We start from the raw sequence: 56,643 nt of genomic DNA on the forward strand, positions 1-56,643 counted from the left end.
ATTCATTACTCAGGTTTAATTCGTCGAGGGCTACGTCGTTGTCCACCGCATACTCCTCAGCGTGATTCCCGGTACGTTTCCGTATCATAATCAGGTGATAGAGATAAGAGATACGTAGGAGCCAAAGCGCTCCTCCGACGTCTTCGTCCTCCGAAGGGAAGGCGTCAAGCGTCCCATCGTCAGTTGCGTTCTCAACCGCGGCCATGTGTTTGCAGTAGGCGTTGGGGTGGACGTGATGTGGGCACGTACAGGCCATCAGTTCGTGGGTCACGTCATCGATGGAGACTGTCTACTGGTGCTCTGCGGGGGTCTTGTAGCTCTCGTTGATGACGTCGACCAGTCTGGGGACTCAACATCGAAGGTAAACTGTTCCCTGTTTGCGCGTTTCTGTGCCGTCACAGTAGGGATCACGGACTGCGGGGGTTTCGTATGTATAGGATATGTGAAATCTAGCTGGAACGATGCACCGAGAGGTAGATCATTTGAACGAAATATTCAAATATTCATATAGCGAATGTCTACATACGAGAACGTGAATGTACCTATGATTCAGCTCCGTAGTGAGTTGGTCAACGAAAAGACGCTAAATGCACACTCCATACGGATAGGCAAGTTAGGTACAGGCACGAATAACATCTCTTATGCCCACATTTACCGAAGAAAAGAAAAAACAAGTCCATGAGTCGCTTCGTGACACAGGACGTGAGTTGTTCGCTCGGTACGGCGTCAGAAAAACGACAATTTTGGAACTCACAGAAGGCGCAGGAATTGGCACTGGGACATTCTACCAATACTATGAATCCAAGGAGGAACTGTACGTAGATATCCTTGAGGAGTATAATAGAGAATTAATTCCTCGGTTACTGCAAAATTCCGTCGAGACCTATGATGATCCAGAGATGGCGATTACAGCGTTACTTGAAGAGGCTTTGGACGAGTTTGAATCGAACCCACTTCTCAGGCGAGTCCTCATCGAGGACGAAGTTAGTTACATACGTGATCGGGTCTCCAATGAGGAAATCTCGGAGAAGCGAAACAGTACAATGGAAGCCTTCCTTCCATACTTTGAACGTTGGTACGACGAAGGGAAAGTTGTGGGGACAAACCCTGAAAGTATTGTACATTCGATCCGAGCGGTTGCTCGCATTGTTCATCAAAAAGAGCAAATCGGAGAGGAACGATATCCCCAGGTTCGAGACACCCTTATCGCTGCCGTCGCTGCGGGACTAACACGCGACAATGACATGACGGAGGATTCCGATGAGTAACCTTGGAGAAATCCACTCCAATGCTCTGTATGTTATTTCGTTCACTGACCCAGAAGCGACTAGGCGTGACCTTGTCGGAGGCAAAGGAGCGAATCTCGCACAACTCGTTGCAGCAGGGGTTCCGGTCCCAGAGGGATTCATTGTGACGACTCACGTCTTTCAAGAGCTTACCGACGATGAGCAAACTAGAGAGCTGATCAATGAGGTTTCGAAACTCGATTCGGAAGATAGCGCGGCGATTTCTGATATAGGGGCTACCCTTCGTCATCGAATCGAAGAACTCGACATCTCCACAGAAATTCGAAAAGAAATAGAGAGTGCCCTCAGTAAAATCGGAGATGGATCTGAAATTCCATACGCTGTCCGTTCGAGTGCGACATCCGAAGATCTTCCAGACGCGTCATTCGCTGGTCAGCAAGAAACCTTTCTAAACGTTCAAGGAGCCGAGGATATCGTCAACAGTATCCGATCTTGTTTGGCGAGCCTATTTACTGATCGTGCGATTGCGTACCGAGCCAAAAATCAGATTCCACATGACGATGTTGCCCTCGCAGTCGTCGTTCAGCGGATGATCAATCCCGAAGTATCCGGCATTCTCTTCACCGCTGACCCAATGACCGGAAATCGTTATACTACTGCTATCGAGGCTGGACTCGGTCTTGGTGAAGCATTCGTCTCGGGTGAAGCAACCACCGATTCGATTCGTGTAGATACACGAACTAAAGAGATCCTTGATTACGAAACAGGTGGTCAGCAAATCGCGATACGTCCACGTCTAGGGGGTGGAACGGAGACAATAGAACTACCACTATCCAAACGAACTACCCGCGTACTCACTGACGAACAGATTCGAACGCTAGCAGCACTAGGAAACGAGATCAATGATCTGTTCGAGTCGCCACAAGACATCGAATGGTGCCTTGAAGACGGCGAGGTATACGTCGTCCAATCCCGTCCGATCACCTCGTTATTTCCCATTCCGTTGCCCAAACCGGAGGACAATCAGCTCCATATCTATGTTAGTTTAGGGCACGCACAGGCGTTCGCCGAAGCGATGCCTCCTCTCGTTCGGGATATCTGGATGGCATATACGCAAACGACGTTCGAGGAGTTTGGACTTGGAGGCGACACGCAGTGGGCAGCAGAGGCAGGTGGCCGGGTTTACATGGATGTCACGAAGTTACTACAGATTAGAGCGCTTCAGGATCTCTTCCCGAAGCAATTGGCTGCAACTAGTGAACCGATGGGGGCAGCGCTCGAAGATATTGTCCATCGACGTGGCGACGAGTTTCTCACCAGGCGGTCGACAACTGAGAAATTAGCTGCAATTCCCGAACTCGCTACTGCAGCGTGGACGGGAACGAAAGCGAGTCGACCGCTCCTCGTAGCGATGGCAAGTGGCTTCCTTGGGGCCTTCATTGGTGCGCCAGCTCCACCAGAGAGTGAGGAAGCCAAATGGAAGGCATGGGGAATGAATATCGCCACACAGGTGCGTGCTCCCAACAGCCTTGCAGAGCGCTCTCATGCTATCTTCAATCTTCTTGATGAGGCAATCAAATTCCCGTCGACTGGGCCGTTGTTAGCTGCAATAACAGCAGGAGTCTGGTTGGAAAAAGGATTTCCGAAGGACGCTGAGGATGTCAACGCTATCGGGAGAGGCTTTCCCCACGAAGTGGTGACACGGATCAATCTTGGACTCGGTGATCTCTCAGACGTAGCTCGCGAGAATCCAGCGGTTGCCGATGCATTGCGACAAGATGCATCTCTAGAAGAAATCAAATCTGTAGAAGGGGGAGAGGATTTCATAGCCGCATTTGATAAGTATCTTACCGAGTTCGGACATCGTGCGACCGGCGAAATCGATATTAGTCGCCCTCGGTGGCGTGAAGATCCGTCTGGATTGCTTGCGACGATTCGAGCAAATCTCGAACACGGGGAGAAAGGAGAACACAGTGAGCACATCCAAAAATTGGAATGTGAGGCTGAGGCGGCAGCAAAACGGCTTGAGGAACAAGTCAATCATGGGCATCTCGGTCCGGTTCGAAAACGACTGATTCGCCAACTAATTCGAACCTATCGCGGCTACATTCAGACTCGTGAGTATCCAAAACAGGGTTCCGCGTATATGTTTACTTCGTGGCGCGACACCTTGTGTGATGTTGGTGACCAATTCGCCTCAGAAGGCAAACTAGCCGATTCAGACGATATCTGGTTCCTTCGAAAAGAGGAACTGTTCGCTGCGCTTGAGGGTGGTTCAATAGACGTAGACATTGAAGAGCGACGTGATGAGTTTGAACGCTATGCATCGATGGATGCACCACCGGTGTTGACGAGCGAAGGTGAAGCTCCTAGCGGACATATCAAGCGCACGGACGTGCCCGATGGGGCACTCGTTGGAACAGGCGTTTCGGACGGTGTTGTTGAAGGAGTAGCTCGGGTAGTTCGGGATCCTACTGAAGAGACGATTGAGAAGGGAGAAATTCTCATCGCGCCATCCTCCGACCCTGGCTGGACACCCCTATTTTTGAACGCAACTGGGATGGTCGTAGAAGTAGGCGGTCAGATGAGCCACGGTGCATTAGTTGCGCGAGAGTATGGCCTGCCGGCAGTTGTTTCGGTTTCCGAAGCTACGCGTCGTATCGAAACTGGTCAACGAGTTCGGGTCGATGGGACAAATGGAATCGTTGAACTATTGGATGAGCAGCCGATGTGACTGGAGACCAGTCTATCGATGAGTTTTGCTATGCCTGGGGGATACTCAAATACGCGCACGACACTGACGGAACAGCCGTTGAATCGCTCGACCTCTCGGACGAGCGTGACCGACTGGACCGCGCACAACGTGACCTTTCACGAAAACAACACGGGTCGGTGAACTACCTTACACAACAGCGTGTTGTGGCGCGTCGTCACGCGGAGTTGAAACAGAAGCGCCGCGGCTTCTTGCACAAGTTGTCGAACTACTATGCCACCGAATACGATCTCGTCGCGGTTGAAGGCCTGAACGTCGCCGGAATGATGCAATTCGATTCAAATTCACGCACCCGAGCATCCGCCGCATGGAGTACTTTTCTCCGGATGCTCGAATACAAGTGTGAACGCGAAGGCACGTACTTCGTCGCGGTTGATCCACGAAACACGACGAAAAAATGCGTGTCGTGCGGCGTGAAGACGGATAAACCGCTATGGATGCGCGAACACTCGTGTCCGTCGTGTGGGTTCGAAGCGGATCGAGATGCAAATGCGGCATGGAACATCCTTGCTCGTGGTCTCGACCAGATAGGGATGGGCTGTCCCGAATCAATGCCTGCGGAGACTGCGCTCTCTACGGACACCGTGGTGTCTGCAAAGCGCGTCGCGGAAACAGGAAGCCCCGCCCTAACGGGCGGGGAGGAGTCACCGGTGCAGCTGTGGATGTTCCTGCATTGGTTTCAGTAATCACTGGCGAGCAAAGTATTCTAATACTGCTTCAGGCAATTGGTGGGTGTAACATTGCGATTGCAACACTCTATGGGATCGTTTTGAAAGATCCAGCTGAATTCACTGTTGGCAAGTATGAGGTCTAAGCAATCGTTTTTGTGGCACTCCTTGTCGTCTTTGGAGGCGCTATTCGGCTAGTAGATTAATTTCGTTTATTTGGTTGTCAATTTATCTATCTAATATCCTAATTTGAATGGAATCGTATATAGCTCTCCTAGTAATGAATAAACAATCGCCTGCCGTCGGACAATCTGTACCCCCTTCGGGTACTATTATGACACAGAAACATATCGTCAAGCAGCCGCAATCCACGAACGGATCGGAGCCACAAACTCGGTGCCCGTACTGTCTCCGACACTGCAATTGGAATGATTACCTTCGAGATCTTGTTGAGCAGGAGCATCGGGAAGTAGACCAGATCACCACGGCGCTGGATGAGTTTTATTGGTAACGTCTACAGCCGTTTTGCAACTTCTTAGGACATGAGTCAGAGTTCCCCCATAGTTTCTGCTCGCTAAGTAGCGGATACGCTCGAAATCAAGCGGCCGTCTGCTCACTGACGGCTTGAGGTACCACCTGAGGAGGGGAGATTGAGCGAGGAAAATTGAGTCCGCGGGTGGTGACCTGGTGGATTACAGAGGAATAGTAAGATGGATTACCCCGTTCACAAAAGATCCACAGACGAAAACCCACCGTGAAGTTAGTATATAATACTAACTTTGTACAATCTCAAAATCCAATAGAACGAGGTTCGAGAAAGAAGCGAACGCTCAACGACAGAAATTGCGGCGCAAGCCGACGATATTGGTATCGATACTAAAACAGCCGTTCGCCGAGGAATCCCTCAGGATGCTATCCTCGTGTATGCAGACGAACACAACATTGATATAATCGTCATGGGAACGCACGGCAGAACGGGCGTTAAACGTGCGCTGATGGGGAGCGTAACTGAAACAGTCGTTCGGCACGCCGATATACCCGTGTTAACCGTGAGCAGGGGCGCTGGAACAAAACTAGAAAATTGAATCCCTCATTCCGGACAGTAGGCTCAACTAACCAACCGAGGGGGAACGGAGTGAATAGGAGAATTCATCTCAGTTGTCGCTCATTACAGGCCGATCGAATAGTGGTGATTCGTGAGAAAGATCAGTTTGATTTCCCGTATGCTTACAACACTTGGCGGCATTTACTCGTAATAACTATCAATGGCTGTTACGCGACGACAATTCGTTCAACTGAGTAGTGCGACAGGACTTGGTCTTCTCACAGGTAGTAGTACTCCCGGAACCAATTCTAACGAGAGAGATGATGTACCAGTTGATGTTAGAGGTGCTCTCTATCTCCCTACGCGGGATTTTAATTTCTATCAAATGTGGGCAAACTACTCACCGGAGATCATTGAACGTGATCTTGGCTATGCAGCTCGCTTGAATTTAAACGCGATCAGAACTTGGGTAAGTTACGAATTTTGGCTCGAGAATAAAAAAGCCCATCAAAATGCAATCGATCACTTTCTCACAACAGCAGCGGACAAGAATATTAGCGTGTTATTCAGCTTGTTTGAAAACGTTGGTACAAAACCGACTCACAAGAACGTAACGGATACTAATCCACAAACTGCACCGCCAGTTCGCTCACCTTCATTGAAGGTTGTTCAAAACCCCAACCAATGGGCGAAACCACGGCAGTTTGTTCAGTGGTTTATGGATCGATACCGAAGTGACGAACGACTATTGGCAATCGAAGTGATGAACGAGCCCGGTTGGCGCAAGGACGTAAAGAAGTTCGCGAAGGATATGTTTCAAACGCTTGTGCAGAATCGTGGCACTGTCCCGTTGACAGTTGGAGCTACAAGTTTAATTACTAGCGTAGACTATCTCGATTGGGGAAGCGATATTTTACAATTTCACTATAATTATCCATCAAGTAAACAAATTTTTCGTGACTTATTGCAGGATCATCATGAGTTATCTTCAAAAATAGAGCAACCGATTTGGCTGACTGAATGGCAGAAAGTAGCGTCGTTTGGATGGAGTAATTCAAATCAAAAAGTGAAAGATTGGTATCCAGACTATTCCTCACTGACTCCGCTCATTCGAAAATACAGTATTGGTAATTTCTTTTGGTCACTCATGCTAAAACCGGCATACACGTTACCTATGCGTCGAAAAGGCGTTCTTAATGGCCTTTTTTATGAAGATGGTGCCGTATGGAGCCTAGAAGACGCACGAGAAATCAAAGCGATGTCCGGAAATCGTGCGTTTTCTGGAGTTGAACGTAAGGAATGGCCCACGTGGACTAGCTCGATAAAGCACCCACAAAGTTAGTCATTTAGTGGTAAGTTTACCACATCCAATTCTTCACATCGTCTTCACTTGGTTATCGGAGAACGTGTTTCCCCACAATTCGATATGGATACTATCATCACTGATTTTCATACCTACCAAGTTTCTTCTCAATTTATTGTCTTTAGTAATCACTTGGGAGGAATTCTCAACAGCGATCCCATAGACGTTCGATGCAGCAGTGACATTTTGGATTTTACCTTGCGAACCATTCTCAAAAGCAACCCCTTTGTGCCAGTCGGTAAGTGTCATATTTGTTATCAGTATGTCGTTTCCATCTTCTGTTGTTTTCACTTGGATAGCGGTGGTATGGCTATTTCCGCGGCCATCGATCGCGTGTCCGTTCCCGTCCAAGATGACATTTCCTGACCGAATTTCGATACAGCTTTGAGAAATTCCCGTTCCCCCACCATTTCTGATGTCCGCTGTGAGTTCGTATCGTCCGGGCTCGTCAATCACTGTACAGGACTTGATTTCTTTTCTATTCACATCGTTTGACGGTAGTAACATCGACTGAACGCCAACGCACGCAGATAAAGTAATTACAAGCACTAACAAGACAGATATTCGCTTTAGATCCATTTGCATAAAGACACCAACGTGCTCACCCACAATAGGGCTTTATCAAAAACCGTTCAATCATCCACTTTATTAGAGCTTTATAAAATAATTTCTCTTGTTTTACGTCTTTTACCTAGTCATAATTTTTTTACGTGTAGCTCGGTAGCCACTTGTATTCCAAAATGGAACGGTCAAGCGGCCATGTCGACGAGTAAACTCGCTGGTGGTAGTGGTACCCGAACGCGACTTATTGCCCAGACAAGTGGAATGTGCCTACTTATGCTCGGCGTCGCTTACGTTGGGGGAGTTCGTCTCGAGTTCGGTGTTGCTGCCGTCTATGCTTCGATCATTCTCTACTACGCGTGGGCGATGGCGTACATAACCGTTGGCTTCTATCGTGGCCGGTGGTCGAACAGACGAATGCGATGATGGCCACACGAGAGATTGACATGCCGTATCCAGTTCGAACACTCGAGGGTACCCTCGATGTCACCGAGACGAGAGGAATAAGCGAGTAGTCACTTTGAAGGGAATAAGAGAAAACGCAAAAATCAGAGTGGTGCGATCGACACTGGATAAATGATGTTCTATTTTTGTTGAAGTTTGATATCGCCGCGCATCGATTGCGGGTGATATTCACAATAATACTGAGTCATCTTTTTCGAGGCGCTGAAGGTCGTACTCACTGTCTTGCCTTTCTCTTCGGCATCCTCGCTTTTGACGACTGGTTTGTCCTGCTTGTTGACGATGTAGAGTTCGTGTTCTTTGCCGTCGAGGTTCTCCCACGTGAGCGTATACTTCTGTCCTGGTTGTAGTGTGAGTGTCGGGTTTTTCTTACCTTTGATGGACTTGGGAGCGCGTCCTTGCCAACCGCTTTGTTTCGCTCCTAAGCGGATCTCCTTCCCTTTCTTCTTGTTCTTTGAACCGCTCTCTTGCTTGCTCTCACCACTGCCTGGTAAGCTACCAGTACAGCCAGCTAAACTGGTAACGGTAAGAGCACTACCTATGAGTTTGAGTGCGGTGCGTCGGTTTGTGCGGGGTTGGTCAGTCATGGGCGAGAAAGGAGCTACCAGCGGTGGCGTTAGATAGATTTTGGCCACAATATGAAATTATGAAATAAAATTAACGAACTTGCTTTGTTGTGGCATGCGTTCGCGCTTGGTCGAGCAGGGCCGTCGGTACTATGGGATATCGTCGATCACTGGAAGGCGATACAGAATCAGTCATCAAGAGCGATCAAGTTGACAGCATGCACCAGTCTCGAGTCCATTTTCAATCCATTCAAGGTGAGCGATAGTTAGTTGCTACCACCGCTGCGGTCATCCAGAAATAACAATCCAATCCAATCACTGTCCGAAAAACGACTGAAGGTCTTTGGCGGGATCGTCACGATGGGGAGCTTAATACAATGGTTCAGCTAGATGCGTTCTTAACCAAAAACTCGGCGTTGGAGGCTATAGTACCCATTTCCATACACGATAAGAAGAATAAATACTGCGAGATAGAGGAGGCTGAGCTCGCCTCCGTTTTGGATTGGAATCAATCCCTCAGGGATATGAGCAATGAACTGGGCGGCAATCATCTCTCCGGTCGCGATGAGTGCGATGAGCCGGGTTAGTAATCCAACGGCGATAAGAAAACCACCAAAGAGCTCGATGATACCAGCAACCCCATACATACTGACGAGTGATGCGGTGGCACCACTTCCATCGACGCCGCCGAAGAGACCGAATAATTTCTGAGCACCGTGTTGCATGAACAAGAGTCCAACAAGAGCACGAACGATAGAATAGATGGGCTCTTCGTACGATGCTGTTGTTTGACTAATCGAGGTGGCCATACTATTTGTATATACGCTTCGGTATTCAATAGCAGGTCAGCGGCCGGTGTTGCCTACTGAATAGATTCTTTTTCGTGATTTGTGAGTGGCTCTACAACACGCAGTTGATTCGGTCAGGCTATGCGCGAGTGCCGGACATTCAGTCTACCAAACAGCAGCAGTTCCGCCAAAAGCAACAACCGTGTCATGGATAAAACGGAAACGTGAGTTAGTTCGGCAGTTCTTTCCAATCCGTGCGCACGCACTCCCAGCACGGGAAGCCACCGAGGCCATTGCAGTCGCACTCTACTGATTCGGAATCGTCTTCGTTGTCGTCCGAAGGGAAGGCGTCGAGCGTGCCGTCCTCAGTCGCGGTCTCGACGGCGGTCATGTGCTTGCAGAAAGCAGTCCGATGGACGTGGTGTGGGCACGTGCAGGCCATTAGCTCGTCGGTCACATCGTCAATTGCCCCCAATTAAACTAAATTTTCTACTGGCGTTCAAATTGTTCCTGCTGTCAAAAATCAGTCCAAAATGGTTACTCTGTGGGTTCGTTAGCTTCGTCTCGATCTTGATACGGTGGTACCCAGATATCTTGTTTAATCATGGAGTCGATACGCGCCTGCATGACTTCCTCGGCATACTCTTCATGGCGAGGTGGTTGTGCATCGAGATAACGGTTCTTTGGGTAGAGTTCCTGATCGTAAATGACTTGGCATAGCTCAGTGCGAAGATCTTTCAACCAATTCGTCAGCGGCGATCGAGTACGGTGTTCGCGCAACCCTTCGATGTCGATGGGGGCACCGACGTATGAGGATCCGGCACCATAGTCGTGTTCAGCAAGTATGTCACCTCGATGGTTAACCACCATCGACCCACCACCGAAGGTGTCAACGGGCGTCTCTTCATCCGGTGTAAGGTAGTAGGTACCCAAATTCGGTGCAACAAGGTAGGCGGTGTTGTCGAGTGCCCGGGCTCGATTCTGAATACGCCATCCGTCATTAGCAACGAGAGGTTCGGGACAGGAAATCCGACAAATAACCTCTGCCCCATTCATCGCGAGGCCGCGAACGTATTCCGGATAGGCACCTTCGATAGCCAATGAAATGCCAAGACGCCCGATATCCGTGTCTGCAACTGGGAAAAATGCGTCAAGATCCTTTCCGTATTCGTCAATCCATGCATCCCAGACGTCGTGGGGACTGACCGATCGTTCGACGGGGAGGAGTGGCGTCACCTTCCGGTGTTTTAGGATGATGTCACCGTCTGGGTCGATAATGAATGCGGTATTAAAGAACTTATTTGGAAACTTCGGTTCAGCTTTCTCCTTCGCTGAGGCCACGATGTAGGTCTCGAATTCTGTAGCATATTCACCGAGTGTATTGGTCTCGTCGCCAGGGATGTCTATCGCTATCTCATCTGCGTACTTCGCGTGATCCATGTCCATGACCTCATCGGTGAATCCCTGAAGCGCCCCTTCGGGAATGACGGCAAGCTTCACTGGCAATTCGAGACCACTCAGCCACGTCGCTGCTTTGAGATTGTCGTGGATGTGCTCAAGGTTCTTCTGTATATCGCTGCGTTCTGTCGCGCCCCAGACGGTCGGAGAGAGACCAACCGCCGTATATTGTTCGATCTTCGCCATCGGTGCTCAATTAGTACCAGTAATGGATAGGATATAATTATGTAGGGAGATACCATTGACCAGGGTTGACAAACAGAAACCACATTATTGGCGACCTACTGCGGTAATCCGTCTTACGGGCGGATCAATTTGTTGAAAATCGGCTTATATTGATAAACCAATAATATCTAATAGTATCCACCCACAGTTCGGAATACCCGTCCCAGACACCTACTCAACCAGAACGGCCAATGTTGAGGAGAATTATCCCCTACACTATACTTAGCCGCCTTCGTCATCAGTTGATGGACGACGCGTCAGGCGGTCAAATTACTGTTGGGAAGCCTCTGTTTGCTCCTCCGTTTCCGTTGGCTCGTACTCGATCTCAACTACTGTCTCCCCATCAATGGTGATAATTGACAGTCTCTCCAGTGGATTCGAGCAATAAGACTGCCTCCTCCTTTTCAAACCGATCAAGCACAGCAGTGAAGGTCCGCGGCGATTTCATTGACAGGGTCTATCCTGAGTTGCGTTAGGAGGACGATGCCGGGTGCGCCAACACCCGGCGCGTTTCAACACGCCCGAGGACATCGGTCTTCCTATCACATACACATAGTACGTGGTATTAAACCCACCAACGTACTATGTAGTGTGTGGATTTAAGATCGTGGATAGTGAACTAACGGCTATGATAACAGACGACAGAGAACGCGATGCTCGCGGCCAGTACGCAGAGGAAGCGACAGGTGAGGATATTCTCGCGGCGATACGCGAGTCGGCATTTCCTGCTGTGACCGCTCGGTGGGTGGTGGATATATTCGGCATTGAGCGGTCATCCGCTCATCGACGGCTCGAGGAGTTGCATGAGGAGGGAGAGGTTGAGCGGGGAAAATTGAGTCCGCGGGTTGTTATCTGGTGGATTCCATAGGAATAGGTACAATAGGTGCCTTAGGAGTCTATTGAATTCGTAACTGTACTTCTGAGGGTGTTTCACGACCTTGGAACGCTGGTAGCGCGTGAGTCGCCCACACAGTCCTCATAGATCACTCACCAATTCAGCGATTTGAACCGTTCACAGTACTGTGAAGTATCGAGGGCGTTGATCCAGCGGATGAACGTTCGCCCGTGATCCGCTTCACCGAACTCGCGGTACTGCCACGCGTGGATGAGTCGTGACAAATAGTGGAACTGATTTGTTCCCAGCCGTGGTGCTGGTAAGCCTTCCAGGTCAGCGCGATTGTGATCTCCTCTGTTGTAGGGACGTACTTCGTGACGCCTGCTTGTCGTTGTGCTTGATGTAAGATCCCGATCCAAACGGCATTGGAAGCGCTTTGATGAACTAAATTTGATTCCATCTCTTGCGGCATCTGGTTTGCTTACTCGCCAGTTACTCAATGAAATCTCCAGTCCGAAAAGCGCCGCTCAGTATCCGTCTACTCCATTTGCACGTTCAACTACTGTTACGGGTGGTGATTTTGTCAATTATTAATGTTTCTATTAATTTCACCCTGTGGGAAATCTATTTTATGTAGCGCAACCAATTAACGTGATGGAGAGAGAAAATGCCAGAGAAGATCATATTCTACGAAGACGAACCAAAAACAGTCGAAACGAACTGCGAAATCATTGAAACGTACGATTTCGGGGAAGGCATTACGTCAGCAGCTTATGTGAAATATGATGAAAAGCACCAATCAAAATTACAAGCGGATAAACAGATCGTCGGCATTGAAGACAACATTAGCGCAACACTTCGATACGAACCAGATTTCATCAGTGAAGAGCCGACGGACGTAGCGACCATCGAAGACGTACGCAAGCTCCACGATATCCCGGAATCAGCGGCACCCGGTGAGCAACAGACTGTCACAATCATGGATTCAGGGATCGATACGAGCCATCCAGTGTTCGAAGACACGGCGGTGACGCAAGTCGATGTGACAGAAACTGGGGGAAGTGATGATGCAGTTGGCCATGGGACAGCGGTTGCTGGGCAAGTAACACGCCTTGCACCTGCAGCGGATCTCATTGCACTCCGAATATTTGGGAGTGAAGGGAAAACGAAGATGAACATCATTCTTCGAGCATATGAGTGGCTCCATAAGAACCATGATCGATACAATGTCGTCAATATGTCGTGGGGCGCTCAAAAACAGTCGAAGCAACTCGATCAGATTCATTCGAAACTCATAGAAAAAGGAGTAAGAGATGTTGTTGCCGCAGGAAATTCGGGGGCAAAGAGTGGCAGCCCAGCAACAGCGAAAGGGGCATTTAGTATCGGTGCATGTACGAAGGACGGAAAAATGGCCGAATTCTCCTCGTACAATCCAAATGGTGATAATCCAGATGTCTCAGCGATAGGGAAAGACAATCGTCTCGCACAAGCCAGTGGAACAAACATGGGAAAACAGCTGGATGGACGGTGGGTGAAAGCTTCCGGAACGTCGTTTGCCGCACCAGAGGTCGCCGGAATGGTTGCGAAGTACATAGACACAAAAGACGACTGGTCCCCCAAGGGTGTCCTCGAATCATTCGAATCAGGGGCTCGAGATATTGAGGATCAACCGAAAGATGGTGCCGGAATTGTTGACTATCAAGCAACAGTCGGCAAAGAAACAGCAGATACATCTGAGCAAGAAGTCGATAAGGTACTATAAAATATCTAAATCGACTATTCACAGATAGGATTGAAGTCACAGGCTGAAGCGGTGGCTAGTTTGGTAGTTCCGTCGGTTCCGTGCGCACGCACTCCCAGCACGGGAAGCCACCGAGGCCGTCACAATCGCACTCTTCCGGTTCAGCATTGTCTTCGTCCGTTTCGTCGTCCTTCGATGGGAACGCCGTCAGCGTCCTGTCGTCGGCCGCAGTTTCGACGGCAGTCATGTGCTTGCAGATGGCGGTGCAATGGTAGTGGCTCCCGACTAATAATCCGATATTGAGCTGCGCCCAATCTCTCCCTGTATTGGGTCGGGAGCTGTGTCGACTTATGGGTCTATTTGAAGACGTAGCGGCAGTCAGAACATCGGATTAAGAAAGAACCAGTACATTTATCGAATTACCTTTGCTACCATTCAGCATGGTAACGACTGGCATAAGAACGATTCACGAAGAGACTGAGGTGCTCGCTTTCGATCTCTGGGATACGCTACTTGACCGGGAATCAACACTCGTTCCGGCGCTCAAAGACCTCCTCGATGTTCATGGAAGTGACTACGACGCCGAAATCCTGCTTTGACGCTATTTGGCCATGCATTTTCGTGATTCGATGATCGATTCATTGATCCCAGAACCCCACACACCATTCAAAGAGATCAGTCGACGTGCCCTCACATATCGTGTCAAGCGACTCGGTCTCGACGTTTCCGATGAGGAGGTTCGCGACCTCATTCGTCAGTGGAAGGAGTTACAACCGTATCCCGATGTCGATGCCGCACTGAGCGACCTCGGTGAAGAGTATACCTTGGTCGGCCTCTCGAACGGGGATCCAGACATGCTCGCTGCGGTTCGGCCGAACTTTAAGACGGATCTCGACGGCGTCATTTCAGTTGCGGAAGCAGGTGCATATAAGCCCCACCGTGCGTCCTATGATCTCTGCTGTGAGCGATTCGATGTCGCGCCACACGAGGTCATGTTCGTGACCGCACATACGTTCGATCTGGTCGGTGCCAAAGCAGTTGGTATGCGAGGAGCATTTCTCAACCGCCACGCAAACCCTTTTGGTGGGTGGCCATACCAACCGGACGTAGTCGTCGATGACACTGGACAGCTGACTGAGGAACTGCTCTGAAAGGCGTTCCGTATTTCTGAAACCACTCGGCTCAGACTATGAGCCCACCGCAGTAGCCGTCTCGAACGGTCTTCTTGCGGAACCTATTGCTGACCGAACCGGCCGTATATGGAATCGAATGGAACCGATTACGATCTGTTGAGGTGAGAATGGATGTTACTATCGAACTGAACTCACGAAGCGGAGAACAAGAGCAGAACACACTATATTCGACGAACGGAGATGGAATCGAACCACCGAGGCCACAACGTGGCCGCCATCGACGAATTGTCGATGGTGCTTCTACCAACAAGCAACCCGTTCTCGTGAAACGGTGCGTGGTTGTGCCAGCAAAACCACGCATCGGGCGTTGGGCATCAGACGCGGCGTTTATTCGTTGACGATGCTCGAGCGTCGTAGGACATGACGACCTGACTGGTGAAGTACGACGTTCGTAGTTTTTCTAATGAGTGCGTTAGGTATTGTTATGTGGTTCTTGACGATGGAGAAAGGGCTAATAGAACACAGCAAGATTCACAGTTGTCTCAACTATTGAAACGGAACACGACCATCGTGTAGGCAAGTACTACATGCTGGAAACCTTCATTAGTTCTGAAGTCACATCTTAATCCATGGGAAAGTTAGTAGCTATAACGACTGATAACAAGGAGATAGAATGTCACAATATAAAAGAAGGAGACAACGGATTACAACTTCGTAATGAAGAAAATGATATTGTTGGATATATTCCCTACGACCGTCTTTGCTACGTAGAAACAACGTAAGCGAATCACCGAGGATCACCCCGACAAGTTAGAAGGACTTCGCGTGCTCGTCTGTGAGGAAGTCGACGAACAGCAAGTCGATCTTTTACATGGAGACACGACTGAAACCACTGTTGCTGGCGGGTGAGTGAATAGTCACTCGTCTTGCAGAGCAGCTGCAATCGCTTCTAACTCTGCTTTTCGAAATGGTTGTGAAGTCTGGTCTGGATTATCGTCGTCCAGTTCGCCGATTTTCCACAGGATACCAGCCCGCATCTGGGGTTTGAAGGGCAAATTGTTCGTGTCGATATCTTAGTTCAGAGTCGTACAGAGTGCTGCAAGGGCTTCTTTGGTGAAAGCCGTCGATTCTATACGTTCGTATCTCCCGACGGCCTGTCGAATTTCGTTTCGGAGTTCGTTGACGGTTTGTGTCATAGAAATTGTAGCGAGGGGAGGCGTCGTGTCTATTACGGTTCTCTCACACGATGCAAGCTGCTGTATGCTTTCGGAACTTGTTTGAGCAGGACCGCATTTGGCTCAGGTGACGCACCCCGATCGTTCTTCGTTGTGTTCGTCTTTGCGATGCTCTTGGTAGGCGTTCACCAGTCAGCCACTGCGGCGGATAATTAACCAATCAATCCTCGCATTCCGACCATCATCACAAGAATTACAAGAAATAGACTAGTCATCCCCATTAGCCACCTGAGCGCTGTCTGATTTAGTTTCTCAACCCGCACCAGATCTGGATTTGTCGAGTCGAGCTCGAGAAGTAACTCTGTTTGAGACGAGTGCAGAGGCACAAACGCGATAAATAGCATTACAGTAGCGATTCCAAGCGCCGCCCACACCCACACAGTCGGTGTTGTAAGATAGCCGAGACGATGAGCGAGTCCGACTCCTGAGCCGAGTGTCCCAAGTGTGAGGGCTTCACCGACCACCATTATTTTTGGCGAAAGATGGGGCAGAAGTGAAACAACGATCTGAGGCTCAGCTTCAGCGACAGCTGGCGCCAACACATAGCGGAAGAAAAAGTCCATCCCAAACCAAAACGCAGCTAACCCGATATGGACATAAAACAATACCATCAGATTCCCAGAGATGTATGCACCAATAGGAAGTCCGAGAATTAGCGCGACTGTGATCGATGCATATCGAGGCCCGGCTGCAGTTATAACGAATCGATACTGCTCTCGTCGACTCAGTCCTGCCTCGCCTGTTGCCATATACACCACCTATCACCAGGCAATAACATAATTCCCAAGGTGGCCAAACTTGACCAGGTGAACTATCCCGCTCTGTCCGCATGCACGATGAGTTAGTAGGGCATAAACAGGAAGAATGATTTACTCCCAAGAGCAAACCATTATATTCCTTGATAGCTCAGGCTGGCAGAGCAACTCCTTTGTAAGGAGTCGGTCGAGAGTTCAAATCTCTCAAGGCTTCTGCTATAGGGTTTTGGACACCTATGTAAGAGCGCGGCTTCACGAGAATTCACTTCCACTTATAGATTCAGGCAGAAGAAGAGTAGCTTCATGCTTAGTCTATCAGGCCATCTCGATTACGTATGATTTGATAGACGTGATATTTGCGTCCTTCGTGTGTCCCTCGAATTTGAATACTTCACAAAATTCGTAGGAGTCTCCATTGTCAGTGGTTATGACACCGTTCACAGCTGCTATATCACCATGGGTGATGATGTTTTCGACCGTTATCTTGGCGACCCCATCGAGGAAGAGATCCATCGAGTCCACGACGCTCTGGTTCCCGTCGAGTGTTTGCTCACCGACGATCACTAACTGAACGTCGTCGGTGAGCATCGAACGGATCGCCTCCTCGTCGCGCTCCGTAAAGGCGACATAAAAGTCCGAAAGGAACTGCTTTCTGGGTGAGTTGCTACAGTTCTCTTCGATCGAGAGTTCGGGCATGGTGTATGTGACTGTTCGATTCGGTTGCTCTTATAGCTGAAGTCAAATGAGCCAATTTCGCACACGCGAATAGTGTTGAAATCTATCATAACACCCTAGCCTTCGCGAGTGTCTATGCACGGCGAATCTACTCCGGTGACTTCAGTTCACTCGAACTTCGGAGTGCTGTCTCACTGTCGCCCTGATTTCTAAACGGAAGTGGATTCGGTCGGGTCGACACCCTTGGGGAAGCGTAAAACTTGGCTGCCACGATGAGAGTGCTTCAAAAGTCGGGTTGGGCCACCTGAAGTATAGGGGTCGTAACTTCAGGCCCGTCAGAACCTTCTTCGAAGGTGACCATGAACGTATACCTGACACCTTCACCCACTCTGTAAATAGCTCAGAATGAGCTCCCAATACACAGCACGATGGGCTGAGTTGTAGAAAGACATAAACAACATCTGTGCGCACCTATTCGGTATGAATAGCTGTTCGCCGAAGGACGACTCCCCGCCGCAGCTGCTTGCTGGGGCGATCCCAGGTGTCCTCTTGGCAATCAGTCTAGATTCGCTATTCGCACTTCTCGAACGGCATCTCGGTAGCGACACGCTACATGACCAGTCAGTCGTAACTGGGTAACCAAGAGTTGTGTCGGATGGGGCGTGAAAGGAGAACCACGGCTACCATAGCAGGTACGAGATAAAGCGATGAACACCATTCGATTCATGAAGGAAACCACTGACGGTGGTATTCTCGGGGGGTATCCGTGAGTCAGAGTTTCCTGCTATTACTGCTCGCTGGGTCGCAGATACGCTTGAGATCGATTCACCCAATTCGAGAATGTCCGTAATTTTGAGCATCTAAGGTCTTTTTCTGCTGGTTAGAGAAACCCTGTACGTCCGACTGTGACATGTAGGGAGCGTATAACTCCAGGATTGACGATTGAGCTGCCAATTCGTCGCGACCCACAGCGGTACGGGGCTGACTTTCGGCCCGATGAAAAAGCACTACGTAAGCAAGTACTGCAAGTATGTCTTACCGTGTCAGTTTGCTGTGTCTGCTAATGGTGATGCCGACTATATAGTGATACTACTCACAAACAGTACCGAGATAACAAAGTCGAAGAATAGGCATTACTCTATTAGAATGGTGATCTGTGTACTGATGACCTCGTCCGACTCTGAAAATCGGTGGTGAACTAATGTCATCGAAGCATCGCAGGCGCTATTCAATGAACCGGACTGGTCCCTCACAGGACCAAGTATTCGATTTGTTGCAGAACGTGCGCCGGCGCTACGCACTTCACTATCTTCGACGAGTGAATCACACTGTCAACCTGTCTGATCTCACCGATCACGTCGCTTCTTGGGAGTACGATACGACACCGGCAAAGTTGGCGCGTGAGCAACGAAAACGGGTCTATATCTCTCTTTACCAAACACATCTTCCCGCACTCGCTGATGCTGGTATCATAGAGTATGATCGTGATACCGGAAAAATCAAGCCTACTAATCGTATTCGAATATTCGATTCCTACCTTGGTGCATTCACCAACCCGACTCGGCGATGGGACCAATACTATCTTGGGTTAGCACTTTGCAGTGTACTGTTTTTTGGGGGTATTTGGGCCGAGATTTCTCTCTTAGTGGAGTTTTCGTGGGATATGGCCCTACTAGGAATCGTAACTCTATTTGGAGCCGTCGCGGTGAGCCACTACTACTACACTCAACAGACTGTGCCAGAAACACCACCAGAACTCCACTCTGCTGAAATACACTCAGTGGACGACTAACGAAAACTACTTGCAATGGTTCACCTTATGCATTGTTCATCCGTTGACTCGTCGTTTCACCGCACGTCTGGCACGTCGCAACCCGGTACGGTTCTCGCGAGAACGCAGCGTTCTCTGCGTTCCTGTTCTCTGTCTGGATCTCGACTGTAACCATATGTGAGGTTTCACGGCCGCAGTTCTCACATGATTCAACTGTTGTCTGAAATTTGTTTTGTTCTGCTGTCATGATAATCGTCTCTCTCAGTTTGAGGAGCGACGAACACAGGCATAAACAACGACCTTTGTTAGTCTGAGTTCGCTCTCTTTTGACCCATTACTGGAACGGAGTCTCTCGGAAATGGCCAAATAGAGCAAATGAGCGACAGAAAACCGCCAATTTTTGAGCACGACTAGGATTTCGAGAGTGTTATGCTCACCCATTTCTGGTAATCAACCCATCAAAAACCCTTTCACGGTGTGTCGTCCATCATGGTTTTCGAATGAGGTGGATTTGGCGTGACGGTTGGAAATAAGAGGCTCGACTCAGTCAGTGAAGAGGGTATGTGAGATGAGCAAGGACGGTTTGCGGAGAAAGTGAGTGATGACGATATCCTTGGCAAATTACAACTGGTTCGGATCCGGATCATCTGATCCAGTATATAATTGCCAAGCGCTGAGTATAAGCACTACACAAAAACAGAAAAGAGAGATAATAGCCAGCGATCCACCCTTGCCTTGAAGGACACGGAGTATCTGAATGCCTCCGCCGATACAGGCTGTCCCAGCGATGAGAAGCTGTTTACGTCGGGAAATACCGCCAGAATGGGACATAAAAACACAACCAATTGCAGCACTAAATCGCTTCTGTAATCGCGAGTATCTCAAGGAGAGGAAACCGAGAATTGCAACATAACTGCTGGGCAGGGAATTTACTCAGATGTCTTCGTCATCTGTTGGTGGCCGACACGCCATGCGGTCGAACCGCTTTTGGGCAGCCTCTGCTCGTTCCTCCGTTTCAGTCGGCTCGTACTCGATCTCCTCTACTGTTTCCCCATCAACAGTGACGGTGAAAATCGCGTCTTGGTGGCGTCCAGATTCAGGAAGGTCATCGCGACGAATGACGAGTTCGTCGACGGTCTCGCCGCCAGATTCGAGCAATAAGACTACCTGCTCTTCTTCAAACCGATCGAGAACACCAGTGAATGTCTGTGGCGATTTAGTCATTGGTATGTTTCCCGGAGTACAGTTATCCCCTCGGTATCCACAACAATGACAGTATCGCCACCGTTGTTCCAAATTGGCTGATTTACGTTCCAGTAAAGGTCGGTGTTCGTATTCTCACCACTGCCGGAGTGAACCGTGATTTGCGCACCGGATTCGAGAGTAACTCCATCGGGAATTGTATAGCTGTGGTTCGCTGCATCACGGAGCTGCCATCCAGAGAGGTCAAGCAGCGCGTTCCCTGTATTCGTGAAGACGATGTACTCATCGTTAAGGTTCTCAGCGTCATTGCCAGCAGCATCAGCGTGTACCTCGGTCAGTTGTAGTGCACCAGCTGGTTGCGACGATGTCGTTGTCTGCGCTGCTGTTGTAGTCGGAGGGCCTCCACCAGAACCATCATTACCTTCGACGTCGATCGTTGTTCGCGGCGTCACAGGCGCAGTTGCGCCTGGGTCAAGAGGTGATGCCGACCGGAGTGACTGTGGATTGGTTGGCGCCTCTGCTTGTGTTTTCACGGTGATTTGCTCACCAGTGCTGTCGAGCACGATAATGCCGTGGACGGCAGTCCAGTAGGTTGGAATATTACGTGCAGCGAGCCGATTTAACATCTCTTCGTGTGGATGACCGTACTGTGAGTCGTAAGCGCTTGAGATCACCACTGCTTGCGGTGTGACGGCATCAAGGAACACATCACTAGTGCTAAATCGACTACCATGATGGCCCGCAAAGAGCACCGTTGAGTTGAGTGATGAGTCATATTGCCGGAGAAGATACTGCTCTTCTTGCTGGGCTGCGTCTCCTGGCAGAAGAAAACTGGTTTTTCCGTATGTGACTTTGAGGACGATACTGTTCTCGTTTCGCTCTTTGTTAGCAATATAGGGGTTTGGTGGGCCAAGAACCGTCACCGTGGCACCTTCGAATTGAATGTGATCTCCTTCCTGGGTTTTGAAGAGTGTTACGTTGTGTTGTTCGACAGCATCCAGATAGCGTTGATACGTACTAGAACTTGATGCAATCCCTGGGTCATACACAGCTCCAATACCGTTCGCTCGTGTTTCGTAGTAGTTGATGATGGCTGCATGGCCGCCAATATGATCGGCATCAGCATGCGAGGTGACGAGATGGTCGATACGAGTGATATTGTGCCTCTGGAGATACTGCAGGACATACTCACCGTCATTCCGCCAATCACCAGTATCGATGAGCATTGTTTCCCCCGTCGGTGAGACAATGAGTGTACTAGCGGACTGGCCAACGTTAATGAAGTGAACTTCGAGTGATCCAGTTGGTACAGTAGTGGTTGTCGGTGTTTCGGATGGTGAAGCAGTTAGCGTCCCTGTTGTGTTCACGGATGTTGTTGTCTCACTTCCAACTCCAGGTGGCCCACCGCCAGCGCATCCTGCAAGAATAACGAGACTGGCAACGAGAAGAGCTACTAATACACGCTGGTTGCGCATATATTCCTCTTGCTAGGAGGGCGTAAAAAGGTTAGCACTGATGCTAGAATCTAGTTCCTTACTGTTACTCCTCTTAGGTTCGGTGATGAATTGTATCGGACAAATTCGCTCGATGTTTAGGCTGCGCTGCGCCGTTCATCCCGATCATGAATGGTTAGAATCTACTGGCACGCTCGTGCCTTCAAGTTTATCAACTGCATAGTATCAGCCGAGTTGTCCTCGGATCACTTTTGTGCCTTCTGAACCGGCGTGAGCCTGTACATATGCGGTACCAGCATGAATCTCATTAACCATCTGGCTAAAGGAGACCTCAGGAGTGAGACAGTTATTGCCACCGGAATCAGTAGGACATTCGTCGCCTTGCCGAAGTGTGTTTCTGAGCACAACAGATGGTCCGGGTGATGCTGAAAAATTGGCTAATTCTGCAAGATGGGGGCCATCTTCGTCTGGCCCTCCCTGGTGGATATGGATTCCGGACATATTGCGCATATTCTTGACGAAAACGGTGTAATCGAGTTCCGTCTCATCAGAATTGAGCTCGACGAAAGCACCTCCGAACGCATCCGTTTCTGTATACGGAGAATATTCGTCACTGCGAGGCACGTTTGCGGCAGATAAGTAGGTAAAGAATTGCTGGCCTATTTGCTCGGTGGTTTTTGCTACGGCTGGTTGGCTAACAGTGAGGCTTGCACCAATCGTTGTGAGCAACGCTCGACGTGACGTGGGGATTTGGTCGAATGACATCAGTTACCCTGCCACCGAGTACGCTAATAGTGACCATGGACTGTTTAGAGTAGTTTGAGTTGAACGTGTTTGAGGAGAAAGATAGGGTAGGCAGTGCTTTATCGTAAGCGATAGCCCATGATAAGACTGAACTCGATTAAGTATCGTCAGAATCCCTACATAGATTTAAAAGACTGAAGCGGTGGCTAGTTCGGCAGTTCCTTCCGTCCTACCCTTACGCACTCCCAGCACGGGAAGCCACCAAGGCCGTCACAGTCGCACTCGTCCGGCTCGGCATTGTCTTCATCCTCCGAAAGGAACGCTTCAAGCGTCCTGTCGTCGGTCGCATTGTCGACGGCACCCATGTGTTTGCAGAAGGCGTTGTGGTGGATGTGATGCGGGCACGTGCAGGCCATCAACTCACTAGTCACGTCGTCGATGGAGACTGTGTACTGGTGGTCAGCGGGGTTGTCGTGGCGCTCATTGATGGCATTTGGATCATACTTAAGGATGAATCTGTAACAGTAAACTAATCCAGCACACACGGGTAGTTGGAGATAATACCGTCGACACCGGCGTCGACGAGTTGCTCCGCTTAATACCACGTGTCTATCGTGTATGGGATGATCTGACGACCTTCCCTGTGAGCGATTTCGACCAGATCGATGTCGGCCCAATCACTACCATCGAGATAGTATTCATCCCGGAAAAACGGTGTTCCCTTGATCTGTTGTAGGGGGGCTGGACGTATTCACAGTCGAGGTCTCTAGAGACTTGTAGTCCATCTTCGATCGAATCCCAAAGCAGGTAGGCGATAGGGATGCTCGAATCTTCCTCGCGGACTGTTGCCAGCGCTGCTTTCGAAAATGGTTGAACGATAAAGTCGTGTGGATACTCGGAGAGAATGTCCAGAGCCTGTTTGGTGAATGATCTCCAGGTCTCTTTTTGTTCCTCGAAATCGTCGGGCATCTGGAGTCGCCCAGCAGCTTTCCATTCGATGTTGAGTGGAATGTCATCGGGGGTCGCTTCCACCACTTCTTCGAGTCGCGGAATCGTCTCGCCACTTTCGAGAACCTCAGCGTTAAATACGACATTAGAATCCGTTTCCCAAACATACTGGTTGGGAGCATCCGTGGTGCCACGCTCGCCACCGTCCCGACTGGCGAGTTTGTCGTCATGGAAGACAGCTAGATCGAATTCCTCCCCTTTCCACGGTTGGCCGCCAGCCGGCACGATGTCGCACTCAATCATATCACATCTTCGATTGGCAGCGTTATCGCCCTTACCACCACTTACTGCCTTCTTTACGGCAGCCACAGTGTTCTCGGGGGAGACATCTTGAAACCCTCTGTGGGCAGCCAATATAGGTGAATTGCTGTTAGACAAATTATAATTGCTGGCATCCGTTTCCGCCGTATCGTCATTTTCCTCCGCGATTGCGGTTCCTCCGATGAGCGACCCGAGTGCTGCAACTGTAGTTCCCTTAAGAAAAGTTCGACGCATACTCCGTGGAATCTAGTACATCACGCTATAAACAATTGGTTCATATTATAAGTAATTTAGTAATGATACTATTGACGATTACGTCTCTCTATTGATAGTTCCCGACTGTTGCTGGGCCGCTTCGAGACTTCCCAATCGAGAGATTCATTCGGGAAGTTAGGAAAGTGCTCTACCCCGAAGTCAGCCGCGTATCGTTGTCTTGGCTAAGTAAGACAGTCAGTGGCTCGGGGGTATCATCAGTCGCTGTATTGGTACACACCGTTAGCGTTCGCCGGTCGGTGAGATCCACGATCGTCAGTTGGCGTGCTATGGATAAAAACGGAAGCAGAGGGTTAGTCCGGCAGTTCCTCTCAACTGTTCTGATTCAGATAACTCTGTTCAAGACTCCGAACAAGTTCAGTGACGGTGCGATTTATCGGGACGTCAACATCAGCTTCGGTGGCAAGATCAACAATGGCACCATTGAGCTCGTCGATTTCGGTTTTTCGTTCGTATTCGATGTCTTGGAGCATACTGATTTTGTGTGACGGATACGTGCCAACCATCTCTTGGAAAGACGTTAACACATCATCTGTCCGTAAATCGATATTGTGAGCTTCGGCAACAGCTCGCGCTTCAGCGATGAGTTGGTGCATAATCCATTCAAGACCATCATCGTTCATTAGGTTGTCCACCATTAGTCGCGTGAGTGCGGCCAGCGGAAGCGTAGCGAGCCCAAGTAACTGTTTATCCCAGATGGGATGTCTTGGATCCTCCGCAACGGTTGTCTCAAACCCAGCTTGTTCAAACACCATTCGAACTCGTTCGGCGAACGCATGGTCTTGCCCTCCGAAGATCGTCTCACCCTGTGATGTGTGCTGAATTTCGCCGGGGGAATCAGTAATTGCTGCCTGGTACGTAACGCCCCCCAAGGCCCGTTCAGCGCCAACAAGATCAATCAGATACTCGTAGTTTCGTAAGCCGTTTTGAAGAGATAACACGTAAGTTTCTGGTCCAATACACGCAGCATGGTCACGTACCGCAGTTTTCGTGTGATGAGCCTTCACTAGGACCAGCACGAGATCGACGGGGCCAATGTCGCCGGCAGTCGTTGTTGCAGGGACATCGACCTCGAGTGTGTTAGAGTGGTAGTCGCTCTGGATTCGAACCCCGTGTTCCAATAACTGTTTGACGTATTCCGGACGGTGGTGAAGCAACCAGACATCGTGTTCGTTGGCAGCAAGTCTTGCCCCGAACAGACAACCGAGCGATCCAGCACCAATGACTGCGATACGCATATCTCTTGAGTTGATTCGAGCAGTCTTAAACGCCTGTAATGCGGCAGGAGCGATAATACAGATCAAAATTCGTCTCTCGATCTATCGACCGGCGGGAACAGGCCATCTATAGAGAAACTCCATGAGAACTGTACTGCTCGGAGTTGCGCACCGTTTTCGAGCAGCGATACCAGGGAATCCGACCCAGTCTTCACAGACGAGCCACCACTTAGCTTCGGTGAAGCGGTGGTTAGTTCGGCAATTCCTTCCGTCCCGTTTGCACGCACGGCTAGCACGGGAAGCCGTTGAGGCCATCGCAGTCGCACCCTGCTGGTTCGGCATCGTCTTCGTCCTCTGAGGGGAAGGCATCGAGCGTGCCGTCGTCAGTCGCGTTCTCGACGGCGGCCATGTGTTTGCAGTAGCCGGTGCGGTGGACGTGGTGCGGGCAGGTGCAGGCCATTAACTCGTCGGTCACGTCGTCGATGGAGACCACGTATTGGTGGGCTGCAGGATTTTCGTGGCTCTCATAGAGTCCAAAGTCAGTGACCGAAAAAGATACGTTCAAGATAATTGCTCACCTTTCGATGGCAGGCTACTATGAGTACCTGCTATGAATACAAGGTAATTAAAATGTCTACCAAATGGCTTGGATTGGCAACGGATCGACGAGCGACAGAACACCATCTCAATCGCCTCGCACAGGATGGCTGGGAACTCGATCAAGCATCGATCAATTGGGGTGGGAGCACCGATTTGATTCTGCGCCGATCCCGGTAAGAAGCTAGCTGAGGCCGGTCAGTACGCAGACTATTTGCGGCTAGGGTAGTTCACTGATCTGTTAGTGTTTTGTTCTCCTCGTCGGAGAGGGCCCCCAGAGATATTCAATCGATCACAAACCGAATCGAGAATAAGATATTCTTTCCATTATCCAAATTTTCACTGACATTCGACAAATTTTTGTCGGTGCGACACAGCAATTAGCCAAATGCCCTCATCCGGAACGACTGGGGGAAAAATGAAGTGTATAGTGGTGCTATGCACTCTTCTCACCGGCTCACTGGCTACCGCTCAAATACCGCAATCAGCACAGTCGAGTGATACCCAGATTGAATACCAATCGTGCAAATCAGTTGCAGTGAACGGCGAGCGGTATTTTAGAGTCGTCTTACAATTTCGTTCGGGTTCCCAGTCGTTTTATGGCCCGTATAGCGGTCACAACGTCTTTCACGGGGAGGGACAATACGCAGGGGAAGATATCGTCAGTGTGAGTGTCAACACATTTGGCTCGACCATTACCAAAGATAATCCTCTGCCGTGTAACTCTGGTTCAACGACTAGTACCACGATACCACCAACTAGCACAACAACAACATTAACGACTAGCACGACCACACCACCGACCATCACAACGACCACGACATTCACGACGACTTCTCCATCAACTACTTCGCAGAGTTCAACGACGCAGAACACTGAATCGCGTGAATCGTCCACGTCATCTATTACATCGATTTCAACGAGTGAGGGAGGAGAAACCACCACACAGCCGGTTCAATCTCCAGTAGATTCTTCGACGTCCCGACCGACGACAGAGGAAAATAATAGTACAGGAAACGTCCTGCAGTCTCAGGGCGACGCAGGAACATCCCAAAACAGGTCGAGGAGTTTTCCATCGATTCTACTCACTTTGTTTGCTGTTGTGGGTCTCCTTGGTCTGGTTGGTGCCATTGTAGGCTGGAAGTATCGCGATAGAATTTTCTTGGGTAGCCCGACTGCAATCGAAATAGACGAGCAATTTGATAGTTTAACAGAGAGGGATATCTTTGATTTCGTCACACGAAACCCAGGAACGAACATAGCATCCATCGCAGAGAATTTGGAGGTTAGTCAATCGACGGTGCAGAATCATCTTCGTAATCTCACCGCAGATGGGTATCTCGATACGCAATCATTACAGGGATCGAATCGATACTTCGTGGCGGGGGAAGATGGTCAATACGATCGCTCAGTCGCCGCTGCGTTCGCAAACGAGGAGTTGCGTGAACTCATCAGTACACTTCATCAACACGGCCCACTGTCTGGATCGAAATTGAGTGGGATCACCGAGAAAGACCAATTGACAATTTTGCGTCAATTAGACGAGCTTGAAGAGAGGGGTATCATTAACCGAGTTCGTGATGGGGATCAGACTAAAAATGAACTCACCATCAACTTGCCAGCAAAAAATTAATTATTAACCTCCATCAGTCAGATCATCAACTCGCCGATCACATGGTCGATGGAGACTATGTACTGGTGGTCAGCAGGCTTCTCGTGGCTCTCAGTGGTGACGTCGATGCGTCCGGGCTTGGATGTCGAAGGAGAACTGTTCGGCCTGTGCGCGTTTGTGTGCCGTCTCGTCAGCTTCAAGTTGCGTAGGCGATTTCGTTGACATGGTCTTCTGGACCTCATTCAGGAAGACCGATGTCGGGTGTACCAGCACCCGGCGCATTTTCACACGCCCGAGGGCACCGTTCTTCCTACCAAGTACTTGGCTGAAGCGGCTTTTGCACTGACACCCGTGCAGGAGGAGAACGAAATTTAGAGTGCTCCTCAACGTTAGTATTGTATACCAATACTACCACAAGCGTCGTATCAAGAAGTGCGACTGAGGGATGGTGAGGAGAAATTTGCTTGATGAGGAGAAATGAGAGGTAGTACTCTCAAACAAAGAAGTCGGTTAGAGTGAGACCTGTTTGGGCTCCGATTTGGGGACGTCATTCAGCCTCCTCCTAGCTAGCGCGCATAGAGCAATTCGCTCTCACCGTCATCATAATCACTCTCGGCCCGCCGATGATGAGATCTATCTCTCGGGTGCTGCCACCACCCACAATCGACTCCGGATAGCGCCCGTCATATTCGAATTCATAGCTCTGTTGAACCCTCAACAGATGATACGAATCGCGTACTGACTACAGTCTCTATCATTGAATACCTGTAGAAAGAGCCAGAAAGTTCCACAAAGATTAGATACGTGTTGTGAATGTGTTATCACATGTCCTCCAATAGCGAACTGATCAGCTGGACGAATCCAGAGTATGTCGCAGCGGTTGTGAGCATTCTTTCTCTGGGCGCATTAGTGTTCTACAGTTCGCTCACTCAGTCAGGCCCAACTGTTGATGAGATCATTTTAGTTGGTCTCGTCACCACGCTTCCTGCTACTATCGCCTACGAACTTGCTCGTAGCTTTCAGTGACCGATACGCGCTCTGTATCTCGCAGAGCCTCACCGAACCCCCGAGCAGCTGTCAGTAGGAGTTGCGAAATTCAGAGGGTGTATTCAACGGAGAATATTTGATATAGAGAGTTTATGGAAAATTATGGGATTACCCTCCTCAACATTTGGTCGAGTTATTCTACTACTGATTGTAATACTGGTTATTCTTCCTATTGCAGGGGTCACGACGTATATCACCTTACCTCTAGCAATTGTGCTGGCAATTGCGCTTGCCGTCAGGAGTGAAAGCCGATCGTCCGACTACGAGTCGGTAGATGGAGGAAAGCAGGACAACCGATGAAACAATCGCTCAACACCACAGGAGAATGCCGATGAAAATTGCGACGAGAATTACGAATAAGACTGCAAAAATCGCTAACAGTCGATAGTGTGGCTCTGGGTGGTGATCCACGCTCTTCATCGTTCGTGATGCTGAAATACAAGAACTGGAACGCTAAATACTTTCAGAGCTTTCGAACACTCTTAAACTGGCGAAAACGCGGTAGAGAGGAAAAGAACGAACGAGAGTAGAAAGAGCTTGGATGGCTACGTCGGACAGTATACAGGTTTTGAACGGACTTGGCGAAGCGAGAGATTCACAAGAAGCCCGAGGTGCGTTGCGGGATCTGGATTTGGCCCAAACTTGTGAAACGAAAGGTCAGATGGCTTTGTAGAAAACCAAGCGAGAAAATCTCGTGCCTTCTCACTGTTTCACTGGAATCGATTTCTAGCTACTTGCGAAAAACACATTGTTCTTCTCCGTAAGGGAGGTTCTCAGATAGTAGCTGTTTCAAACCATGGGTATTATTTATAGGTGGCTCCGAGGTCGGGTGTGACTCCCTTTGAATCGTCTTTCGACGAGGATCAAGAATTAGCAAGCAGTGGGTACCGAATTACCGTCGATGAGGGCCGCGAATCGTTTTTTGCAATTTGTATCGAAGAACCCGATAGTGAGACTGCGTGGATTATGTCGGACACCGTCCGATCACTGGAAGAGATGCAGTAGGTCATCAGTCCAAATATGATGAGCTCAGCGAACAAGTATCGACAGTCTCATCTAACTGTCTCCCCCGATCCATTCGACGACATCGATATTCCGACCGCCGAGATCAATCTCGTCCACTTTCTTGTGTTCGCCATCCCCGACAGGGTTCTCAAACTCGCCGAAATAATAGCCACCGCTGTACTGGCCATCATCGGTGACAGTGATTTCGAAGACGGTGCCACAAACCACACATGGTCGTTCAATCGTCTTCATGGGTATTGTGCTCGTCTAGTGCCTACTGTGAGTGATACGGTTGTGTGGTGTCATCGCCATTTTCTGGGGTGGTAGCGGGTTCAGGTTCAGTCGTCGGTTCAGGGGCCTTAGTAGACGTTTCCTCACTGTCCTCAGTGGGCTTATCCTCTTCAGCCGCTGTCGTGGTGGTCGACTATGGCCCATGAGTCGTCGTTGTTTGCTGGGATTCGTCTGCCGTGGTAGTTGATTCTTCTTCCTCTTTTGTCCGCCATGAACCGTCATCAGCTGTAGTAGACGTTGATTCAGTACTCGTCCTCACAGTGGAATCAGCAGTAGTTGTGGTTAGTGTTGAGTCTTGTGTTGTAGTGGTTCGTGTCTCTGTTTGTGACCAGCTCCAATCCGTACCAATGAGCCGCATGTACCGTTTCGTTTGCTGAATTCCTGCCTGCAATGAGCGACCGGCTCGTTTCGCCTCAACGTTCAATTGCGAACGACAGAAAACATGCACGAGTTCAATTCGCAGCATTATATCCTGAATCGAACGCTGCTTTTGTCGTGTTCTATCGACTAGGGGTAGTCGAGACCGATAATATGGATCCCCAACAATGAACCGCGCACCGGCGAGGTGAAGGTTTAACGTGCCAATTTTAGTCCGTCAATCCTCTACTATGAGGCCTCTTGCAAACGTTGATATCATTTCCTCCCGGATATGAGAATATATCCCGTCTTGGATCACCTCTAGATCAGCCGTGTATTCCTCGTACTCATCCTTATGGAGGACTAAGAAACCGAGAGATGATCCCATGAGCGCCAGTACCGTTATCGGCTCCATCTCCGAGATCGGCCCCTCACTCTGCGCTTGGATCTCTTCGATTGGTGGAACAAATGCTTCCATCTCCTTCCGCTCTATCTCGGCAAGTCGATCAGATGAGATATCGCCGAGAACGTCTCGATAGTCTTGTCTGAGAAATACCTCTTGGACGAATTCATTTTCCTCTCCAAACTCAGTGTAACAGCGAAAGAACTGCTCAAGGCATTCTTGAGGCTCCTCGATTCCCTTCAGTTCTGACTGCAATTGCTCCATAAACTCGTCTAATTCGCGCTTGAAGATCTCCACGTAGATGTCTGATTTCGCGTCGAAAAATTGGTAGAACGTGGGTTTAGCAATGCCAACCGGATCAGTGATATCCTTCACGGTCGTTTTCGCCGGCCCATACGTCACCAACAGCTCTCGACCAGTTTGGATGAGTTCCTCGTGTATCCGGTCTCGCTCATCATCGCTGAATTTTCGCATATCCTCACTGGGTTTTGAGAACCTATAACCGAATCGGTTTTCAGTTATTACTCTAAAACCAAAACGAATATTTGGTCATGGCGGCCATGTGGGGTATGGCCACAATTGAAGTGTCCGACTTGACAAAAGACTACGGGAGTGTCCTCGGCGTAGACTCGCTCTCATTCACCGTCGAGGACGGAGAGATTTTCGGCTTCCTCGGCCCAAACGGTGCCGGCAAGACAACCACAATTCGAACGCTTCTCGGGTTACTCGAACCGACGTCTGGAACAGCAACCGTCCTCGGAGCAGACGTCCACGACGAAGATGCGCTCATCGACGCCAAGCAGCGAATCGGGTATTTGCCGGCGCATCTCGGATTCAACGAGGAAGTGATGGGTACTGAAGTCCTCGACTACCACGCGTCGATCAAAGGTGACTCCCGCCGGGACGAACTCCTTGATATATTCACACCCCCGGTCAAGCGTCCTATCCGGGAGTATTCGACCGGAAACAAGCGCATGCTCGGAATCGTCCAAGCGTTCATGCACGATCCCGAACTCGTGATCATGGACGAACCGACGTCCGGTCTGGATCCGCTCATGCAGGAGGAATTCAACGAGTTCGTCAGAAACGAGCGCAAGCGCGGGAAGACGCTGTTCTTCTCGTCACACGTGTTGAGCGAGGTTCGACGCGTCTGTGACCGAGTTGGAATCCTTCGTGACGGGAAACTCGTCGGACTAGAGGACATCGAGACGTTACTGGGACGGGGTGGCAAGCGGGTGCAACTCCAGACGACGGACGAGGCCAGAGCAGATCTCACATCGCTTGACGGCGTTATTGATGTGGAAACGTTCGCTGAGGGAATCCAGTTCATCTATACTGGTGAGTACAACACGCTCCTCCGCGAGCTCGCAACCCACGACGTTCGTGAAATCGAAATTAGCGAGCCACCGCTCGAAGACGTCTTCATGCACTACTACGGGGCAGATGGGGCGGCCGAACCCAGTCAGGAGGTGCATTCGGATGCTTGAAACTACCCAGTACGAGATGAGCCGTCGGCTCCGCGGAACAGCGATTCTGACGGTTGGTGTCAGTCTCTACGTGGCTTTTATCGTCTGGTATTTCTCTCTCTTGGACCCTTCAGCATTCGAGCAGGTGGCCCAGTCGTTGCCGCCTGCGATGCTGGATGCATTCGGTATCCAGGAACTCGGATCGATTGAGGGATTCCTCGGTGGGCAGATCTACACGTTCGTATGGTTGCTCGGGCTCGGGATCTACTTCGCATACGCTGCCGCGGGACTGGTTGCGAGTGATATCGAAAGTGATCGGATGGATCTGTTGCTCTCGTTCCCCGTTTCTCGAAGCCAGCTACTCATCGAGAAGTTTGCATCGTTGCTCCTCCCTCTGATCACACTGAACGTGGTTGTGGGCGGCGCCGCCTACGGCCTTGTGTTGGCGATTGGCGAGACGATTGATCCGATGTATCTTGCGTTGGCTCACCTCCTCTCGATCCCGTATCTCCTCGTCTGTGCAGCGATTGGCATGGTTCTCTCGGTGCTCGTGGATCGAACGTCAGTTGCAGAACGAGCCGCTATCGGAGTGGTGTTCGTGCTCTGGCTCGTCGAGTCAGCCGTCGGCGCGGCAGAGGACTTCGCGTGGATTCAAAATATTAGCCCAACTCACTACTACTCTCCTACCCCGGTTCTTATCGACGGCACGTATGAATTGATGGATACTGGAATTCTGCTTGCTGGATTTCTGGTCTTGCTCGTTGCGAGTCAAGTGCTGTTCCAGCGTCGAGATATCTAATATATCGATTGCTTCCGCCCAGTAGTAAATCGGTGACGCACGCTGGTTTCGGCGTACAGATGATTCTCAGTGCCGTCGCGTTGCTCGTGTTCGAAAACGGGACCGTGCTGTTCCCAGCCGCATTTTTCGCCATCGGAGGCTGGTTCATCCTCAACGCCGCGCAGACGATTCGTCACGAAGGGGCGACCATCTCCGAGGCGAACCTGGACGGCCACGACGTGTACCGTGACTACGTGGTCAGACGTGTCTTCGATACTCTCGACGGTCGTCCGCAAACCCGCCGCAAACTCGGCGAGTCGCTTGAGGCGGAGGATGCAGTTGTCGATGCGGCCATCGACCAACTGCAGGATAACGACGCGATCGAACAAGTCGGCAGCGAGTTCCGAATCTACGGGATAGACCGTCGATGTTCCCCACCCGCGTCGGTGAACTCCCTCAATCGTCATGTTTGATTATCAGCGGTCAGGACCATCCGTTTGCTGGGCACCAGTATATTGCACTTGGAATTACGACGAAGGAGTATCCCGAAGGTCACTCACTGGCGAACGCATTCGAGGCGGGCACACTGAATCGAGAGTCATTTGTCTCTTCGTGGGCCGTCGTTTCGCTCATGGACATCGATATTGACCGTGCAGTTGCTCGACTTACGATGGAGTTTGTGGACACCGCGGTCGAAACGATGACAGAGTACGTTTTCGAGTAATATTCTCGTCTGTCCTCTAGTGAGTGTCACTCGTCGTCAGAATGAGCACAGTCTGTTAGTATGTGCTACTAACGAAAGCACGCTCTCAATCCGAAGCAAAAGTGATAGCAAGAACTTAAGCAGAAATCTGCAGTCCGCGAAAATCTTCCTCGTATCTAATCCTTGTCGTGAGAACTACTTAAACGAGAGTCGTTCAGTGACCACCGACCTCCTCGACTCGAATCGGCCCACCACACTTGCTACAGCTGTACTGTTCGGGGTTGCGCACTGTCTTTGAGCGTCGATAGCGGGCAATCCGGCCGCCACAGTCCTCGCAGACGAGCCACCACTTCGGCGCAGTGAATCGCTCACAGTGTTGCGAGGTGTCCAGACTGTCAGTCCATCGAGCGAACGTTGCTCCGTGATCTGCTTCACCGAACTCGCGGTACTGCCACGCGTGGATGAGTTCGTGTCGGACGGTCGTACTGAATTGCTCCTTACCGTGATGTTCGTAGGCCTTCCATGTCAGCGCAATCGTGATTTCCTCTGTTGTAGGGTCGTATTTGGTGACACCCGTCGCTGGACACGCTTCGAGACCGCCTAATCAATTGGGGCGCTGAAAAGTGGTCAGCGCCAGCTGTGACAAGTAAAGAGGAGATTTTTCTCGGCACTGTCCAACTACACGGGGTAAAGTGAGAATAACCCAGGCTATAGTGGCTGACACTCTGGGATCGATAGATTTTGCCCATGCGCTTATCCCTTCCCAATCCATGCATTCACTATGAGTGTCATTGCTGAATTCACAGTCCCGGCCAGTGCTCTTGCACTTTCAGGGACGCTCGAACAAACACCAGAGATGATCGTCGAGATCGAGCGTGTTGTTGCTCACGACACGGATCGAGTGATGCCGTATTTCTGGGTTCGAAATGGTGACTACACCAAGTTCGAGGCCGCTGTGAGAGATGATCCCTCCGCCCAGAGTATTACGAAGCTTGATGAATACGAGGATGGCATCCTTTACCGGGCCGAGTGGACGCAGAATATCGAAAGTATTGTCTATGCGTATCTTGAAGTCGGGGCGACAATCCTTGAAGCGACTGGCCGCTCGGATAAATGGGAGCTTCGAATGCGGTTTGATACTGAACAACTCGTTACTGATTTCCAAGACTACTGCCAGCAGAATAATATTCCGTTTGAATTACACCGGCTGTACCATCCCTCTGAACCGAGAGGTGGGGGTCAGTATGGACTATCCCCAAAACAGCGGAACGCACTCGTCACAGCATTAGATCGCGGCTATTTCGATATCCCACGAACAGTGTCGATGGTTGTAGTCGCAGATGAGATGGGAATCTCCCAACAGTCGTGTTCGAAGCTGTTACGCCGTGCTCATCGCAACCTGATTGCGCACGTTTTGACTGTGAGCCATCCGGATGATGACATCATAACGGACAATTAATATCCCACTCAGCCGGGGAAAACATTTAACAGTGGTTGTACCGTATCGGATAATATAAAGGCGGCGTATATACGCACCTCAAATTCTTCGCCTTGTATGAACTTTTTACCACCATGTCCGATGACTCAGAGAACTCAACCGGGAGACAGGTAGGTGGTGAGCAACGAAAAAGACAAACATCGAAAAAAGCATCGGAGACGGCGGAATTATCGGCTGATGAATCGTGTACTGTTTTTGTTGAACCCCGCCGTCGATACGTGCTCTATTGCCTCAAAACATCCAAACGACCGATTCCACTGGCTGATTTAGCAGATGAGCTTGTCAGATGGGAAATTGACATGGCACCAACAGCGGTACAAGATGAGCGTGAGCGAATCTACGTCTCGCTGTATCACTGTCATCTGCCGAAGTTGGCCGATGCAAACCTCATTTCTTTTGATATGAACCGGAAACTTGTTACACTCCATAAGGATACTAAGACTACAAATCAAGGGACGCTCTTCGACAAATGACTGGCACAATCGTTGATGTAACCGTCCCGACCAAGCAGTTTGCACTCCAACACACCCTCAGTGAATTCGAGACAGTGACATTTGAGGTGAAGCAGATGGTCGCCACTACTCAGGACAGCTTGATGCCGTTCATGCGGATCGAAACAACCGATTGCGCCAGGCTTGAATCGGCATTTGCCACTGACGACAGTGTTGCTGACTTCGAGCGAATCGCCGATTTCGATACCGACTGTCTGTATCAACTTGAATGGGTTGAACGCATTGACAAGCGGATTCGGGTTCTCATTGATCAAAAAGCAACTATCCTGACTGCAACGGGAAAAGGAGATACATGGCACCTTCGGCTGTTATTTGCCGATCACAACGCAATCAGCCGAACAAATACGTCTTGCAAGGAGCATGGCATCGACTTCGACGTCAAGAATATTCATGAACTCAGCGGACAACAATGCAAACGATTCGGCCTCACGGATTCCCAACAAACGGCGCTTCGACTTGCCGCCGCCCGTGGCTATTACTCGATTCCTCGCGATGTCACGGCAGAAGACCTAGCCGCAGAACTTGGTATTACTCATCAAGCCCTCTCTGAGCGACTGCGGCGCGGCCATGGAAGTCTAGTAAATCATGTGCTCAGTAATGGGGGTGGGACACTAGAACTCACGGAACTAGGACAGACTGAGCGCGAAAGGGAAACGAGTTAGAAGATGAAAGTGAAGAGAAATACATTGCTGTACGTATTAGCGATATTACAGACTAATTCCCACGGATTCAGGATTGAAGCAATTCATGTTTGGTATTGCACTGTTACCCACTTTCTCAAACGATTAAAGCTCGTGAAAAAGATCCTGGTTTATTTACTTTCAGCGGGTACTCGTCAGTATGGAGAACGCGAAAGTTCTCAGATGCGTTGACTGCTCATGGAGCGCCAGCGCAACGACTTATTCTCGTCACAAGGTCGATAAGCTTGCAATCGAGCATTACTGTACGACCCTCCATTCGATTACGAGTAATCAGAACGCCGAGTACCAGTTGTGAACCGTGAGTAGATAGAACTAATCACCGAACCAGCGGGATACGTGCTTCAACATCCCAGTCAATCGCTTCGCTCGACAGAGCCAGTGTCTCGGGGGTGATCATCGATTGCTACATGGATGCTTTCCGTGAGCGTTCGCTGTGGCCAACTCCGTTGCCGGTTCGGTTCCGCACTTCTTTATGAACGCTACGACCGAAGTGAGGCCATGGACATCGGCACGACGCTACCGACAGGGTGTACCGATGGGTATCAGGTTTCGCCGGATGCGCTTCGCAGGTGGGCGAGGGACGCCGAAGATGCGGGCTTCGCGGGGCTCTGGGTACTCGATCACATCGTCAAACCAGATACGTATGTCACGAGCGTGCTTAACCCGTTGGTCACACTGTCACACGCAGCCGGTATCACGGATACGATTCCGCTCGGGACATCGATACTCCTCCTCCCACTTCGGGGAGCGGCTAATACCGCCGACGCCGCACTTTCACTCCGCTATCTTGCCGATAGAGAAATCACGCTCGGTCTTGGTGTGGGGTACGTTCCGGAGGAGTTCGAAGTGACTGGGATTCCATTTAAACAACGAGGACCACGTCTTTCGGAAGGTATCGACGTCCTGCAGACGTTATTCTCGGAAGAAGGCTCCTATCACAGTCGATTCCACGATTTCGAAAACATCACGATCGATCCCACGGTGGAGGAGCCACCACGCCTACTCGCAGGCGGCTCCTCTCTCTTCACGGACGGGACCATGCCCGAACCGATGCTGAATCGTATCGTCACTGTGCGTGGCTGGATTGCGCCACCGATACCGCCGGAGCAAGCAGCAAATGACGGGGCAGCTATCGACTCATACGCTGAGCAGGTCGGCGTCGATTCAACGGACATCGACCGGGTCGCGCTCACCTATTGCTACGTGGTCGATACAGACGACCGGCAGGAAGCCTACCACCATCAGAGGAACGCCTTTGCGGAGTTCTTCAGCGCACAGCGTGGGTTCGAGCACGCTCGTGAGTGCTGTTTGACGGGGTCGGTGTCTGATATCCACCGACAACTACACGACTACGAAGATGCCGGGTTCGACCAACTCATCGTGGGTTCACCGGCTCACACGCGCGAAAACTTAGCCGAGCAGATGGATCTCCTGACAGATACCGTCCTCAATCAGTGGGATTAATCGATGGGGACGAGCGGAGCCACGATTGCACTTCGCACATCATTAACCAGGTACCCACGAGAGAAGCCAGAAGATAAGCGGTTAGTGTGACTACCTGCGACATCGTCGTGAGATTACCGAATCGCTCGGCACGCGATCCGACGACCACGGGCCGGTCAAAACGCAGGTGTACGCGCTAGCGGTAGCGACTGCGAATAATGACCGCTGTACTCCGGCACCGCGTCGATCCAGCACGTGGAGATGGCGCCTACAATGGAGCTTCCACGTCACCGGCGACCAAGCGATAGTAGATGGACGTCCTTCCAGTATGTCGCTTCGCCATCAATACCGTGGACTCCGAATTGCGATGGATCGTCTCGGAATTCGAGCCGAATACGTACCGTTCCAGCAGACCTTTCGTTGGCGCACCGAGAACTGTTACGTCATAGGCGTTTGATCGTTCGATAATCGTCTCTGGAACGTTCTCGGCTTCGAGGAGATTCAGTTGTACAGATTCAGTATCATCGAGAATCCGTGAAGCGGCATCAAGCACCTTAGACGCAACTGTTTGGTCTTCGTCCGACGAGTTCGGCGGGAGAACGTGAATAACGTCTATCGATGCGCCAGACTCCCGAGCGAGGACGCGGGCGGTCTCGACAGCGAGTCCCGAATGCGGGCCAGTACTTACTGCGAGCAGGATTCGCTGGGCTCGGATTGGTGACTGCGTTCCGCGATGCACGAACACGTCACAGGGTGCGCGTACGACGATCCTCTCGTGTAGGCTTCGCTGAAGAATCCGCAGTCGCGGTGACAACTGACTTTCCACCCCCAACAGCAAAGCGTCACACCCATGCTTTGTAAGTTGATCGCGAACTGCTTTTGTTTCCCGGTGGGAGAGACAAAAGATCGAGCGAACTGGGACAGTCGCCCGTTCGGACGTTAGCTGTCGCCAAGAATCGAGTATTTCTTCTTTCCTCTGGATTGACTGGGCCTCTCGTGCCAGCGAGAGCGGTGTCTGATCGGGTATCGTAACAACCGATAGGAGGAGGATCTCACCGTCGTTTTCCTTCGCGGTTGCCTCTGCAATTTCGATGCGTTGTTCGATTTCCGAACTTCCATCGTCGGCTGGCTCGCCCTCATTGGGAAGAAAGACAGCGAGTCGGTAGCGGGTAGACGAAATCGTAGGTTTCGAAGCTGAGTCCCTATGACGGGATACGTTTCCTCTACTGCCATCCGCTGACATATTGAATACTGAATCTACCTAAATTTGGAAAGCGTTTCTGACCACTTTCTCGAAAGAGGAATGGTGAAGGCGTCTCGCAGCGATGAGTCACCGAAACGATCGAGTATCACTTCAGAGCCCTTTGGCACATGGCTCCGAAGCAGTTTACTGGACAAGCTTTCGATCATGGTTTGTTGAACGAGAGATTCAATTGGCTCACCGCGCTATCACTCGGTATTCCTCGAAGTTCTTGAAACGAAGCTATACGCTCTTTCAAAATATCGTCCCGCTTTGTTTGGAAGTCATGAGGAACACGACGTACCGCACGCTCCTCGACGAATGTTTCGCCAGAGGGAGGGTCCGAGTAATAGGATTTCAACAGCATCGAATTTTCCTCTGATCTCACGGGCTTCCGCCTATTCAAATCATCAATCGACTGTAGCAGGCTTCAGAACGTTGTCGAGGAGTCGATCAAAGGCGTCGATCATTGCCGTGACACTGGCACGAGTGATATCAGCATCGCTTGCGTCTACCGTCACTGCATGATCGTTATGGGATACTTCGACTTCGACGGTGACGAGCGCGTCCGTTCCACCAGTGATCGCGTCGACGTGGTACGAGTCGAGCGTCGCATCGATGGCAAGTGCTTTCCGGGTGGCGGTGACGGCAGCGTCAACGGGGCCACTTCCGACGCCGCTGGCGACGTGCTCCTCGCCATCAACCGTCAGTCGAACGCTCGCGGTTGGTGTCGCACCGCCACTCGTCGCGGTCAGATCCAGCAGTTCGACATGCCGGTCGCGTTCACGGCCCTGTACTCCGTCGGCGATTGCGAGCAGATCGGTATCGGTGATGCGTCTCCCTCGTTCGCCGATCGACTTCACTTGCTCGACGATCGCGCTCAGCTCATCTTCGGTCACGTTCACACCGTGTTCGTCGAGTGCCGCACGGACACCGGCCCGCCCGACGTGTTTTCCGAGCACGAGTCGGCGCTCACGGCCGACAGCATTCGGAGGATACGGCTCGTACATCGCCTCATCTTTGAGCGTCCCGTCGGTGTGGATGCCCGACTCGTGTGCGAAGGCGTTCTCGCCGACGACGGCTTTGTTCGGCGCGAGCGGAACATCGGTCGCTGTCGCGACCGTCTGTGCGAGGTCGTGTAGTCGTTTGGTCTCGACCGTCTCGACGTCGTACCCATGGTCGAGTGCGACGGCGACTTCCTCCAGTGCGACGTTACCAGCGCGCTCGCCGATTCCGTTGACGGTCGCGTGGACGAGATCCGCTCCGGCTCCGATACTCACGAGCGCATTCGCCAGAGCCAGCCCGAGATCGTCATGAGTATGGGTGCTCGTCGGACCGAGCGGAGCAAGTTGGGAAACGGCGGCCGCTGTGTGTTCCGGGGTCGCGTGTCCGACCGTATCGCAGTAGCAGATGCGGTCAGCACCGGCGTCGATGGCTCCGCTCATTAGTCGTTCGAGGAAATCGAGGTCGGCGCGTGAACCATCTTCACCGAGAACTTCCAGCCAAAGACCGTGATCCTTGGCGTATTCGGTGAGATTGACTGTCGTTTCGATCACTTCGTCGCGTGTCGTTCCGACTTTCCCCTCGATGTGGCGATCGCTTGCCGGAACCACGAGATTCACTCCGTCGACCCCGCAGTCGAGTGCGAGTTCGATATCGTTCTTGACCCCGCGGGCGAAACTCGTTACCATCGCGTCGAGATCGAGGTCAGTTACCCTCGAAATCGTCTCTCTTTCGCCGACCCCCGTACAAGCACTGCCGGCCTCGATGATAGCGACGCCGGTGGCATCGAGCTTCCGCGCGATCTCAGCTTTGTCGGTGGGCGTCAGCGAGATTCCTGGCGCTTGTTCGCCATCACGGAGTGTGGTGTCGAGGAACTGTACGTCAGAATCAGAAAGTGTGTTTGGTTCGGGGAGCTCCCCGAATAAATCGACCACTGGTCATGATATCCACTCTGGTAGAGTAACCAGACGTATATAATACGTACGAGACTGGCATATATTGCACTTCGAGGAGTGGGAACGCTGTCTTCGGTGTCGGTACAGCCGGTGCCCAACGCGAAGATGGTAGCAAGGACTAATATCGATAGTTACGCAGTGAGGTGTAAGAGTCATGCGTCGAGGAGGGATAATTTGCGGGAAAATCCGGGTAATGACGACGTTCTTCGGGAGATTCGTGAGTCAGAGTTTCCAGCGGTGACCGCTCGGTGGGTGGCAGATACCGTCGGGATAGAGCAACGGCCAGTTAATCAGCGGCTCAAAAAATAACTCCGAGAGCGAAGATGTAGAGGTATAACGACTACCATCGATAGGTGTTGTATGCCTCGAGCTCGGGTGAAAGTCAAACCCCCTGACGATGTAATCGCAGAGTATTCGCTGCAGCATCCAGATGAAGAGTTCTGGACACTAACTGGCCATCCAACAGAAAATGGTCTGACTTTCTTAGTAGCAACAGAAACAGCGGATATCACAGCTTTTGTCCAATTTTTCGCTGATAGTCCGGAAGTGACCTCGTATGAAGTCCTCGATATTGAGCACCAGGGTGGACTGATCGAATATACCGTGCCAGAGCCAGCACTTCACCGAGCAATAGTATCCTCCGGCAATCTCCCAACGTATCCACTCGTTGTTCGCAACGGATGGGTGATCAGCGAAATGATCACCTCGCACGACCGCCTTTCTGAACTCAAACAGGCTTTCGAGCAGAATAATCTCCCGTATGAAATCACCTCACTGACCCAATCACTTGAGCCGACCGCGCTACTAACAGACAAACAACGGGAATTCGTTGTTGCAGCGATCACACAGGGCTATTACGAACAACCTCGCCGATGCTCACTCACCGATCTCGCAGAATCGATGGATGTCAGCAAATCCACAGCGAGTAGGATACTACACCGTGCCGAAGGGAAGATCATCACCCAGTTTATCGGCGATCCTGCGATGTAGTGACACTAAGACGGTACCAACGAGGTCTCTCTTGCAGTCCGCAGGTCTGTGGGCATCCATCGATGCCCACAAAATCCGAAGATCCATGTTTTGGAGCCGAACATGTTCCACCTGGCTCCACATGTTCGCCGTTGTTCCCATCTCAGTGTGCTGTGAACTGAGTACTGCTCATGACGAAGTATTTCGCGACGATGGAAAGCTGTGTGATCGAAATCTCTGAACGGGATGGTCAATGGCAAATCGAGCGCCATCTTGAGGACACCTCACCACTGTGTATCGTCTCTAAATCCAATGACCAACTCACGGTTCATATCGGTACTCTCGATGATGGTATCTTTCGAAGCACGGATGGCGGAACGTCGTGGGAAGCAGTGGCCAGAGAAATAGATTCGAACCGAATTACTGCATTTGCAACCGACCGGAACGGTCGTATCTGGGCAGGAACGGAGCCTAGCAGTATCTATCGGTCTGACGACGATGGTGAAACATGGATAGAGAAGTCTGGTATCTCTGAGTTGCCATCGGCATCAGGATGGAGCTACCCACCACGACCAGAAACGCACAATGTTCGATGGATCGAGCCAGATCCAACTTGCTCCGATCGAGTGTATGTTTGTATCGAACAAGGGGCACTGGTATATACCACCGATGGTGGAGAGACGTGGATTGACCGAGTGCCAGAAGCACCACGAGATATCCATCAACTTCGGATGCATTTAGCGGCACCTGGTCGGCTCTATGCGGCGACCGGAGATGGGGCTGAACAGCCTGGAAAAGGCTATGCTGAGAGCCACGACCACGGTGAGACGTGGAACTATCCGAATGACGGGATGGGAAAGCAGTATTTGACGAGTGTTGCAGTAGATGCTACGAATCCAGATAGAGCGCTTGTGTCCGCGTCGACAACTCCGAAGCTGACTGATGACTTTGATGCAATCTCCTCTGCAGTGTACCGTCGTTTCGCAGATGAGTCGTGGGAAAAATGCATGTCAGGAATGCCCGATGACGCGGGTCTTACACCGCCTATGATCGCTTCAAGTGAGCAGATGTCCGGTCGATTTGTCGCGATCGCTAATCAAGGTCTTTTCAGAACAAATGACTACGGTGACTCGTGGGAGGAAATCGCGGTAAAGTGGCCAGACAAATTTACAAAGCAGCATCCTCGGGCCATTGCCCTCATCGGGAGATGACAGTTGTGGTGGTTCTATCCTCCCACTAATCTCGTGGTCAACGCGGGGACACTGGTAGTAGAAGGAGTGTTTCAGATCGTCAAAGCGGCAGTCAACGACGTCCACCATGGAAAAGAGGGCACGGACGTTTAAGATAATTCGCTTGATACACACTCACAATGAGTGACATCCTCCAGAAATTATCGGGAACACGCTCGCAACCCACACAACAGGGAACGCTGTGCGATCTCGCCGACGACTCGGGCGCACGCGTGTTCAATGTGCTCGGATCAGAAACAGCACGTCGAATCTACCTACACCTACAGGATGAAACCGCGACGGCCTCGGAAATCGCTGACCACGCAGATACATCGATTCAGAATGCACAGTACCACCTCACGAAACTACGGGAGGCAGAGTTGGTGGAGGTTACGGATACAGAGTTCTCATCGAAAGGGAGTGAGATGAATGTCTATGCAGCAACTGATGATCCACTCATTATTGTGAGTGGATCGGAGAGCCGTCTGGAGAAAGTGCGCTCTCGACTGTCGGATCTCCTCGGTGGAATCGCGCTCCTGCTTGGCGGGAGTCTGCTGGTCGAGTGGCTCACACGCCATGATATACTTGGAATCGGGTCAACACCGGCTGGACTTCTCAGCCTTGCAAGTAAGACAAGCGCACCAGCGGAACCTGAACCATGGCTCTGGTTGCCCCCAGGGCTCATCTTTTTCGCTGGTGGGCTCACCGTCCTGCTTGGCGTGTTGGTTTGGAGCGCACTGCAGTCAGAATAACCTGTATAGATTTCTTCGCTGTTTTTCGAGTTTTGTTCTATGGGGGGTTGTCGGGTAGCGTGATCGGTAAAATCACGATTTGAGTGTACGGGACAGTTATTGATGAATAGAGTAACTAATGACTATGGGCCACTATTCACGGCGGAAATTCGTCGCAGCAGGCGGCGCCTTCGTGAGTGCAGGCGTTGTTGGCTTCCAGACTGATGCGTATACGAAGGCGCGAATTGCCTCGGTTCTGTCGCCACTCCCTGGGATTCGAGCGACTGGTAAACCCCTGACCGCCCACCAACGGGTCGAGAGTAAGAATGTAGAGTACCTTCCTGAAATAGACGAAGTTCGGCTTGTGACAGCACGGAATGCTGATGGCCCAGTCGAGTTTGCAACGCGATCGTTCAAATGGTGGGCTGAATTCGAAGCTGGGTCGATTGCAACACGTACAGTTCACCAGAACATTCCAGTCAGATTCGGCACGGACGACGACATTTCATCGGCACTGGGATCCGAAGATGATCAGCCATACGTGACTGTGTCTCCGGCTGGCCCGACGAGAACACGTAAAGAATTGGTGACAAAATTACCGAATCACGTGACTGTGACGGTCGTGTTTGCTGGAAAAGAGTACACGACCGATATTCCAGTGATGGTAGGAAAACGCGAAGAAGTCGCCCTACTATAGGTGGCCCTCATATTGACGGAGCTCAGGAGAGCAGTCAAAAATAGCGGAACTCGGTGTTAGTACTATATACTAACTTGGCATCAACGCAGAATCCAGTAGAATGAGTGACGACAATGAGAACTGTACCAAATGGTGATGAGAGAGCGCAAGGAGAGGGAGGCGAATTCGTTCGGGAACGGAAGCTAGCGGATGTACTTGAGATCATGGAACCACTGGAACCCTACATGACGAGTGAGATTGCGGAGGAGCTTGAGTGGCCACGTTAGACGACGTATGAGGTGTTGAATGGGCTTGCCGAAGCGGGAGATTCGCAAGAACAAGTCGGAAGCGCGTCGGGCGATCTGGATTCGGCTTGATTAGCGGTTCGTCGGTAGAGAAGTGAGTGTAGGGCAGCGACAAACACGAACGGTTCGTCGCCAAAGTCAGGCGATGAACAGCTACAAATCGCGCGCCTGGACGGTCTCGCGATCGTTTTCCTCTGCTCGGCGAGAGGCGTTTTCGAAGACGGTTGCGACTTCCTCGTCAAGTGCATCGTAGAAGTCACTTGCAAAATTTTGTCCTTCGAGCTGTTCTTTGACTGCGGATTTGACAATCAAATCAGCCATACACGTTTCTAGGCGGTATAATACTGCAAAGATACAGTGGTAAAATAGTTGAAAATGAACTACTACTTTGTTGAAGAGTCGTATACGGCTTCGCCACTATTTAGCAGATGAAAGTTGGTGGAATGCCTCGCGAGACGCGTCAATTTCTCATGAATACGACTAGAATAATTCACCCTGAGGAAATCATGCTATGGCACCGGTTTCCCCGGGAGTCGATTCGTCACGTAGAGTCCAGCGAGGACAACTATCGCAGAGCCAACGAGCAGGGCGAGTCCGAGGAAAACGACGTCAAATCGATAGCCAGCCTCCGTGAGCAGGCCGACGACGGCAGTACCGGTTGCTTCGATTAACAGGGAGAGGCCCGTGAATGCTGCGTAAACGACGCCGCGACTTTCGTCAGGAAGCGAATTGAGGAAGTACGTATCCAAGGCAGGAAAGAGGCTGTGAATCGAGTATCCAATGCAAACGGAAATTACGATCAAGCCAGCCAGGCCACCGACAGAAATGAGTGCAACGACCGAACCTACGAATCCAGTTAATATCGCCAAAATATACGGGACAATCGGCAGTCGATCAGCGAGCCGCCCCCCAAACCAGAACGCAGGTAATCCGGCAGCGAACACGACGGTGAGTAGGAGGTTTGCCGTTGTCATCGGGAGCCCCTTTACGACATTCAAATAAACAACATAAAAATTAAATAAACCTTGCCACATGAACCCGGCAACGCCGACCATCAGGAGGCCGGTCGCAATAAGTCGCCAATGAGATCGCACAGCTGCGAGAAAGGCGTGGTCAGGAGTAGCGTCATCCGCAATGGAAGACCCGCGAATGACCGTTGCCAGTAGGATGCTGGATATGATCGCAAACACTGCCAGAGCAACGAATACCATCCGCCAAGAGGCAACGAGTAGAATACCAACTACGAGGGTGGGTGCAAGAACTGCGGACAGTTGGGCAGCTGCACCGTGAATGCCGACGGTACGTCCAACCGCATCCGGATATAATTCCGCGATCAGCGGAACCGCAGCGACGTAATAAGCCCCGCTAGCCATCCCGAGCAAAAACGTCCCAACTTGAAGTGTCGGTATTGAATATGCGAGCGCGATGAGTGCTGATGCTCCAGCAAGTATGATTCCCGTCCCGAGAACTGCTTGATGCCGTGGAATGTGGGTAAGAACATACCCCATCGGAATCCGTGGAACCGCAGTTCCGAGCCACACCAACGAAATTAGAATGCCGATGGTTGCTCGATCAGTCCCAAACGCAACAGTTAATGGGTCAAATAATGGTGCGAAGATAGTTCGCCCGAAATTCATCAAGAAAGCCAACCCACATAGCGTTCCGAATAGGCGTTTCCTCACTACCTTTCTATACTAAGCCGGACAACTCAACCGTTCCGGAAGCGGCAGCTGAGGAATGACTTTTGTGCCAACATCTTAGGATTATTTCGCTACTACTGTCGACTGGAGAAGTTGGCTTGGATAGTCGGTGATGTTTTCATCGTCATCAAAGAATACGAATATGTCTGAATGCGATAGTTGCGGATCATTTGTAGCCCAGCGGTACGCTCGTCTCTTCACACCAGAAGAGACCCCCGTGTTTGTCCATACTGCGATGACCTGATCCGAGAGGATAATGATGTCCGACAGACACAATCCTCTCGAAGAAGTAGTGAAAGATCAATCAATAGAAATTAACAAATACACCGAGTTGGAATAATTCGCTATGCATTATCGCCATCGTTTCATAGCCCTCATGGCACTTTTTAGCGTATTAGCCTCTATCTCGTCAGTTAGCGCTGACTTTTTGCCGGTTATACTATTTTGGAATGGTCTTCCAGTGAATATAATTATACTTGGGTTGACAATCATCTCTTTTTTGATTTCGACTATTGCTGTATTCGGTGCCAGCTATTGGTTTGCCAGCATCATCGATGTACCTAGTGAATACAGACGTATCGCTCTGATCTCAGGAGTGGTTGGTGCTGGAGCATCAGTCGGTGGCCCACTCGCGTTTCTTGCCATCAGTACATTCTCACTCAGAACGATATCCGTCGTTGACTTCCTTATATTATGGAACCCAGATACCGTCAAACACGGAATACAATTTTCACTCGTAAGCGTAGCAGGTGCCTCTGTTGCGTATTTTCAAAGTACCTCATCGAGAATATTCCCCGACATTAACTGCCGGACGCTGGTATTGCGGTCTGATGCCGGAATAGAGCAACGGGTAGCCGACCTCGACGCCGCCGACCGTTTGCAGTCTGGTCGGCTGGTACACATTCCCGATACTGGCCACTATGTGTTTCGTGACGCATATGACGCCGCATATGCGGAACTGCGGACATATCTTCGGCGAGTTTGAACAATTGCTGGATCCAGAACGGAAGAGGAATATACTGCTGTATTCCGCACGTGGCTCGTGAGAAATTCGGGATGATTTATCAATTTCTATAATATTTATTTTATTGTACCTATTGGGTAGCCGTGTTCTGGATGGTGGATAGTATCTTCGTTAGAGCGTCGATAAAAATGGGCATCAGACGCCCAATTCGAATAATGAACATGATATCATTTTCACGATACTACGACTTGTAACCCCGTTAAATCGATTATAGTATCCATTTTCAGGCGTGAACAGCCGTTGAGACTACTGATTTCGATACAGACTGGCTGTCTACTTTCTTCTCCAGAGCACAGCCCGTAGCTGATGCAAACAGTCTTCAGTAGATTTTCTCATCAATTGGGACTCTCTCCTTCATGGTCGATTTCAGGGACAATGTCCGTCTCGCCGAGGTGAATCCGCCAGAGCGTCTCGTAGAGACCACCATCGTCGACGAGGTCTTCGTGGATTCCGCGCTTGACGAGCGCCCCATCCTTGAGAACGAGCAACTGGTCGGAATTTCGCACCGTTGACAGTTGGTGGGCGATGGCAATCAAGCATGAGCACCTGCCGCAGCATCGGCCCCACCGATGGATTCGACTGTTTGTACAATTGACCGATTGGTCGCCGGTTAGACCGGGCGGCCGCGCCGTCCGCTCGCGACGAGTAACGTTCCAACTGCGAGGACGAGGACGCCGACTGCCAACACGACGGGAGGGAGACTACCCGAGAGGACGCTCCCGAACAGCACTAGCGTTCCGACGATCAGCAACGCAACGCCGAGCCAGAGTTGGAGGTTCCTGCCGAGCATAGATGCCATAGGTCACGAACAGCGATAAAGCGATTGGCGGAGTGTGACACGGAGTGGAGAACACTTCACAACCGACAAGTCGGTCGCCGAAAAAAGCCTGGCATGGACAGGCGACGATTCCTCGCGGCGACCGGCGTACTCGGGACGGGAAGTCTCGATGGCTGTTTCGGTTTCGGCGGTGGTGACGGCGTGGCGACTTCGGTGTCCGGTGCGGACGGTGGGACTTTAGATGTTGACACCGGGACGAGTGTGTTTCATCGGGCTGGAATCGTCGCAATCGATGCGACAGAGGATGAACCCTTTACTGGAGATCGTACAGGCCATGAAGCCGGGATTATCGGGACAAAAGACGGTGAGTATGCCCATCAGTGGGCGACAATCCAACTTGTCGGCAACTCGGTGCCGATCGTTTTAGACGCTCGTTCGGTTCGAACGGGTGATTCCCGGGTAGAGATTGTACAAGATCTCTTAGATTCGGCGCAAGAGCAGGTTCTTGTCGATAATGTCTTGATGGATCGAAAGTTCGATAGCCAGCATATCTTGGAGGAAATCGACCAGCTTGGGCACCAGTACGTCGTTCCAAAGCGAATGCAGACAAGTGAACAAGCCCAAGCACAGCGGTTACTACAGTGGAATCAGGATCGGTATGTGACGGATCGGAACCTCCTATTGAACGATGAGAAGCGGCATGAGACCATGCTAGTGTACCGGCGCAGAGACACCTCCGATTGTACGGATTATCGTCAGTATTCGGTGTTTATGACGAATGGAGAGCCAAGACTGTTGCGAGAGTATGCGTATCGTTGGGAGATTGAAAGTGGGTACAAGAGCATTAAGCGATTCATGGCCGCCACAACGTCGAAAGACTTTGTGCTGCAATTTTTCTATTTTGCGTTTGCGTGCCTGCTGTACTCGATTTGGCGAGCAGTTGATCTCCTTGTGCAGGTTGAAGTGACGGGTAAGTACGAGCGATCGCCTGTTGTGACGGCAAACACGGTGCTCACGTTGCTAAAGCAAACTGGCATCGGTTAGAACAGATTTTGAGGCGGTGAACGCCAAGTGATCAGCGGCAGCGCTGATTCGGCCAATCGCTAATTCGGAAAAGAGTTAGAATAGTAATTAAAATCGGTGGCTGAGCTTCAGTTTGAAGCGCCAGCTGAAGGTGAATTGGCTGAAATCGTACATTCTGGGGTTGCTATTGGCTGTGTAATCTCATCTTCTATGTCCGACTTATTTGATGTAGCGATATACTATTATGAATTCCAGGATGCGGCTAACTGCCAATTAGAGTGCCTATACCGTGTGTTTACACTGGAAGTGGTGGTGTCTGAGTTACTTCGCCCCAATTTTCGATAAGCGGCAGTGGAATTGACCACTATGACGCCCTTGGCGAAGCACAGAACCCTCATCGCCAGCGAGAGGGTGTTTCCCGTAGCAATTGATTTCTGTGATTTGATCGCCCGGGAGATAGGTGCTCCTTTTATATCAAAATTAACATGGTATATTACTCATTTTCCTTCAATGGCGTTTTACTGTAACCGTGGTCAAAACATCTTGCTAAGGATGTCACCCCCGAACTGGCGAGTTGCGTGCTTAGAATACTCAATAGTCAACTTCAGCAGTGTATGATTTAGTACCAACGCATTCGGGTTGATCTAGAGATTGTTATCGTGAGTGGTCGTCTGTACTTTCGTCTTTTTGTTTTGTATTCTCAGCGGGAGACGCTTGGTCAGCTGCTGACGTTTCTGTAGGGGATTTTAAGTCTCGCTGATCAGATCCATCTCCGTTCGTCGTTGCATACCGGTTTTCATTTGGATTTGGAATTGGATCGGTTGCAGTTGCTTGTGGCGTCAATTCGCGTCCGTGTATTAACTCCGACAAAATGATGCGGGTACTATGGACGAACAGCACGAGTAGAAGCGGTCCAAGAAACAGTCCATACCAACCGAACAGTAACGGGCCAAAGATATATGCGAATAGGACGAGGCCAACGTGGAGATTCCGACCGGAGATGTACGGCCGCAATAGTATTTCGGTGAGCCCATCAACGATCGTGGCTGTAATGAGTAGAAAAGCCACGGGGAACCAAATGTAGAGTGGTTCTGATACCAATGCAGTGCCAGCTAGATAGAGGCCGACTGGAACGTAGACGAGTTTCATTCCAACCACTGGAACTAGACTTGCAAGCCCCGTCAATAGCCCGAACAAAACAGCTGCTGGAATAGCAAGCCCAGGAGGAGCAATCGCATTGAGGGCCATATACGTGATCGAAGCAATGATAGCTACCACGAAGGCATTCAAAATATTGCCGAAGTAGATTGTCTGAAGATCAGTATCAACTGCCTCTAAGAAGGCGTGTGTTGCACTGTCCGAATTGCTAATTTGTGATGTGAACCAATTCGCAAGCTTCTGATCGTCTCGAAGAAGATAGAACGCAATCGCTAGTGCAATGAAAACATGCAAAAGACCGACGACAATTGCACTCACATATCCACCTGCTGATCTGAGTATCTTACTGATTGTCTTTGGACTGAGATACTGCGTAAGTTGCTGGGGATTTGAAAGCCACTGCTGCAATACTACCTGTGGATCCTGTGTCCCAATAACACGCTGCAGATATGGCCCAAGAAGTAATTGATATTGATCCAAATTTGACCCAAAGAGTTCATTCACCTGGTGAATACTCACGAGTACAGTATACGCGATCAGAAGTAATCCTGGGAACGCCAGCATACCGAGAGAAAGCCCGGCTGCGAGCGTTGGAGATCTCACACGATGGGTTAGCTGCCGGTACACGGGCCGCGTTGCATAGTAAATAAATAATCCAAGAATGATCGTACCCACGTACGAGTAGAGGATGTAGACGAAAAGTACGCCGAGGATGCTAAAGATCAACCACCAGGCGATCCTTTCCCGGTTTTGAGTGATGTCGTGTTCCACGCATCAAACTTAGCGAGATAACACCGTAAGTACAACGGCTGGCACATTGCGTGATGAGGTCAGTAGACGAGCGATCGTTCACCATAGTGAAACGAGGCATACTGTGACACGATAAGCCGTGCACCGTGCGTCTGTTTCCGCTTGGCAAGTGAGAAAACCAGTAGATGGATGTCGCGGCTCTCAGCACTCTAGAATGAGTTCAAAACGGCGATATTGCTCGATGCCTCTCAGAAAGCAAGTTAAAGTAGATACCACTCGAGAACGGTGTGGAGAACAGGAGAGAAGTAGCTATGTCCGGAGATACGGATATACTTTTGGGCAGTAGCCAAGTTACTCCGCCCCATCAGCGCCTGTAGCGGTACCGGTGCGACGCCCTTGTAGGCGTGATAGCTGGCTGCAGTGGCCCGCAAGCAATGGGGTAGAGAGAACGGGGATATTACGACCCGCAGGACATGATCTCCCTACACGGATTACTGAATAGGGCTTCCCCCCTGTTTCTGTGTGAACGGCTGATTCCTAAGCGGAAGTGCAACAACCCCGGGGGGGAAGGCTCTGAAAATATGCGCGACCGCGACTCGACATCCCCTCTCATACCGGAGCAAAATATGAGGTCTGACACGGGTCCTCTCTTTAGCACGTGATTTCTACCAACCATACGTTAAGTCAAGATCAAGTGTGATACGTTCACGCTCTCTATTCCTGGTGGCAGCTCTACAATGAATCTAAAGACAGATGACATAGAAAAGGTGGACTCACAGGGTAGTCTTGCGTTGAATACGGGTGTAAACAGCCTTTGATGGCTCATATTTCTCGTTGGACAGAGATTGCTCCATCGCAGATTGTATTTGGGATTCAATGTGCGTTTTCCTGTGTATGCGTTACACTTGGAGCGTGGCTGCTGCTTGAAGAGTGGTGTATCCGAAAAATGAAACTGAACCGCTAGTCACCATTTGGTGACTAGTAGTGTCTTAAGCGCGGACGACGTTCGTCGCGCGGGGGCCTTTGGGGGCCTGTTCGATGTCGAATTCGATCTCAGTACCTTCCGTCAGATCCTCACCGCCAACGTCCTCCATGTGGAAGAAAACGTCCTCGTCTGCATCCTCGGTGGAAATGAAACCGTAGCCGCCAGTGTCGTTGAAGAAGTCAACTTTACCGTTTACCATTACAAACAAATATAGTCCCCAGCGACGGATAACCCTTCCGAGGGTCGCGGTACCATAACGCTTCATTGTCAAGTAGAGTAAATGTGCGACGCACTCATTTGGAGCTGAGCGCTGCGCGTTCCGTTGAAATTGTACCTAAACATTGAATAGCTAGTGATTAACGATGTGCTTTCGTCAGCATGATTCCAGAAGAGATGGGGCACAGGGGTTTTCAACTTACATGCCCCCTATGTCAAATATGCTATTTTATAGCACAGCCGTTTCCGAGCCAACCCTATACGTGTGTCGTGACTGTGGGGACGGCATCGAAGACCTTGCAGATACGAGCAGATGTCCCCAATGTGGGAGCCAGTTGATGAACAGTAGCGTTCCACACGACGACTAAGAAACGAAAATTCGTCTCTCATCGAGTCTCCTAGAAAGTGATCATACTTCCGAACACTCTAGTGCAGACACCAACGATAGCGAACACGAGCGGAAGTTTTCTCACTCATTTCAGGGTCACCGTCACTATGCCACTGACCAGAGGCGTCGTGCGAACGTTGATTGACCTGGCCGTCCTCCTAGAGGGCATGGCTAACTTTCCAGACGAGAGAGAGCTCGTACTGAGAGCGCGTTCCCAGTTGGAACAATGGACAAACAGTGCCCGGACACAGGCATACAGTGAATTGTTCGAAGGTGATGCTCCAATCCTCGACCCTGAGGGGGTGCAACGCCTTGATGCGCTCGACTCAGCGATGGAAAGGCAGGGTGGCGATGGTGTGTGGGGTACCGATCAGTACGGAATCCATACCGCTGGTACCACAAGTTCAGATAGTTCGGTCGGAATAGTTTGTGTGTATCATCCTCAAATCACCAGAGACTCCGTCCTTCAGGGAGACGATGGTATCGATGATGAGACCGAAGAGCGACTCAACGCAGCACTCTGGCAATATAGCGAACGCGTTGCGACACTCATCGAAGAACGACTCGATGAGTTTATCCGCCAAACGCAGAACTAGCCCCGTATTCAATGCTGTCTTTTGAACTTGTACAATTCTTAGATGACTGGGAATACTCGCTCCAGCCAATATCGTGATGGACAAGGACAAAAGGTAGCGATGATTAACAGAACACCGATTACCACGTTCATAGTGGTTGACTCCATGAAAAGTGAGAACACACCATCTTCGATGGGTGCTACTCGGATCCCAGTTGTGTTCGCTAACGCTTGGTGCGTTCGTGTTCCGGCATGAGGTTGAGAAACACGTCGTCCTCCGCGCTACACTTCGGACAAGTATGGACGAAGTGGAGGCCATCCTCATCACGCTTTTCGATTCGCCACTCCGACCGGGCTCGGGCTTCGTTCCCACACACCTGACAGCGTTTGGGATGATCCTGGAGGTAAGTTTGCATAAAATCGATGAACGATTGCGTTCCATGACGATGTGTCCGCATCGTTCGTTGCCTACGGCGGCCCCACGTATTAGTTTAGTAGCTGCCGTTCGTCCGTTAGCCTCGATTTCTTCGTACTGGACGACAGGCTGAAATGTCTAGTCGGTGTATATTGGGCAGGGAACTTATTGCCAAAATCGATAGCGTCATTAATAGGTGCAATGGTTGCAACCCTGACGGAGATCGACTATCGGTTGAACTCACAACGATAGTGTATGAACTGCCATATCACTCTTAGAGCCCGCTTCACAATAACCAACAACTATGAGAAACGAAAATTCCAAACGAACGGTAGAAGTTCGAACTATCGATGGAGTCAATGCGCTAGTCAACACAGATCCGGGAGAGATTTTCATTGATCTTCCAGCGTCGAACCCTCGATACATTCGTGTACAGGAAGGCGACCGTATTCAAGAAGGTGACGTCAGCACGAAAACGACTGCTGAGGTGGGTGGACCACTACTCACGAAGTGGGATATCGAGTCGATCACGACGGAGACCGTCACAGGGACAAATACCGATACCGGTGAAACGCGGGAATGGGTTCGAGAACAGTTGACACATCGTCTCGGCACTCGTGAATTCAGCGCAGAATTGACGACATTCGACCGAATATGCGTGACTGAAGTCCAGGAGTGGCGTGAGAGACATTCAGTCGAAGACACCGAAGAGGTGAATCCGTATGTGATCGTAGTTGCGTACGGGAACAACGGAGAGAAGTTCACGCAATTGTACGCTGCAACCGAGTCGGGTGATTGGGACTCATTAGAAGTGGTACAACAGGATACAACCATTCAAAACTTTAGTGACGAGTTGTGGAATCGCTTCGACGATGCTGTACAGAAGACTCTTGAAGTCGAACAGCAGTATCACTAAGTCAGCCGTGTTTCGTTCCTTCGTCCATTGAGCGCCATAAATCGATATACCATTCATCTCACCGCCGGTTATTTTCAAATCGGCAGTGGAAGAACTCAATGATCCACCGTCACTCTTTTAGCCGCCGAGCCACCAGCCGTACAGTTGCTCTTGCTCTTCAGCGTCGGGATGCTTCTTCGATTGGCCGTAGGTCTTTCCTTTAAGGAGTTGACGTTCAATCGTATTCGCGGCAAGACGGAGTGCATGGGTAGCGCCATAGCCCTCTCCATCGGCAGTGAAGTAGCCACGGTCAGTAACCAGTCGAATCCGTGCCAGCACTAGCGGCACCCCTCGGCTCTTTTCTTTGTGCTCTTGGAGTTCGATACTGGCCTTGATTACACTCATCTCGCCATACTTCGCGGTCACACTCTCGATCAACGCGGAAACATCATCGTAGTCCATTTCATCGAGTAAGTTGAGCCCAAATACCTGCATGGCACGCCGTTCTTCTCGCTCCCAGGTGAGCGCCTCAATGACGCCAGTTTTCGTGATGATTCCGACCGGTTCGTCACTCTCGTCGGCCGTGACGACGAGCGAAGAGATTCCTCGGTCGAACATTGTTTCGACCACCTCGTCGAGCGGTGTACTTCGCCGGACGGTCGCGATCGCATCGGACATCAGGTTCCGTACTGGTAGATCGAGCATTCGGTCGGAATCGCCCTCACGGGCACCGAATCCACCGTGGCTTTTCCCACATTGTCCACCGTTACCGAAACTGCCCAACTATCCACCCTGGCTCTTGTGTCCACCTCTCGTGGTAAACTCGATGACATCGTGTAGACTCAACATCCCCACGAGGTCCTCCTCCTTGACGACCGGGAGGTGTGCGATACGACCTTCTCGGAGCGTATTGAGCGCCTGCCCAATCGTGGTTTCGGGGGTTGCGCTGATTAACTCTGCCGTGTATGCGTCCTCGACAGTCACAACGACGAGAAACGAGCGTGATGAAGACGCTCGCTGCAAGACCGCCAACGATGACCCAGCGATTCATCGCCAATAAAATCTGGATTCTGAGCTGGCTAGCACCCGCGCGTTGGCGCATTGAATTCATAGATGACGTTCCGGCACTCGAATCACTCATCACCACCAGTTGAATCGATGACCAATAAACTCCTGTGCATCTCTCCTACTTTTAATATCCAAGGAAACAGTTGGTTACTACCTCTTAGATCTTAAGTAGAAGTGACTCATCCCCCAGTGCCTCTATCGATCTGTGCAGAGTTCGTGGTGCAAATTCCCCAGTCGATGAGCAACTCTCTCGAGAGTCTCCTATTTTCGCCGCTCTTTTTACCCGGTTCCCCACACTTTATTTCTCCGTGAAATTATAACTTGTTTATACAGTTAGGTGACTAGTGATTCTCTATGCTTGAGGATGACCCACTCTCTGCTGACGAAGATGTGGCACGACTCCGTCTTAAACTCCGCCATACCGATCTCTCTCTTAGTTGAACACGACTTCTCACCTGGGATCACGACGAGAATATCGTGAAGAAGGGCCCCCGATTCGACGCCATCACCCCAGTGTCGGATCTCCCGGCTGGCCACGGTGGCGAACTTCCTGACGACTATTTGTAGCACGATGTTAACCGCGTTCTTCAATCACGTCCCGTGATCAGCACGGATTCAACAGCGACTGCTTAAGCAGAAGTAGAAACCCTGCTACCCTCCTCCAAATCTATATGGGGTTCGCAGTGT

General features: G+C 50.7%; 59 protein-coding genes and 7 pseudogenes (1 of these 66 cut by a window edge). 32 read left to right on the plus strand and 34 right to left on the minus strand.

The features are described 5' to 3' along the window. A protein-coding gene (locus LIW51_RS32650; protein WP_227379653.1) for a hypothetical protein crosses the window boundary here: on the minus strand, positions 1-256 show its 5' portion. It extends 38 nt beyond the left edge of the window; 256 of the gene's 294 nt are visible here — the first part of the coding sequence; it begins with the start codon at positions 254-256; its stop codon lies beyond the left edge, outside the window. A 385-nt stretch (positions 257-641) separates the two neighbouring features. Here LIW51_RS32650 and LIW51_RS32655 point away from each other — a divergent pair, with 385 nt between their 5' ends. The 5 genes and pseudogenes from LIW51_RS32655 (at position 642) to LIW51_RS32675 (ending at position 7,075) form a co-directional block, all read left to right on the plus strand. Beyond that, positions 642-1,268: a TetR/AcrR family transcriptional regulator gene (locus tag LIW51_RS32655; protein WP_227379654.1), complete on the plus strand. Its 627-nt coding sequence runs from the start codon at positions 642-644 to the stop codon at positions 1,266-1,268. After that, positions 1,261-3,981, plus strand: a complete 2,721-nt coding sequence (locus LIW51_RS32660) for a phosphoenolpyruvate synthase (RefSeq protein WP_227379655.1) — start codon at positions 1,261-1,263, stop codon at positions 3,979-3,981. Before LIW51_RS32655 ends, LIW51_RS32660 begins: the two co-directional genes overlap by 8 nt. A gap of 38 nt (positions 3,982-4,019) precedes the next feature. Beyond that, positions 4,020-4,706 (plus strand): annotated as a pseudogene (locus tag LIW51_RS32665) (RNA-guided endonuclease InsQ/TnpB family protein); the annotation flags it as partial. 824 nt (positions 4,707-5,530) lie between these two features. Then, positions 5,531-5,773, plus strand: coding sequence for a universal stress protein (locus LIW51_RS32670; protein ID WP_227380071.1), 243 nt, complete (start codon positions 5,531-5,533; stop codon positions 5,771-5,773). A gap of 180 nt (positions 5,774-5,953) precedes the next feature. Next, complete coding sequence (locus LIW51_RS32675; RefSeq protein ID WP_227379656.1) at positions 5,954-7,075, plus strand: glycoside hydrolase 5 family protein; 1,122 nt, start codon at positions 5,954-5,956, stop codon at positions 7,073-7,075. 33 nt (positions 7,076-7,108) lie between these two features. Here LIW51_RS32675 and LIW51_RS32680 read toward each other — a convergent pair whose 3' ends face one another. After that, complete coding sequence (locus LIW51_RS32680; protein ID WP_227379657.1) at positions 7,109-7,603, minus strand: NosD domain-containing protein; 495 nt, start codon at positions 7,601-7,603, stop codon at positions 7,109-7,111. A gap of 252 nt (positions 7,604-7,855) precedes the next feature. Between LIW51_RS32680 and LIW51_RS32685 the strand changes: the two genes are divergently transcribed. Then, entirely contained in the window at positions 7,856-8,083 is a 228-nt protein-coding gene (locus LIW51_RS32685) for a hypothetical protein (RefSeq protein WP_227379658.1), read from the plus strand. 158 nt (positions 8,084-8,241) lie between these two features. Here LIW51_RS32685 and LIW51_RS32690 read toward each other — a convergent pair whose 3' ends face one another. From LIW51_RS32690 to LIW51_RS32705, 4 genes are all read right to left on the minus strand, one after another. Continuing rightward, a complete protein-coding gene (locus LIW51_RS32690; protein WP_227379659.1) occupies positions 8,242-8,706 on the minus strand; it encodes a cupredoxin domain-containing protein in 465 nt (154 codons plus the stop codon). A gap of 377 nt (positions 8,707-9,083) precedes the next feature. Beyond that, positions 9,084-9,494 carry a DoxX family protein gene (locus LIW51_RS32695; protein ID WP_227379660.1) on the minus strand — a complete coding sequence of 137 codons (411 nt, stop codon included), beginning with the start codon at positions 9,492-9,494 and terminating at the stop codon, positions 9,084-9,086. A 208-nt stretch (positions 9,495-9,702) separates the two neighbouring features. Beyond that, a complete protein-coding gene (locus LIW51_RS32700; RefSeq protein WP_227379661.1) occupies positions 9,703-9,948 on the minus strand; it encodes an SWIM zinc finger family protein in 246 nt (81 codons plus the stop codon). Between the two features lie 62 nt (positions 9,949-10,010). Then, positions 10,011-11,117: a nitrilase-related carbon-nitrogen hydrolase gene (locus LIW51_RS32705; RefSeq protein ID WP_227379662.1), complete on the minus strand. Its 1,107-nt coding sequence runs from the start codon at positions 11,115-11,117 to the stop codon at positions 10,011-10,013. A 667-nt stretch (positions 11,118-11,784) separates the two neighbouring features. On the opposite strand from LIW51_RS32705, the gene LIW51_RS32710 reads away from it, so the two are divergent. Both LIW51_RS32710 and LIW51_RS32715 read left to right on the plus strand, forming a co-directional pair. Further along, positions 11,785-12,024 (plus strand): helix-turn-helix domain-containing protein, encoded by a 240-nt coding sequence (locus LIW51_RS32710; protein ID WP_227379663.1) that lies wholly within the window; start codon positions 11,785-11,787, stop codon positions 12,022-12,024. A 634-nt stretch (positions 12,025-12,658) separates the two neighbouring features. Beyond that, entirely contained in the window at positions 12,659-13,753 is a 1,095-nt protein-coding gene (locus LIW51_RS32715) for a S8 family peptidase (protein ID WP_227379664.1), read from the plus strand. Between the two features lie 55 nt (positions 13,754-13,808). On the opposite strand, the gene LIW51_RS32720 is transcribed toward LIW51_RS32715, so the two are convergent. Then, positions 13,809-13,979: a hypothetical protein gene (locus LIW51_RS32720; RefSeq protein ID WP_227379665.1), complete on the minus strand. Its 171-nt coding sequence runs from the start codon at positions 13,977-13,979 to the stop codon at positions 13,809-13,811. A 193-nt stretch (positions 13,980-14,172) separates the two neighbouring features. Here LIW51_RS32720 and LIW51_RS32725 point away from each other — a divergent pair, with 193 nt between their 5' ends. Next, positions 14,173-14,331 carry a hypothetical protein gene (locus LIW51_RS32725; protein WP_227379666.1) on the plus strand — a complete coding sequence of 53 codons (159 nt, stop codon included), beginning with the start codon at positions 14,173-14,175 and terminating at the stop codon, positions 14,329-14,331. A 30-nt stretch (positions 14,332-14,361) separates the two neighbouring features. Then, a complete protein-coding gene (locus LIW51_RS32730) occupies positions 14,362-14,883 on the plus strand; it encodes a haloacid dehalogenase type II (protein ID WP_227379667.1) in 522 nt (173 codons plus the stop codon). An 899-nt stretch (positions 14,884-15,782) separates the two neighbouring features. On the opposite strand, the pseudogene LIW51_RS32735 reads toward LIW51_RS32730, so the two are convergent. The 3 genes and pseudogenes from LIW51_RS32735 to LIW51_RS32745 all read right to left on the minus strand — a co-directional run bounded on the left by LIW51_RS32735 (position 15,783) and on the right by LIW51_RS32745 (position 17,551). Then, positions 15,783-16,061: pseudogene (locus LIW51_RS32735) on the minus strand (hypothetical protein). A gap of 191 nt (positions 16,062-16,252) precedes the next feature. Next, complete coding sequence (locus LIW51_RS32740) at positions 16,253-16,849, minus strand: hypothetical protein (RefSeq protein WP_227379668.1); 597 nt, start codon at positions 16,847-16,849, stop codon at positions 16,253-16,255. Positions 16,850-17,170: 321 nt separating this feature from the next. Further along, positions 17,171-17,551: a nuclear transport factor 2 family protein gene (locus tag LIW51_RS32745; protein ID WP_227379669.1), complete on the minus strand. Its 381-nt coding sequence runs from the start codon at positions 17,549-17,551 to the stop codon at positions 17,171-17,173. Between the two features lie 1,180 nt (positions 17,552-18,731). Between LIW51_RS32745 and LIW51_RS32750 the strand changes: the two genes are divergently transcribed. Further along, positions 18,732-19,322, plus strand: coding sequence for a DUF7344 domain-containing protein (locus LIW51_RS32750; RefSeq protein WP_227379670.1), 591 nt, complete (start codon positions 18,732-18,734; stop codon positions 19,320-19,322). A 25-nt stretch (positions 19,323-19,347) separates the two neighbouring features. On the opposite strand, the gene LIW51_RS32755 is transcribed toward LIW51_RS32750, so the two are convergent. The 8 genes from LIW51_RS32755 to LIW51_RS32790 all read right to left on the minus strand — a co-directional run bounded on the left by LIW51_RS32755 (position 19,348) and on the right by LIW51_RS32790 (position 26,026). Then, positions 19,348-19,548 carry a DUF7835 family putative zinc beta-ribbon protein gene (locus LIW51_RS32755; protein WP_227379671.1) on the minus strand — a complete coding sequence of 67 codons (201 nt, stop codon included), beginning with the start codon at positions 19,546-19,548 and terminating at the stop codon, positions 19,348-19,350. Positions 19,549-20,234: 686 nt separating this feature from the next. Beyond that, positions 20,235-20,525, minus strand: coding sequence for a DUF3006 domain-containing protein (locus tag LIW51_RS32760; RefSeq protein ID WP_227379672.1), 291 nt, complete (start codon positions 20,523-20,525; stop codon positions 20,235-20,237). Then, on the minus strand, positions 20,522-21,979 hold the full coding sequence (locus LIW51_RS32765) for a lamin tail domain-containing protein (protein ID WP_227379673.1): 1,458 nt from the start codon (positions 21,977-21,979) through the stop codon (positions 20,522-20,524). The genes LIW51_RS32760 and LIW51_RS32765 overlap by 4 nt, the downstream gene beginning before the upstream one ends. Positions 21,980-22,183: 204 nt before the next feature. Beyond that, positions 22,184-22,723, minus strand: coding sequence for a CHRD domain-containing protein (locus LIW51_RS32770; protein ID WP_227379674.1), 540 nt, complete (start codon positions 22,721-22,723; stop codon positions 22,184-22,186). 185 nt (positions 22,724-22,908) lie between these two features. Next, positions 22,909-23,247, minus strand: coding sequence for an SWIM zinc finger family protein (locus LIW51_RS32775; RefSeq protein WP_227379675.1), 339 nt, complete (start codon positions 23,245-23,247; stop codon positions 22,909-22,911). Between the two features lie 64 nt (positions 23,248-23,311). After that, on the minus strand, positions 23,312-24,205 hold the full coding sequence (locus tag LIW51_RS32780; RefSeq protein WP_227379676.1) for a glycerophosphodiester phosphodiesterase family protein: 894 nt from the start codon (positions 24,203-24,205) through the stop codon (positions 23,312-23,314). 350 nt (positions 24,206-24,555) lie between these two features. Beyond that, positions 24,556-25,482 (minus strand): ketopantoate reductase family protein, encoded by a 927-nt coding sequence (locus LIW51_RS32785; RefSeq protein ID WP_227379677.1) that lies wholly within the window; start codon positions 25,480-25,482, stop codon positions 24,556-24,558. Between the two features lie 268 nt (positions 25,483-25,750). Beyond that, entirely contained in the window at positions 25,751-26,026 is a 276-nt protein-coding gene (locus tag LIW51_RS32790) for an SWIM zinc finger family protein (RefSeq protein ID WP_227379678.1), read from the minus strand. Positions 26,027-26,058: 32 nt separating this feature from the next. On the opposite strand from LIW51_RS32790, the gene LIW51_RS32795 reads away from it, so the two are divergent. After that, on the plus strand, positions 26,059-26,238 hold the full coding sequence (locus LIW51_RS32795) for a DUF4177 domain-containing protein (protein WP_227379679.1): 180 nt from the start codon (positions 26,059-26,061) through the stop codon (positions 26,236-26,238). A 447-nt stretch (positions 26,239-26,685) separates the two neighbouring features. On the opposite strand, the gene LIW51_RS32800 is transcribed toward LIW51_RS32795, so the two are convergent. Beyond that, on the minus strand, positions 26,686-27,003 hold the full coding sequence (locus LIW51_RS32800) for a hypothetical protein (RefSeq protein ID WP_227379680.1): 318 nt from the start codon (positions 27,001-27,003) through the stop codon (positions 26,686-26,688). A gap of 157 nt (positions 27,004-27,160) precedes the next feature. On the opposite strand from LIW51_RS32800, the gene LIW51_RS32805 reads away from it, so the two are divergent. Together LIW51_RS32805 and LIW51_RS32810 are read left to right on the plus strand one after the other, a co-directional pair. Beyond that, positions 27,161-27,691, plus strand: coding sequence for a winged helix-turn-helix transcriptional regulator (locus tag LIW51_RS32805; protein WP_227379681.1), 531 nt, complete (start codon positions 27,161-27,163; stop codon positions 27,689-27,691). A gap of 804 nt (positions 27,692-28,495) precedes the next feature. Further along, positions 28,496-28,696, plus strand: a complete 201-nt coding sequence (locus tag LIW51_RS32810; protein WP_227379682.1) for a hypothetical protein — start codon at positions 28,496-28,498, stop codon at positions 28,694-28,696. Positions 28,697-29,773: 1,077 nt separating this feature from the next. On the opposite strand, the gene LIW51_RS32815 is transcribed toward LIW51_RS32810, so the two are convergent. Together LIW51_RS32815 and LIW51_RS32820 are read right to left on the minus strand one after the other, a co-directional pair. Further along, positions 29,774-29,974, minus strand: coding sequence for a hypothetical protein (locus LIW51_RS32815; RefSeq protein ID WP_227379683.1), 201 nt, complete (start codon positions 29,972-29,974; stop codon positions 29,774-29,776). Between the two features lie 634 nt (positions 29,975-30,608). Next, the gene (locus LIW51_RS32820; RefSeq protein ID WP_227379684.1) at positions 30,609-31,247 is read right to left on the minus strand and encodes a TetR/AcrR family transcriptional regulator; all 639 of its coding nucleotides are present in this window, start codon (positions 31,245-31,247) and stop codon (positions 30,609-30,611) included. Between the two features lie 95 nt (positions 31,248-31,342). Here LIW51_RS32820 and LIW51_RS32825 point away from each other — a divergent pair, with 95 nt between their 5' ends. From LIW51_RS32825 to LIW51_RS32840, 4 genes are read left to right on the plus strand one after another with little or no spacing between them, the layout of a single operon-like run. Continuing rightward, positions 31,343-32,260 carry an ABC transporter ATP-binding protein gene (locus LIW51_RS32825; protein WP_227379685.1) on the plus strand — a complete coding sequence of 306 codons (918 nt, stop codon included), beginning with the start codon at positions 31,343-31,345 and terminating at the stop codon, positions 32,258-32,260. Further along, complete coding sequence (locus tag LIW51_RS32830; protein ID WP_227379686.1) at positions 32,253-33,038, plus strand: DUF2705 family protein; 786 nt, start codon at positions 32,253-32,255, stop codon at positions 33,036-33,038. Before LIW51_RS32825 ends, LIW51_RS32830 begins: the two co-directional genes overlap by 8 nt. A 59-nt stretch (positions 33,039-33,097) precedes the next feature. Further along, positions 33,098-33,490 (plus strand): hypothetical protein, encoded by a 393-nt coding sequence (locus LIW51_RS32835; protein WP_227379687.1) that lies wholly within the window; start codon positions 33,098-33,100, stop codon positions 33,488-33,490. Further along, positions 33,487-33,741, plus strand: coding sequence for a hypothetical protein (locus tag LIW51_RS32840; protein WP_227379688.1), 255 nt, complete (start codon positions 33,487-33,489; stop codon positions 33,739-33,741). The genes LIW51_RS32835 and LIW51_RS32840 overlap by 4 nt, the downstream gene beginning before the upstream one ends. Before the next feature lie 193 nt (positions 33,742-33,934). Here the strand turns inward: LIW51_RS32840 and LIW51_RS32845 are convergent. Continuing rightward, positions 33,935-34,282: pseudogene (locus LIW51_RS32845) on the minus strand (SprT-like domain-containing protein); the annotation flags it as partial. A 219-nt stretch (positions 34,283-34,501) separates the two neighbouring features. Here LIW51_RS32845 and LIW51_RS32850 point away from each other — a divergent pair. The 4 genes from LIW51_RS32850 (at position 34,502) to LIW51_RS32865 (ending at position 37,895) form a co-directional block, all read left to right on the plus strand. Then, the gene (locus LIW51_RS32850) at positions 34,502-35,179 is read left to right on the plus strand and encodes a helix-turn-helix domain-containing protein (RefSeq protein WP_227379689.1); all 678 of its coding nucleotides are present in this window, start codon (positions 34,502-34,504) and stop codon (positions 35,177-35,179) included. Between the two features lie 113 nt (positions 35,180-35,292). Continuing rightward, positions 35,293-35,691, plus strand: a complete 399-nt coding sequence (locus LIW51_RS32855) for a DUF7344 domain-containing protein (RefSeq protein WP_227379690.1) — start codon at positions 35,293-35,295, stop codon at positions 35,689-35,691. Next, positions 35,688-36,392 carry a helix-turn-helix domain-containing protein gene (locus tag LIW51_RS32860; protein WP_227379691.1) on the plus strand — a complete coding sequence of 235 codons (705 nt, stop codon included), beginning with the start codon at positions 35,688-35,690 and terminating at the stop codon, positions 36,390-36,392. Before LIW51_RS32855 ends, LIW51_RS32860 begins: the two co-directional genes overlap by 4 nt. A gap of 537 nt (positions 36,393-36,929) precedes the next feature. Further along, the gene (locus LIW51_RS32865; protein ID WP_227379692.1) at positions 36,930-37,895 is read left to right on the plus strand and encodes an LLM class flavin-dependent oxidoreductase; all 966 of its coding nucleotides are present in this window, start codon (positions 36,930-36,932) and stop codon (positions 37,893-37,895) included. A 247-nt stretch (positions 37,896-38,142) separates the two neighbouring features. Here LIW51_RS32865 and LIW51_RS32870 read toward each other — a convergent pair whose 3' ends face one another. After that, the gene (locus LIW51_RS32870; RefSeq protein WP_227379693.1) at positions 38,143-39,117 is read right to left on the minus strand and encodes a universal stress protein; all 975 of its coding nucleotides are present in this window, start codon (positions 39,115-39,117) and stop codon (positions 38,143-38,145) included. Between the two features lie 121 nt (positions 39,118-39,238). Here LIW51_RS32870 and LIW51_RS32875 point away from each other — a divergent pair. After that, positions 39,239-39,460: pseudogene (locus LIW51_RS32875) on the plus strand (hypothetical protein); the annotation flags it as partial. Positions 39,461-39,524: 64 nt separating this feature from the next. On the opposite strand, the gene LIW51_RS32880 reads toward LIW51_RS32875, so the two are convergent. Continuing rightward, positions 39,525-41,051, minus strand: coding sequence for a 2-isopropylmalate synthase (locus LIW51_RS32880; protein ID WP_227379694.1), 1,527 nt, complete (start codon positions 41,049-41,051; stop codon positions 39,525-39,527). Positions 41,052-41,447: 396 nt separating this feature from the next. On the opposite strand from LIW51_RS32880, the gene LIW51_RS32885 reads away from it, so the two are divergent. The 4 genes from LIW51_RS32885 (at position 41,448) to LIW51_RS32900 (ending at position 44,698) form a co-directional block, all read left to right on the plus strand. After that, positions 41,448-42,062 (plus strand): helix-turn-helix domain-containing protein, encoded by a 615-nt coding sequence (locus LIW51_RS32885; protein ID WP_227379695.1) that lies wholly within the window; start codon positions 41,448-41,450, stop codon positions 42,060-42,062. A 170-nt stretch (positions 42,063-42,232) separates the two neighbouring features. Beyond that, positions 42,233-43,252, plus strand: coding sequence for a WD40/YVTN/BNR-like repeat-containing protein (locus tag LIW51_RS32890; protein ID WP_227379696.1), 1,020 nt, complete (start codon positions 42,233-42,235; stop codon positions 43,250-43,252). 158 nt (positions 43,253-43,410) lie between these two features. After that, positions 43,411-44,022, plus strand: coding sequence for an ArsR/SmtB family transcription factor (locus tag LIW51_RS32895; protein ID WP_227379697.1), 612 nt, complete (start codon positions 43,411-43,413; stop codon positions 44,020-44,022). Between the two features lie 124 nt (positions 44,023-44,146). Further along, positions 44,147-44,698, plus strand: a complete 552-nt coding sequence (locus tag LIW51_RS32900; RefSeq protein WP_227379698.1) for a hypothetical protein — start codon at positions 44,147-44,149, stop codon at positions 44,696-44,698. 437 nt (positions 44,699-45,135) lie between these two features. Here LIW51_RS32900 and LIW51_RS32905 read toward each other — a convergent pair whose 3' ends face one another. After that, positions 45,136-45,303, minus strand: a complete 168-nt coding sequence (locus LIW51_RS32905; protein ID WP_227379699.1) for a DUF1931 domain-containing protein — start codon at positions 45,301-45,303, stop codon at positions 45,136-45,138. Positions 45,304-45,491: 188 nt separating this feature from the next. Further along, a complete protein-coding gene (locus LIW51_RS32910) occupies positions 45,492-46,664 on the minus strand; it encodes an MFS transporter (RefSeq protein WP_438267470.1) in 1,173 nt (390 codons plus the stop codon). A gap of 160 nt (positions 46,665-46,824) precedes the next feature. Here LIW51_RS32910 and LIW51_RS40200 point away from each other — a divergent pair, with 160 nt between their 5' ends. Next, a complete protein-coding gene (locus LIW51_RS40200; RefSeq protein ID WP_438267471.1) occupies positions 46,825-46,926 on the plus strand; it encodes a DUF7563 family protein in 102 nt (33 codons plus the stop codon). A gap of 1,115 nt (positions 46,927-48,041) precedes the next feature. Here the strand turns inward: LIW51_RS40200 and LIW51_RS38970 are convergent. Together LIW51_RS38970 and LIW51_RS32920 are read right to left on the minus strand one after the other, a co-directional pair. Next, the gene (locus tag LIW51_RS38970) at positions 48,042-48,212 is read right to left on the minus strand and encodes a hypothetical protein (RefSeq protein WP_303659922.1); all 171 of its coding nucleotides are present in this window, start codon (positions 48,210-48,212) and stop codon (positions 48,042-48,044) included. A 104-nt stretch (positions 48,213-48,316) separates the two neighbouring features. Beyond that, positions 48,317-48,496 (minus strand): hypothetical protein, encoded by a 180-nt coding sequence (locus LIW51_RS32920; protein WP_227379701.1) that lies wholly within the window; start codon positions 48,494-48,496, stop codon positions 48,317-48,319. 43 nt (positions 48,497-48,539) lie between these two features. On the opposite strand from LIW51_RS32920, the gene LIW51_RS32925 reads away from it, so the two are divergent. After that, entirely contained in the window at positions 48,540-48,725 is a 186-nt protein-coding gene (locus LIW51_RS32925; protein ID WP_227379702.1) for a hypothetical protein, read from the plus strand. 14 nt (positions 48,726-48,739) lie between these two features. Then, positions 48,740-49,528, plus strand: a pseudogene (locus tag LIW51_RS32930) (transposase); the annotation flags it as partial. 633 nt (positions 49,529-50,161) lie between these two features. Here LIW51_RS32930 and LIW51_RS32935 read toward each other — a convergent pair. Both LIW51_RS32935 and LIW51_RS32940 read right to left on the minus strand, forming a co-directional pair. Continuing rightward, positions 50,162-51,436 carry an AI-2E family transporter gene (locus LIW51_RS32935; RefSeq protein ID WP_227379703.1) on the minus strand — a complete coding sequence of 425 codons (1,275 nt, stop codon included), beginning with the start codon at positions 51,434-51,436 and terminating at the stop codon, positions 50,162-50,164. 968 nt (positions 51,437-52,404) lie between these two features. Further along, positions 52,405-52,599 (minus strand): cold-shock protein, encoded by a 195-nt coding sequence (locus tag LIW51_RS32940; RefSeq protein WP_227379704.1) that lies wholly within the window; start codon positions 52,597-52,599, stop codon positions 52,405-52,407. 572 nt (positions 52,600-53,171) lie between these two features. Here LIW51_RS32940 and LIW51_RS32945 point away from each other — a divergent pair. Further along, a complete protein-coding gene (locus tag LIW51_RS32945; RefSeq protein WP_227380073.1) occupies positions 53,172-53,600 on the plus strand; it encodes a DUF7539 family protein in 429 nt (142 codons plus the stop codon). A gap of 202 nt (positions 53,601-53,802) precedes the next feature. Here LIW51_RS32945 and LIW51_RS32950 read toward each other — a convergent pair whose 3' ends face one another. Then, on the minus strand, positions 53,803-54,036 hold the full coding sequence (locus LIW51_RS32950) for a hypothetical protein (RefSeq protein WP_227379705.1): 234 nt from the start codon (positions 54,034-54,036) through the stop codon (positions 53,803-53,805). A gap of 444 nt (positions 54,037-54,480) precedes the next feature. Here LIW51_RS32950 and LIW51_RS32955 point away from each other — a divergent pair, with 444 nt between their 5' ends. Beyond that, positions 54,481-54,909 carry a hypothetical protein gene (locus LIW51_RS32955; RefSeq protein ID WP_227379706.1) on the plus strand — a complete coding sequence of 143 codons (429 nt, stop codon included), beginning with the start codon at positions 54,481-54,483 and terminating at the stop codon, positions 54,907-54,909. A gap of 117 nt (positions 54,910-55,026) precedes the next feature. On the opposite strand, the pseudogene LIW51_RS32960 reads toward LIW51_RS32955, so the two are convergent. From LIW51_RS32960 to LIW51_RS32965, 3 genes and pseudogenes are all read right to left on the minus strand, one after another. Next, a pseudogene (locus LIW51_RS32960) lies at positions 55,027-55,890 on the minus strand (CBS domain-containing protein); the annotation flags it as partial. Between the two features lie 49 nt (positions 55,891-55,939). Next, a pseudogene (locus LIW51_RS40585) lies at positions 55,940-56,029 on the minus strand (hypothetical protein); the annotation flags it as partial. 260 nt (positions 56,030-56,289) lie between these two features. Beyond that, entirely contained in the window at positions 56,290-56,526 is a 237-nt protein-coding gene (locus LIW51_RS32965) for a hypothetical protein (RefSeq protein WP_227379707.1), read from the minus strand. Between the last annotated feature and the right edge of the window lie 117 nt (positions 56,527-56,643).

This window comes from Haladaptatus halobius, from assembly GCF_020618475.1.
Lineage (GTDB): Archaea > Halobacteriota > Halobacteria > Halobacteriales > Haladaptataceae > Haladaptatus > Haladaptatus halobius.

Bases quoted from the DNA above. Each gene is read 5' to 3' on its own strand.
- LIW51_RS32730 (WP_227379667.1), top strand. From the start codon at position 14,362: ATGATCGATTCATTGATCCCAGAACCCCACACACCATTCAAAGAGATC.
- LIW51_RS40200 (WP_438267471.1), top strand. From the start codon at position 46,825: ATGTCTGAATGCGATAGTTGCGGATCATTTGTAGCCCAGCGGTACGCT.
- LIW51_RS32710 (WP_227379663.1), top strand. From the start codon at position 11,785: ATGATAACAGACGACAGAGAACGCGATGCTCGCGGCCAGTACGCAGAG.
- LIW51_RS32870 (WP_227379693.1), bottom strand. From the start codon at position 39,117: ATGTCAGCGGATGGCAGTAGAGGAAACGTATCCCGTCATAGGGACTCA.
- LIW51_RS32920 (WP_227379701.1), bottom strand. From the start codon at position 48,496: ATGCTCGGCAGGAACCTCCAACTCTGGCTCGGCGTTGCGTTGCTGATC.
- LIW51_RS32865 (WP_227379692.1), top strand. From the start codon at position 36,930: ATGGACATCGGCACGACGCTACCGACAGGGTGTACCGATGGGTATCAG.
- LIW51_RS32780 (WP_227379676.1), bottom strand. From the start codon at position 24,205: ATGCGTCGAACTTTTCTTAAGGGAACTACAGTTGCAGCACTCGGGTCG.
- LIW51_RS32940 (WP_227379704.1), bottom strand. From the start codon at position 52,599: ATGGTAAACGGTAAAGTTGACTTCTTCAACGACACTGGCGGCTACGGT.
- LIW51_RS32950 (WP_227379705.1), bottom strand. From the start codon at position 54,036: ATGCGGACACATCGTCATGGAACGCAATCGTTCATCGATTTTATGCAA.
- LIW51_RS32785 (WP_227379677.1), bottom strand. From the start codon at position 25,482: ATGCGTATCGCAGTCATTGGTGCTGGATCGCTCGGTTGTCTGTTCGGG.
- LIW51_RS32810 (WP_227379682.1), top strand. From the start codon at position 28,496: ATGTCCTCCAATAGCGAACTGATCAGCTGGACGAATCCAGAGTATGTC.
- LIW51_RS32895 (WP_227379697.1), top strand. From the start codon at position 43,411: ATGAGTGACATCCTCCAGAAATTATCGGGAACACGCTCGCAACCCACA.
- LIW51_RS32900 (WP_227379698.1), top strand. From the start codon at position 44,147: ATGGGCCACTATTCACGGCGGAAATTCGTCGCAGCAGGCGGCGCCTTC.
- LIW51_RS32675 (WP_227379656.1), top strand. From the start codon at position 5,954: ATGGCTGTTACGCGACGACAATTCGTTCAACTGAGTAGTGCGACAGGA.
- LIW51_RS32850 (WP_227379689.1), top strand. From the start codon at position 34,502: ATGAGTGTCATTGCTGAATTCACAGTCCCGGCCAGTGCTCTTGCACTT.
- LIW51_RS32825 (WP_227379685.1), top strand. From the start codon at position 31,343: ATGGCCACAATTGAAGTGTCCGACTTGACAAAAGACTACGGGAGTGTC.
- LIW51_RS32695 (WP_227379660.1), bottom strand. From the start codon at position 9,494: ATGGCCACCTCGATTAGTCAAACAACAGCATCGTACGAAGAGCCCATC.
- LIW51_RS32860 (WP_227379691.1), top strand. From the start codon at position 35,688: ATGACTGGCACAATCGTTGATGTAACCGTCCCGACCAAGCAGTTTGCA.
- LIW51_RS32685 (WP_227379658.1), top strand. From the start codon at position 7,856: ATGTCGACGAGTAAACTCGCTGGTGGTAGTGGTACCCGAACGCGACTT.
- LIW51_RS32770 (WP_227379674.1), bottom strand. From the start codon at position 22,723: ATGTCATTCGACCAAATCCCCACGTCACGTCGAGCGTTGCTCACAACG.
- LIW51_RS32835 (WP_227379687.1), top strand. From the start codon at position 33,098: ATGATTCTCAGTGCCGTCGCGTTGCTCGTGTTCGAAAACGGGACCGTG.
- LIW51_RS32755 (WP_227379671.1), bottom strand. From the start codon at position 19,548: ATGACAGCAGAACAAAACAAATTTCAGACAACAGTTGAATCATGTGAG.
- LIW51_RS32715 (WP_227379664.1), top strand. From the start codon at position 12,659: ATGCCAGAGAAGATCATATTCTACGAAGACGAACCAAAAACAGTCGAA.
- LIW51_RS32760 (WP_227379672.1), bottom strand. From the start codon at position 20,525: ATGACTAAATCGCCACAGACATTCACTGGTGTTCTCGATCGGTTTGAA.
- LIW51_RS32680 (WP_227379657.1), bottom strand. From the start codon at position 7,603: ATGTTACTACCGTCAAACGATGTGAATAGAAAAGAAATCAAGTCCTGT.
- LIW51_RS32740 (WP_227379668.1), bottom strand. From the start codon at position 16,849: ATGGCAACAGGCGAGGCAGGACTGAGTCGACGAGAGCAGTATCGATTC.
- LIW51_RS32855 (WP_227379690.1), top strand. From the start codon at position 35,293: ATGTCCGATGACTCAGAGAACTCAACCGGGAGACAGGTAGGTGGTGAG.
- LIW51_RS32725 (WP_227379666.1), top strand. From the start codon at position 14,173: ATGGTAACGACTGGCATAAGAACGATTCACGAAGAGACTGAGGTGCTC.
- LIW51_RS32660 (WP_227379655.1), top strand. From the start codon at position 1,261: ATGAGTAACCTTGGAGAAATCCACTCCAATGCTCTGTATGTTATTTCG.
- LIW51_RS32795 (WP_227379679.1), top strand. From the start codon at position 26,059: ATGAGTACCTGCTATGAATACAAGGTAATTAAAATGTCTACCAAATGG.
- LIW51_RS32905 (WP_227379699.1), bottom strand. From the start codon at position 45,303: ATGGCTGATTTGATTGTCAAATCCGCAGTCAAAGAACAGCTCGAAGGA.
- LIW51_RS32720 (WP_227379665.1), bottom strand. From the start codon at position 13,979: ATGACTGCCGTCGAAACTGCGGCCGACGACAGGACGCTGACGGCGTTC.
- LIW51_RS32890 (WP_227379696.1), top strand. From the start codon at position 42,233: ATGACGAAGTATTTCGCGACGATGGAAAGCTGTGTGATCGAAATCTCT.
- LIW51_RS32820 (WP_227379684.1), bottom strand. From the start codon at position 31,247: ATGCGAAAATTCAGCGATGATGAGCGAGACCGGATACACGAGGAACTC.
- LIW51_RS32830 (WP_227379686.1), top strand. From the start codon at position 32,253: ATGCTTGAAACTACCCAGTACGAGATGAGCCGTCGGCTCCGCGGAACA.
- LIW51_RS32750 (WP_227379670.1), top strand. From the start codon at position 18,732: ATGTCATCGAAGCATCGCAGGCGCTATTCAATGAACCGGACTGGTCCC.
- LIW51_RS32655 (WP_227379654.1), top strand. From the start codon at position 642: ATGCCCACATTTACCGAAGAAAAGAAAAAACAAGTCCATGAGTCGCTT.
- LIW51_RS32690 (WP_227379659.1), bottom strand. From the start codon at position 8,706: ATGACTGACCAACCCCGCACAAACCGACGCACCGCACTCAAACTCATA.
- LIW51_RS32815 (WP_227379683.1), bottom strand. From the start codon at position 29,974: ATGAAGACGATTGAACGACCATGTGTGGTTTGTGGCACCGTCTTCGAA.
- LIW51_RS32745 (WP_227379669.1), bottom strand. From the start codon at position 17,551: ATGCCCGAACTCTCGATCGAAGAGAACTGTAGCAACTCACCCAGAAAG.
- LIW51_RS32705 (WP_227379662.1), bottom strand. From the start codon at position 11,117: ATGGCGAAGATCGAACAATATACGGCGGTTGGTCTCTCTCCGACCGTC.
- LIW51_RS32765 (WP_227379673.1), bottom strand. From the start codon at position 21,979: ATGCGCAACCAGCGTGTATTAGTAGCTCTTCTCGTTGCCAGTCTCGTT.
- LIW51_RS32945 (WP_227380073.1), top strand. From the start codon at position 53,172: ATGGCTAACTTTCCAGACGAGAGAGAGCTCGTACTGAGAGCGCGTTCC.